This is a genomic window from Paenibacillus pabuli NBRC 13638 (assembly GCF_001514495.1).
GTDB lineage: Bacteria > Bacillota > Bacilli > Paenibacillales > Paenibacillaceae > Paenibacillus > Paenibacillus pabuli.
Genome location: NZ_BCNM01000010.1, coordinates 57,672 through 115,342, shown reverse-complemented (window position 1 = coordinate 115,342; position 57,671 = coordinate 57,672). Strand labels below are relative to the sequence as shown.

Sequence of the window (57,671 nt, the reverse complement as noted above, 5' to 3'; positions counted from 1 at the left end):
AACGACGTAGCCCCACGGTAACAATCTCACAAGGTCCGGCCTGCAGAGCCCACTCCTTGCTGCTTAAGGCAGTGGAAGATTCGTTTTTAATAGAAGAATTCAGCTTCCCTGTCTCTTCCTCGAGAATGTTGCTCTGATATGCATCTTCCAATGCTTGCGGAATGGACTCCGAAGCAGCAAACTTCAACTCCGTCGTATTGGATCGCATATTATACCAACGCAGCATCAGGTCACCCGAATCCTCGTTCACCTTCAGGGAAGAAAACGCAAGACCGTCCCCTTGCCACTCAAACGGTGTGTTGCTTGGCGTCAGAAAACCCGGGTGTACGTTCGTTTGAACCACAGTCCATGGAATCTGGAACTGGTAAGCTTCCGTGTACGCTCCGGATGTTGCTCCGTTCCCGTCATGAGGGATAATCTCCAGCTGGAAGGAATGCTCGCCGAGACATTGAGCTTCCGGTGTAGGGAACAATCCCCAGTCTCCAAGCTCTCCCACGGCACGAAGCAGTGTTACGGCAATCGTATTCCGTCCATCCTCAAGAATCTCATATTCATTCAGACCCAGATTGGCTACAACCAATCCAGCCTGATCCTCACTCACATCAACAAAACTTTGCTGATGCTGGGTGTTGCTCGGATTCTGCCATTCCGGTGCAGGCGTATTATCACGAGTGGCAATTTCGAACATCGAGTCAACGTGATGAACAGCCGCTGTCAGATCCGTTGGGAAGAGTGCCCGCACCCGATGATCCTTCGCCTGATTGTTGAAGGTGGTTTCGAGCTTGATGCCTTTTCCACTGCGGCTTAACGACACAACGGTTCGGATCTTGAGCGTAACCATTTGTTTGGAACGTTGCGCTTTACGATGCGGATAATAGATGAGTTCCCGCTGCTCACGATCAAGCGTTTCGTCGGCCGATTCAGGAATTTCCCAATGATGAACAATTTCGTACGAAGCTCTGTAAGGCGCATCTTCGATAACCCGAATTTCTGCCCGAAGATCCTTCGTAGTCAGTGCCACTTCGTTCTCCGGCTGTTTGAACATGTACTCATTGCCGATATCACCGACATTTTCATACACGCCAAGATCTTTATACGTCTGGCCTGTCCGTTTATCTGTGAGTGCAAAAGATCCATTGTCTGCAATATTTACGATCAAATATTCATTTTCCATGCTGCGTTCACCACGCAGCAGTGTATTTGAATTCGTAGTGGTATCCACAGACTCCCCAGCAGCATTGCTGTCCATGCGAACCAAGGCATACGTCTTCAGGCCAAGTGCAGGCACGTTCTCTGCTTCAAACGTAATGCTGACCCGACGGCAGCTATATGGCTGACGGAATCGATCATCCGGCAGATCATAGCCGAATTGCAGACCCAGATCCTCCACCGTACACGGAACTGCCTTGCCTGCTTCATCCACCAAAATACGACCTGACAGGTCGATGGCGTTCATTTTGGCTGCCATATCTTCCAATGAGTAACCTTCGCGGAAGTACAAACGGGCTGCATCCAGCTCCATCTGAACCACACCGCTGCGTTCCCATCCCGAGGTGTTAAACACAACCACAGGCCGCGCTTCTTCACCATATCGTTCAAAGGTTGAAGTATCCACGGCTGCAGCGATTTGGCTGGTACTATCCTCAATCAGGGCCTCAGCGACATGACGGCTCTTATCAAACCGGGTGACCATCTCGCGATGCACCTCGTCTACGCTACAGCCACAGATGCTGTCATGTGGATGATTCTGCATCAATGTTTTCCAGGCATAGGTAAACTGATCATGCGGATATGGATGACCCAGCAGATGTGCGAACGAAGCCAGTGGCTCAGCCACCTTTTCCAGCATGGCTTGGCCCAGCTGGTTCATCTGTTTCAGATAAACGCGTGCCGAAGCCGTGTTCACCAAGGTTCCCCAGCCATCGGTACGCTGGCTGCGCAGCTCTCCTTTTACAACAGACAGCTCCTGAACCGCAGATGCTTTCAACGCTGACAGATAGTCCGGGAAATTGGAGTGAACAAACTCGATATCGGGATATAACTGTTCAGCCATACGGATGGCTTCAGGCAAATCCTTCTGAATCGGCTGGTGATCACATCCGTTCATGTACAGCAGTTCATTGGTCGATGCATATTTTTCCGCGTCAGCCAGCTTGGTTTCCCAGAACTTGCGGGCCGAAGCTTCATCCACCGGAACCTCATTCCCGTTAGAATACCAGTTGGCAAATAGAACACCAAGTACTTTCGATCCATCCGGGCCTTCCCACATCAGCTCTGAGAAACTGGATTCGTATCCATCGTCAGATACCATGTTGTTGAAGCCCGTTGGCTTCACGCCTCGCCCGAAAAAGACATTATCGATGCCCGATTGCAGCATAAGCTGCGGCGTCTGTCCTACAAGTCCGAACGTATCCGGAAAGTATCCAATCTTCGAAGGTGTTCCGTAACGTTTGGCATCCCGATGTCCGACCTGCATATTACGTACGTTCGCTTCACCACTGGTCAGGAAGGCATCCTGCAAAATATACCAAGGTCCAATGACAATCCGGCCATCACGAATATGCTTCTCCAGCCGTTCCTTCTGCTCAGGTCTGACCTGAAGATAGTCATCGATGATGATGGTCTGGCCGTCCAGGTAAAAACTTTTAAAATCCGGTCCCTGATCGAGCTGATCCAGCAAAGCATCCACCAGCTGCACCAATCTCATATGATGTTTCTCATACGGCAGATACCATTCGCGATCCCAATGTGTATGAGAAATAATATGTGCTCTCTTTGATTTGCTTGTCGGTTTGGTCATTGCATTATTCCCCCTCTACCTCTTGTTGTACAACCTCTACTTCATCCGGACGATACACGGCTTGCAGCTGTCCAGCAGCATCTGTGGCAAACAGCACCGAGCGATTTTTCTCCAACAGGAACGTATATATGATTCCGGTACGCGTATCTCTGATTTTCACCTCATGATCCAAAGCAAACTCCGATACAAATACATACAGATTCCCTTTCGGGAAGCTCAGCTTCCGGCCATAAATCCCTGCCAGGTCACCGCCAGATATCCATTCCAGTTCATTCTCAATGCCAGCCAATTCTGACGCATATCGATACAGGTCAGCCAGCGGCTCATCCCGGCCGTTCAGCTCCAGCGGTAGCGGGCTCCAAATCAACTTGCCTTTGCCTAATGGCAGTACTGCTACTTCATCAGGTGTATGATTCTCCACATGAAGCAACGTTTCCTTCGCCACTTCGGCAATCCGGCGACGACCATACGTGACGCGGTGATTCACCCCGTTAATATTCAGCATTTCTTCCCGCTGTACGTTGCCCAGACTGCGCTGGCCGACAAGATGATCTGCCCGATCACTTCTCTTCCAATAAGCATCCAACCCGAGCGGCCCAGTAATAAGCAGCGCAGCTCCTTCATTCTCCGCGAAGTTCAGCAGCTCGCTTAACGCATCGCTGTCCATATTGTGCGGACTTGGAACCATGATCAGCTTCGGTGGTTGCTGCTTCAATGCTTCCAGATGGTACTCGGATACAGCCCGGAATGGCTGCTTCAGCTCATAAGCCATCACACGGGTCAATTTGGTGGTTGCATCGTAAGCCAGGGAACGGTTAGAAAAATCGTTGGAATACGGGAAGACCACCGCAATTTCCTCCAGCTCGCGATCAGTAAACAAATCTCGAATCTGTTCCATGAATCTGCCAAAATCGTAAGACACATCGGCTTCAGGTTTTTCTGTACCATCCGCTCGCAGCGCTCCAATATGAGATTCATTGGCATTATCCATATAGAAGTTCGTATTCCAGATCCATTGCACGGCTCCGGCACCGCCTGTTGAGAAGGCATAAGCGTATTTGCGCTCCAGAATGCCGTGAAGCTCTTCCTCTGTGCGTTTGGCCCGACCATCCGGGGTTTCCACATACATGATGCCTGTCTCCTGAATGAGATTGGGTTTATGTGGTGTTTTGGCGAAAATACCGTCCCAGATCAGGTCATCGTTAAGCCACCATGAATGCACGGTTGTATAATCCACTTCTCGTTCATAGAAGAACGGAGAAGGCCGCTGTGCTCCAAGAGCTTCATCCTGTCCCACCGTGACCAGATGATGGGGAACGAGATCCTTGATCGTACCTACAAGCTCTCTCGCCCAAACATTATGCATCTCCATGGAAAAGAGACAATAATCGAGCCAGCGTGTTCCTTTTTTAGCCTTGTGCATATCCTGTACATCGAAATTGATCTCTTCCGGTTCAGGAATGACTGCTGCGGTAAAATCCGGGAGCTGCTTAGGTGACATGTTCCATGCCTCCTGCAGCGCTTCAATCGTCTGATGCCGCTGCTGAAGCCAGTCGATAAACGCCTGCTGCTCATATGAATCCCTTGCCGAACGCGGCCCATCGGAGAATATGCGCACAGGATCAAACATCGACGGTTCATTAATCAAGTCCCAGTCCACATGTGTGGAATGTCTGTGACGACTGACAATGCTGCGGATGAATCGTTTCTGTGCATCTACGCTCTGCGGGTCCAAATATGGATTTGTTCCTTCCCACGTCTCGGGTGTAAAGGAGAAAAAGGTAAACGTCACTTGAAGGCCATGCCGTTTTGCCGTTAACAGGAACGCATCAATAGCACGCAGTACATCCTCGGACATGTGACCATCCACCTGCATCATGTTGCGATAGGCAGTCCAGATTCCGGTCCGAATCCAGTTGATGCCGGCTTTCGCCATCTGTGCCATATCCCGATCCCACACATCCGCGTTGGGAAGGAACAGGAATTTCCGTGCCACATCAGAGGTCATGTAAGTCATACCAACAACAGGCAGCGGACGACCGTCTTTGATAAAATAATCTCTGCTGCGTGTAATGACTTCCCCTTCTGCCAACAAGGCTGCGTCCTGACCCCAGAAGCCTTGGCGCAGGATGCGAACTTCTCCATCAGGCGCCTGAACACGAGCCACGATTCGGTACAGCCCGCTCTCGATTGAAACCGGAAGAAGAATGCGTTCAAAACGCTGTTCACCGGAAACTTCCATCTCGACTTGATGATTCCATACCTTCTCCACCGTGCCGTTTGTGCGATCTTCCCGTTCAACGCTTAAATCAAACGTCCACAGCTCTGGCTCACTTCGTCTGCTGCCCGCACGCTGTAGAATTTGGGTTTGGAGGATCAGTGAAGCTCGTTCACCCAATTCATACGAAGCGTAGTTCGGCTTCAGAGATATCTCGGTCACACCTTTGGCGCAATACTGCGCCCAGTTCACCATTTCGGCTGCTCCATTCTGTTCCCAGAAGGCAGCCGTCAAAGGCAGATGCACAAACAGCCAGCGCGAACCGGCAAACGTACTGCGGGAGTTTTCCCATAATACGATTGGGGCAGCGATGCTCCGACCATCCTTGCTGATGCCGCGGAGCAGCGGAGAAATCTGCGTGCTCATCGGACCTGATGAACCCATTTGGTGTGGCAAATCGCTTGTTTTGGTTGTGTGGGGTACCAGATTCCACGTATCCGCACTTTCGAACAGTTCCTCTTTGCCTGCAAGAAGTGGAATATTCTCTGATGAAGTTAGTGAATGCACTCTGGCTGCGGATACCTTTAACGCCTCATGAATGTAAAGTTCCTGGTGATACGCCGTTTGTTCCGTCTCGGAAATCCATGTTCCATTCTCCTTGCGTACAGGACGTTTGAATGGTGCGCCACCAACGCTGATCAGACTTCCGCCCTGATGTAAAAAAGCTGCAATTTCGGTCCAAGCCGATTTGGGAAAATAGGGCGCATGCAGATTCACGAAACACCCTTCACCAGCCGCCCTGCTCAAAGCCGAAACCAATTCTTCCGCGTCTACAACGAGGATCTCTTCCGATGCTTTCCATGCATCAAGAGCACCTTGCGTTGGCAAAGTGCCTTCCACCGGAAACGCTGGATCAGAGAAAATAATCAGCTTGGTTCTCTTCACCTGTGCGCTGCTCATAGCAAGCCATCCTTCATGGATTTATAGACCAACTGGGAGAACAAACTGTTGGACCAAGCAAACCATTTTCTTGTAAAAATCGTCGGATCATCAGCATGGAAACCTTCATGCATATATCCTGTATCCGCATCTGTTGCTTCCAGCATCCGAATGATTTCGAGCTTCTCTTCAGCAGACTGGGCCGTCAATCCTTGCATGGACAGACCCATATGCCAGATGTAATCCGGCGGTGTATGCGGGCTGCCGATTCCTTTGGCAACTTTGCCTTCATAATAGAACGGATTCTCTTTGCTGAGCGCAAAACGTCTCGTATTCTGATAGATCGGATCATCCGCTGTAACGTAGCCAAGATAAGGAATGGACATCAGTCCCGGTGTACCCGCATCGTCCATCAGGCAGTAGTTGCCGAAACCATCCGTCTCATAAGCATAGATCGGGCCAAATTCAGGATGACGGTAAATACCATAAAGCTGAATACCATGATCTACTTCGGCTTCCAGATCCTTAAGCTCCTGCAGGAACTCCATATCCCGGAATACCCACTCCGCGAACTCCTGCATCTGACGCAGGGCAACGACGGCAAACATATTGCCTGGAATGTTGTAGTGGAAATCGCACGCATCATCACTGGAACGGAAACCGGACCAGATCATGCCTGTGTAATTGACGGGCATGCCTCGTCCGTTATTGCGGATGGAATCCGTAGCAATGCCGTTGTTGCGGGTAAAGCTATATGGTGATTGCTCCATGTGATGCTGCTCCACCCGGAACAAATCCACGATTTTGCGCATGGCGGCTTTGAAGCTGGAATCGAAAATATCCGTCAGTTCGGTTTCCTTCCAATATAAATAAGCGAGCCGCACGACAAAGCACAAGGAATCAATCTCGAATTTGCGCTCCCACACCCAAGGCGACATCTCGGTTACGTCGGTGGTGTTCCAGTGCCAGTCATTAGCTGTCTCGTTGAAGGCGTTGGCATATGGATCAATATGAACATACTGGATGTGGCGCTTGATCAGACCGCCAATAATGCGTTGCAGGTCCTGGTCTTCCTTGGCAAATGGAATGTAATGCACCACTTGCTCCACAGAATCACGCAGCCAGGAAGCTGGAATATCGCCAGTGATGACAAAGGTCGTGCCGTCGTCCATTAATTTCGTTGTTGTTTCAATCGTATTCGGAAAACAGTTCTTGAATAGCTGAAGCAGCTTCGGTCGATGCGCCAGCTTCTGCTCCGCTTCTTCCATTACAGCCTGTACGGCTTGTGGCAATGCAACAGGTGGCATCGGTATTTTGGGTAATCTGAATTGTTCCATGAATGAGTGCACTCCTTAAACAAATTGAATGGTGTAGCCGTAGCAAGATAAACCCATTAACTGTACACTAGGACACTACGATTGCAGTACCATCTTCCGATCGCTGTTATCCCCAGATTTTTTTGATTCCCTTCTCCAAAGGGAAAATCCGGGGATAGCGTATGCTTCCGATGTAGCTTTCTTTCAGAAAGCTTTTAGGCGAACACTTCGCTTCTCCATCTGGTTCTGCCCTCTCCGTTATCGTGTACATGTTTTAGTTCATCTTACATAGCTCAAAGTATTTCAAAAAGGTTTACCGTAGTAACACGGTTTTTATTTCGTAAGGTTTAAAAGACAATGTAATCTGACCATCGGTACTGGCCAAAGGCTCGCCCGCTTCTTCCAAAGCATTGGAGAGATAAGCTTGCTCAAATGCATGCGGCCATTGCAGCGTCACACGTTCACGGGTGCCCGAAGACTCATAGAAACGGAGCACTGTACCGTTTCCTGCCTCTGCCGGTTTGACCGTATCCAAGATGACATGGCTGCTATCGAATTCAATCCATGCTCCAGTGGACGGACGTGCTGGTACCGCATTTGCAGTTGGATCTACTCCAGCCCCTGCGCTCTGCTGTACTTGATCCCTCGGTTGCATCTGTTCCGATTGCTGTACAGTCACTTCATGGTTCAGTTCGGCTGCCCGCCGTACCGTATGGGCAGTTCTCCAGTCACCTTCATGTGGATACAGGGAATAGGTGAAGTCATGTTCGCCAATATCCGCAGTCCGGTCAGGCCATCTCGGTGCACGCAACAAGGAGAGACGAATTGTGCTTCCCTGAACGTCGTATCCATATTTGCAATCATTGAGCAGACTGACGCCATATCCGTGCTCGGCGACATCTGCGAAGCGGTGTCCGCACACTTCATACTGGGCTTGCTCCCAACTCGTATTGCGATGAGTCGGACGCTCCAATGCACCGAATGGAATTTCATAGGTCGCTTTGGAAGTCACTACATCGATCGGGAAGCCTACTTTGAGCAATTTATGATCTTCATTCCAGCTTACATGGCTCTTGAAATCGATCCGTCGATTGTCATGATAGAACACCATATCCTGTGTAATCACAGACTGGTGAAGCTTCCACTGAAAACGAAGTACGTCCTTCGTAGTACCTGCCAGAACCAGTTTCTTCTCCACAAGCTCCACTTCTCCAGCAACCTGAGCCTCATAACGGCTGTCGATATCCCAGGCATCCCAGAGCGTCGGACGGTCATGGAAAAAGTAAAATTGATTGCCGCGTTCACCCGGCTTGAGAATCTCTCTTTGTGCTGTCTTGTCCCACAAGCGGGATATCTCGCCACGATCGTTAAACTGCACATGGTAATACGCAGTTTCCCATGTATCTGTAAATTTCTTTTGCCCGGCAATGCTCGCCATTTCCCGTACCTTCGTTTCCCTTGCGTTTTCCGGTACGAGCCAAATCGTCTTATGACCAAACGCTGGAATGTCCGTCACCAGAACCGAAATTTGGCTATCTTCCCTGTCCATTCGCAAACGCTGACCTTCTTCATCTATGACGTAACGATCCAATCCATCGTGCATTTGAAGTTGAACAACTTCACTTCGAGTCCAGCCGAGGCTGTTGAACACAACATAAGGTATAGAACCCTCTGGCCCCTGCGTGTTAATTCCCCTCGTTAATGAGGAAACCCCTTGATTCAGTCCTGCTCTACCCAATTCAAATACCCGGACATATTCCTCGTCTGAAGTTACATACGATTCGGTAATGGCCGAACCTGGGATAATATCATGGAATTGATTCAGCAAAATCAGTTTCCAGCCATCATGCAGCGCCGAACGTACTTCCGTTTCCTGTTGTGCCTCCATATCCGGCAGCGCAAGTGTGTTCCAGAACTCCGCTTCCCGATAAAGCACTTCAGCCTTCCGATTGTTACGCTTATTGCGGCCATGGGTCGTGTAGGTACCCCGGTGAAGCTCCAGATACAAGTCGCCATGCCACTTCGGAAGATCAGGCTGTGCCTTCTCGATTCCGGCAAAAAAGGCTCCGGCGGTGCTGTACCCATTCTTCGGCTGTCCCACCATCAACTCGGATCGATCCACGTACTCCAACATCTCACGCGTCACGCCGCCGCCGCCATCCCCATGCCCATACAAAAGCATATGCTCCGGATGCGCCGCCTTCTCGCGGTAAGACTGCCAATGATCATGAATGTCCTTCGGCAGCGTATGCTCGTTGACACCATGATTGAGATAGGACAGGATGGACGTGCCATCAATGCCTACCCACTGGAACAGATCATATGGAAACACGTTCGTATCATTCCATCCGAGCTTGGTCGTCATGAAATACTCCACATTGCCATGCTTCAAAATCTGAGGCAGGGAAGCGCAATAACCAAATGTATCTGGCAGCCATTCAATCTGTGATGTTTTGCCGAACTCCTCCATATAAAAACGCTGACCATATAACATCTGACGAATCAGGGATTCCCCGCTCGGAATGTTCAGATCGGGCTCAACCCACATACCGCCAACCAGTTCCCAGCGTCCTTCCGCAATGCGCTTCTTCACCCGTTCATACAGTTCGGGATCATGTTCCTTCAGAAAAGCGTACAGCAAAGGCTGGCTCTGGGAATAAACATAATCGGGATATTCATTCATGAGTGCATCCACCGTGGAGAATGTACGACTGGTCTTGCGCACCGTCTCACGTACAGGCCACAGCCAGGCAATATCAATGTGCGATTGCCCCACCATATGCTCCAAACCTTCGGCGTTTCCACCAATCTCTCGCACTTCATGGATCAATCTTTCTTCGATACTGTGGATGTCATTCCCCTGCTTGACAACCTCTTCTGTCAGACCCACAAATTGATCCATCGCCCGATAGATCGCTTCCAGCAGGCGCACACGGCGAAAATCACTTTCCGGCAGCAGCACCGCGGAATCACGCACAATCGTGACCGTGTACATCAGACTGCGGACAGGTTCATTTGGTCGCACCAGCAAACTGCTAATCGATGTAATGGGAGGCTGAATAACCGCCTGTTGATTCAATGGATCGACAGGCTCGGGTACCGGATCGAATAACTCAATCTCAAGTTCAGGCTTAGCCCCTATTCGGGAAGGGTCAAGTGTTACATACGTATGATTACGATCCAGCCCCTGATAGGAATGTCCATTCACCCGAAGCAAGCCTTCCCCACCGGATTCAAATACAAGTCCGTAAGGTTCCTTCTGCCAGGAGGCAGGTACTTCCAGCCGTGTCCGGAAGAAATAGGTCGTTCCCTGATCACTCGGAAAACGATTCAATCCCTCGCCTTCTGGATAAGCCTTCTGATCCTCGTATTGTCCTGGCACTTTATAATAAGCACGGGTGATATCCCAGCTGCGCAGCTCCATTTGCTCCAACCACTGACGTTCGGACAACTCGCGAATAAATCGTCTGATGCGTTCCATTTCCTTACGCCTCCTCTACTGTCAGCTCGGCGAACTGCGTATCGTTCACATGTCTTCCGATATGAATATCGAATTGTCCTGGTTCAACCACAGGCTTGAGATCACGACCGATATATTGCAGCTGCTCTGCTCCAATATCGAAGGCTACCGTCTTCGTCTCTCCAGGTTCCAGACCCACTTTTGCAAACCCCTTCAGCTCTTTGGCTGGACGAGCCACTCGGCTGACCACGTCGGATACATACATCTGTATGACTTCTGCACCTCTGCAAGACCCCGTATTGGTGACCTCCACCGATACGGTGACTTTCTCGTCTGCTGTCATCGATTCTGCACTCAGCTTCGGCTCGCTGTAATTGAAAGTAGTATAGCTAAGCCCATATCCGAATGGATAACGAGGCTCCAGATCCTCTTCCAAATAACGCTTGCCGCGTGAACGTTTGCCATTGTAGTAGATCGGTAATTGCCCCACATGCTTCGGAATGGATATCGTCAATTTGCCGGACGGATTCACTTCGCCGAACAAAATATCTGCGATGGCATGCCCACCCTCTTGGCCTGGATACCATGCTTCCAGAATGGCATCAGCATGTTCATCCACCCAAGGCTCGGTGATCGGACGACCGTTGATATAAACAATAACAAGTGTTTTGCCAAGCTTGTGGATCTCCTGAATCAGCTCCAGCTGGACTCCCGCGAGTCCCAGCGTCATACGGTCAATGCCTTCTCCACACTCCATGTCATTCCATGAGTTATCGGACACATTGGAAGCACCGGTCTTCAAGTCGATCGTTCCTTCACCAAAATCACGGGCACTCGAGCCGCCAACGACCATGATGACCGTGTCAGCCTGACGTGCCGTTTCTATCGCATGCTCGAACCCTTCTCTCGAGTCGCCCTTAATGCGACATCCCGGTGCATAGAGCACCTGATCTTCACTATTCGAATGTCCATCTATGCCTTCCCCTGCGTGCCCACTTTGACTAACAGCAAGCTTACTTCGGATGCCATCCAGCACCGTAGCCACTTTGGATTTCGGTTGGGGGGATGTATAATCGCCCAACTGGTTATAGGCTTGGTCTGCATTTGGACCAATGACAGCAATTCGGCCCGCTGTTGCCGTCGACAGAGGCAGAACTGCAGCTTCATTTTTGAGCAAGACCACACCTTCTGCAGCCAATTGGCGTGCCAGTTGAACATGCTCCGCACTGCCAATGACTTCTGCCGCTCGATCGGCATCCACATAAGGCTGCTCGAATAATCCCAGCTTGAATTTCAGTGCCAACACGCGGCGGACAGCCTGATCCAGTACATGCATTTCAAGTTTGCCTTCCGAGATCGCCTGCACCAGATATTGTCCAAACATCTCACCTGACATTTCCATATCAATACCTGCCTGAATGGCCTGTACGGATGCTTCCAATCCATCTGCCGCCACATCATGCCCACTTGCGAGCATGTTGATGGCACCACAGTCCGTAATCACCAGACCGTCAAAACCCCAGTCTTTTCGCAGAACATCATCCAGCAGTTCCGTATGAACCGTACACGGGATACCGTCGATTTCGTTATAAGCCGGCATAATGGATTGAGCGCCAGCTTCAACCGCTTTGCGGAACGGATACAGATCTACTTCCAGCAGCTCACGCCAGCCCATATGCACCGGTCCAGCATTGCGTCCACCTTCCGAGCTTCCATAACCGACAAAGTGTTTCAGTGTAGCCGCTACTGCATCCTCCTGGTCCAAACGCTCACCCTGAAGTCCTTGCACGGAAGCAACAGCCAGCTCGCCAATAAGGTACGGGTCTTCACCAAAACATTCCTCGGTACGCCCCCAGCGTGGATCACGTACAACATCCAGCACCGGAGAATACGTTACCGCACCGCCTTGAGCACGCGTCTCGCGAGCAACCGCCCGGCACATTTCACGGTACAGATCCACGTTCCAGGTACTACCCAAGAGCAGGGGAACCGGATAGACCGTACCGTCAATCGCCATATGTCCGTGCGAGCATTCCTCTCCGATCAGAATGGGAATCCCCAGTCTGGAATGCTCTACAGCATGGCGCTGAATGATGTTTACTGCTTCTGCCCCTTCTCTGGCAGACAGTCCATTTTCAAGCGTAACACCCGTCCATGGATCTGCACGAAGGGCACCATACAGGGAGCCTACGCCCCCGTTTTCCACCTGCTGCTTAAAGGATTCATTCAGCGTGATGTTCCCTTGATCATTCGTATATGTCTGCCAACCAAAAGGCTGGATAAGTTGACCCGCCTTTTCCTCCGTCGTCATTAAGCCCAGCAGATGTTCTACTCGCTCTTCCACAGATTTGCTTTTGTCCTTATATATCATCATCCTTCGATGCCTCCACCCTATAGAAGTGATTCGGTTACTCTTTGACAGCTCCGACCGTCAGACCCTGTACAAAGTAACGCTGGAAGAACGGATAAGCGAAAATAATCGGCAACGTGGCGAGAACCACCATCGCCATCCGTGAAGTATCCTGCGGGATGGATTGCATCGCAGCCAGACTCATCGAGCTGTTCGCCGAGTTCTGCTGGATGAACTGGATGCTGGACTCGATCCGCATCAGCATGGATTGCAGCGGTACGAGGTTGGGATTATCGATATATAACAGCGCATTAAACCAATCGTTCCAGTAGCCGAGCGTACTGAACAATCCGATCGTCGCCAGCCCCGGCAGAGATAATGGAATGACAATTTTGAGAAACGTATAAAATTCTCCGGCTCCATCAATTTTCGCCGATTCAATGACCGCATCCGGTACACTGGTCGAATAGAACGTACGCAGGATCATGATATAGAAGGCATTCATTGCAAGTGGCAGGATCAATGCCCATAAGGTATCTTTCAATCCAAGAAGCTGGGATACGACCATATAGGTCGGAATCATCCCGCCGTTGAACAACATGGTCAGGATGGCAAATATGGAGAAAAATCTCCGATAACGGAAGCTCTTGCGGGAAATCGCGTAAGCATACAATGACATTAGAATTAAACTGACGATGGTACCCAGTACCGTGACCAAAATAGTTACCCCGTACGCACGCAGCAGCGTGTCTCCACTCTGCCAGACAAACTGATAGGCTGCGAGACTCCACTCCGCCGGAATGAGTCGGTACCCGTCACGGGCCAGTACCTTCTCGTCCGTGAACGAGATGATGACCACAAATACAAAAGGAAAAACACAAATCAAAGCGAATAGTCCGGCTATGATGTTCATAATTACGTTCCAGCCGCTGGATACATGATGGAAGTCGCGTTTTTTTACAAGTTGAGCCACAGTGGTTCACTCCTTTCCCTTATCCTAGAATAGGCTGCTATCTTTATCGATTTTGCGTACAACATAGTTGGAAATGATAACAAGTACAAAGCCCACAACGGATTGATACAATCCGGCAGCTGTACTCATGCCAATCTCACCGCTTGTTTTCAAGCCACGATACACATACGTATCAATAACATTCGTGACAGAATACAACGTACCTGAATCCCTTGGAACCTGATAGAAGAGACCAAAGTCGGCATAGAAGATACGACCAACGGCCAGCAAGGTCATAATAATGATGATGGGGGATAACAATGGAATCGTTATATTGCGAATCTGCTGCCATTTGTTTGCACCATCGATCATCGCTGCCTCATACAGCGACCGATCAATCCCCAGGATGGAAGCCAGATAGACAATGCTGTTGTACCCGATGGTTTTCCACAAAGCTACGAACACCAGGATATACGGCCAATACTTTGCTTCCGAATACCACTGAATGGGTTCCACGCCGAACCATCCAATAATTTGGTTCAACATCCCCCGGTCCATGCTCAGGAAGCTGAACGCGAAGTAACCGACAATAACCCAAGACAGAAAATACGGCAGGAACATACCTGTCTGATACAATTTGGCCAATCGTTTATTAATCAGCTCCGAGAGCAGAATTGCCAAACCTACAGCGAATACCAGCCCCAGAACAATAATGGCAATGTTATAAAAAAGTGTATTTCGAGTAATGAGCCAAGCATCGTTGGTGCTGAACAGGAATTTGAAGTTATCCCAACCTACCCATTCACTCTTCATCAGACTTGCCCAGAAGCCTTCGCGGCTGAAGCGATATTCCTTGAATGCTGCTACTGTGCCCACTAATGGCAGGTACGAGAAGAAGAAGAACCAGATGGCGCCTGGCAGCACCATGAACAGCATGACTCGGTTTCTAATCAAATTTTTCAAAAATGACGTCATATGGAGATCCTCCTTCAGGCTTGAATGAAAAAGGATCGGGCGCAACAAGCAGCGGCCCGATCCCTGAATTTACCCTTACTTATTTGCCGCTCTCCAGGCATCAAGCTGGGTTTGGGCTTCAGCCATCACTTTTTCAAGTCCGGCTTGATTGAACTTCTCAATCACTTGCTCCAAATTGGTCTCCGGGTCCAGCGTACCTGTCATCAATGCGGCCCAGTATTGCTCTTTGACATTCTGCACTGCTGTCAGTTCAGAGGACACGTTACTTGAATCAAAGTTAAAGCTCAAAATTGGGGAATTTACACCCTCTGCATTAAACTTCTTGAACTCATCCCATTTGTTATCCGGGTCATTGTTGTTCAGATACAATAACATGTTGTTACCGAGAGAGTACGAAGGCATATCGTAGTTCTTGGATTCAGCCAGATTTTCCATGTGCGTATCATCCACTTTTTTGTAGTGAACGCCCTCAATACCTGAATCGACCATATTGCGCAGCACTGGATCTGTATTCAGCAGGTTCAGGAACTCCATTGCTTTTTCTGGATATTCAGAGTTGGCCGAGATGGCCATGATCGAACCTTGTACTGACGTGTTGGTGATGATCGCGTCACTCGCTGGTGTGGAAACCACCGGATATCCGTAACTTGCCGACCATTGGTTGTCCGCGAGTGGTTGTGTCTGTGCACGATCCAGGAACCAGTTGCCTGATGTAGTCAGGTCATTGGTAGATCCTGTTGTTGCTGCCTCTGGCGATACATAACCAGCTTTGTAGTATTTGTGCATCGTTGTGAGTGCTTCTTTCATTTCCGGAGTCTCCAGAATGTTCACAATTTTATAATCCGTGGTATCCAGTTTGACTGCCATTGGCAAATTCTGAATGACATAGTCATAAGGAACATAAGGAACAAAGTTTTTATCCATTCCAAATGGAGTCACACTTGGCTCATTTTCCTTGATTGTTTTGAGCAAAGGCTCCAGACTGTCTAACGTACGAACATTGGAGATGTCCATTTTGTATTTATCAAGCAACGTTTTGTTGAAACGCCATACCTCTTGTTGAGGCAGCTCCTTGTTGGCCGGAATACCGTAGTTGTGTCCGTCTACCTTGGAACCGCTCAGGAATGCAGGATCAATGGTCTTGGTGAGATCCTGACCGTGTTTCGCGAGTAAGTCATCCAGCTCCAGGAATGCACCCTTTCTTGCATTTTGAACATAGTCAAATCCGCCGGATGAGGTGAACAGGATGTCCATTGGCTCGCCGGATGCTACATTAACTTGCATCTTTTGCGGATAGTCACCCCAGTCAACCATTTTCATCGTTACCGTGGCATTGATTTTTTCCTTGGTGTACTTGCTGACTTCTTCCATCACTTTATTGACATCTTTCTGAGGGGTACCGATGGTGTACCAGATCAGCTCGACAGCATCTTCTCCTGCTCCCCCTGATTCTGAAGCTTCCTTGGTTCCTCCACAGGCACTAAGAACAACTGTAACCGCCATCAAAAGTGCTAGAACGAGAGAAAAACTTTTTCTTTGTTTACTCATTTCCTTGATCCTCCCTTTTCGTGTTCCCTTAAGCTCTACAATCTAACTGCTTTAACCTTACCGAATGAAAGCATTTTCAAAAAGAAGATAAACTTAATATTTCGAGGTACAAATTAAAGAGAAATTCGTACCTATTCATTAATTTGTACCGTTTTGAATAAATCGCTTACATCAAAAAGACATGCTGAGTGACATTTGGCACCAATACGATGGCGTGCCCTCCTGTCCCCAGAATGTCTCATTTATTTCAGTCCACTGGTCCAATCGGTGATCCACTGGAAATTATCCAAAAACCTTAAAATCGGTTGGTGAAATTCCTACATATTTGCGGAACTGTTTATAGAAATATCCGGTCTCCCAGTACCCCACATTCCTGGCGATCTCATGTACTTTCAGATTCGAATTGCGCAGCTGCTCCTTGGCACGCTCGATCCGGTATTTATTGATATACTCCGCAAAAGTCTCACCCGTCTCCTTGTGAAACAATTGTCCCAAATATACCGGATGAAGATGGTAGTGAGCGCCAAGCAGCTTCAGGGAAAGCTCTTCTGCGTAATGTTTGTCAATATGTTGAAGCACCTGATTGACGATTGGATTCTTCAGGTCCTGAAGGAGGGACTGAATGGTCTCTGTGCCGACCTGCTGCAGAGCCTGTACAAGTTCATCAAAGGTGCCGCTGTCCAATACAAGGCGAAGTCCGCGTTGGTAAATAGCCGATTCATCCGAATGTTTGATGCCCTCCAGTTCCATCTTGAATCGAATGACTACTTCCAGTGCGATGTTCTGCAACTCAGCAGGAGTAACCCCGTCGCGGTGCTGTTCAAAATCGACCCGAATACGCTCCGCAAGCAGCTCTGCATTGCGAGATAGAATGAGCTTCGCGTAATCCTTCCAATCGATCGAGAAGGAAGAAGCAGCGCTTCCACCCTTCTCCAATATGGCATGATCGATCACTTTAAGGTCGGGGTAGATCATCACATACTGGAGCGCCTTTTTCGCCTCCTGATAGCTTGTTGGAGCATGGTGAAGTCCGCGCATCAGACTTCCTGCCCCAATCAAAGCAGAAGGATGTGTCTCACACAGCGCAGCGGATAATGCCTCAAGGCACTCCATAAACTTCTTCTTCTCATCCTCGCCTGCATGCACATTGGCAACAATGACGATATCTCCATCAATGTCATGAAATACGTTTACATAAGACTTTTCCTTGAGCATACCCTCCACTCGCTCGAAGATGCCGGATGTTTCCCCTTTAGTGCGCAGTACAGCTACTGCAACATCAGGTGCATCCAGCGAAAGATTCAAGAACTGTGCCCGTTCCTCGAATTCCGTGGCCGCAATCTGTCCCGTCAGCCATCGGTGAAGGATGTTGTCTTTCAGAATCTGAACACCATAAGCATCATCCGTTTGAGGAGACAACGCATGGTCGAGCTTGGAAGCCGTATTGCGAAGCGTTGATTCCAGCTCTTCCACATTGATCGGTTTGAGCAGGTAATTTTCGATGCCTAGCTGCATGCCCTCCTTCAAATACTCGAACTCATTAAAACCACTAAGAATAATCACCTTGATGTCAGGCTGCAATTGCCTTGCTTCCCGAATCAGATCGAGACCATTCATGAATGGCATGGATATATCCGTGATCAGAATGTCTACAGGCTGCGCAGATAAAGCATTTAATGCGGCCTGTCCATTGCCGGCATGGCTTACAATTTCCATATCAAACGACGACCAATCCAAAATATCGTACAATCCTTCAATGATGAACGGTTCATCATCCACAATAAATACCTTGTACATATTAAATACCTGTCCCTTCTGTATGAGGATAACGTACCCTGATCAGGGTTCCTTCTCCGAGTGTACTCTCGATCGTGATGCCAAATTCCGGTCCGTATAAGAAACGCAAACGGGTATGAACGCTGCGCAGTCCGAACATCTGGCCCGATTCTTCCGGACGTTCCAGTTCTTCAAGAATCTCCGTCAGGCGCGCAGGCTCAATGCCTTTGCCGTTATCTCTAACCTCAACCTGCAATACGTCATCCAACTCTTCAACAACAATTGATAATTGGTTATCCGAACGTTCCGTCTGGATGCCGTGCACCACATAGTTCTCAATAATGGGCTGAAGGGATAGCTTGACCACCGGATGTTGATTATGTTCAGGGTCCAACTGAATCGTATACATGAAGATGTCTTTATAGCGAATCCGGAACAGCTCCAGATATAAACGGCAAGCTTCCATCTCGTCTTTTAACGTATAGTTTTTCTTTTGTTGAACAAGGCTCTTGAATAACACGGATAAACTGTAGATCATCTCGCCGACATCCTTCGCTCCCTGCGAAATCGCCCTCATCCGAATGACCTCGAGCGTATTATAGAGAAAGTGCGGATTAATTCGGGCCTGAAGTGCAACCAGTTCCGTCTCCTTTTGTTTGATTTCGGCTTTGTAGACACGTTCAATATACTGATTAAGTTCATCCAGCATATCATTAAAGCTGTGCGAGATCTGTCCGAGCTCATCATCACGGGCATCATCGATGCGTGCTGTCAGGTTGCCGTATTTCACCTTTTGGGTGAAACGAATAATTCTTCGGGTACGTTTGGCAAAATTAATAATAAAAAACGCCGGAACCAATACGGCAAACAGGAGACATATGATGCTGATCGAAACGATGGTATTGCGTGTACCCGCGTAGGCTTCCGCCATTTCATCCACAGGAACCGTGCCCACAACCACATATCCCTGATCTGCAGAGACAAATTTATTCACATACATGTTCTGTTCCTTCTTCATCGAATCCATATCCGTCTGATCAAACAACGAATCGGCCACATTCAGGTACGGGTATTTCTTCCCATAATAGTTGCTGTTGGAGTCGAATAAGACCGTACCCTTGGCTGACAGGACTACAATCTCTCCTTTGAGGTTACTTTCGTAACTATCGAGAGCATTGCCAATGCCGGCAGAGTCAAAGAATACAAGAAACTGACCCAAATTACGAAGAGTCTGTGTATTGTTGATGGGCACACGAATCGCATATAGCGCAGGATCCCATTGATTCATTTCTTTACGAATCCAATAGTTTGGTGCGCTGATATTCGGTGTCTCCATCGCCATGACATCAGGAATATAGGAATGGGCCACATTGGTGTTCAACTTTCTGAACTGCTTATGTTGATTGAAGGAGGACAGATCCTGCCGCTCTGCACTATATAACATCACTTGGTTGATATCCGAATTGCGATCCATGATGTTCTGAAAATGCTTCAGTACGTCAGCAGAGTAATCATCCTGATTCGCGTAATACCCATTCGTCACATGCTGCACATATTCGGCATACGTGTGGTTCATCAAATAGGTAATATTGGCTGACAGCGCCTCATTCTGATGCATGTCCCTTACCATGTTTTGCACCGATTCATACTGCTGATGCATATATCGATCAACACTCTCCATAGCTGCCTTCTGGATCGCCAGTTCCCGGCGAATCGTTGCATCGGACACCGACAGGAAGATGATATAAGACAAGGTGATAATCGTTACAATCGAAATCATGGAGAAGATGAACAGCATCTTCATAAACATATTATTTTTGAAGAAATTTTTGTAAACGCTAACAATTTTCAAATCGCAAGTTCCCCCCGCTGCTCATTTCATGTCTAAATTATATCATCTGCCTTCTGACATTAACTTGTCACCTGGAACTTTTCTTTAGTTTATACCTGTGTTTCTTTAATTTCACCCTATTTGAAAATGCTTTCATGCACTATCGTTGACCATAAGTTAATTTTTGTGTAAAAGAATACCTTACATTCATTCGACTTGAAGGAGGAACAACATGACACGCAATTCCAAACCCAAAGGCTTCATTCCCAAGGTCACCGCTATGGTACTCACTTCAGCTCTGCTTGGACAAGTCATTGCCTCATCCGTGTATGCCGGAGACACGCTCCCTTATACGGGTGACAGCGCCAAGGGAGTAAATCAGCCTTATCAGCATGGCTACACCGCTGCCCAGATTCTGAATTGGACACCCGAAAGTGATATCCATGGTGATCTGCTTCGTGCCCATGTCCCTTTGCAGCCACGCAATGATGCCTTTGCGGCCACGCAAGCTTACCCTGAACTCAGCCCGGACACCCAGTTGTTTACGATGAGTGGGGATTACGGCAACGCGTTCTTTGACAGCACTCCTTACACGAACGAGTTCAGTCAGTATCTCTTTAATTATTGGCAATATACAGACTATTATAGCTATTGGCATGGTATGGCTTCTGCTGGCGTGCCTGAGGAATTGTATGACCCCAATAAGGATTGGACGGAAAAATACTTTGAGTTTGGCATTTTGAATATTCCAAATCCGGCCTACACCAATGCAGCACACAAAAATGGCGTAAAATCCATCGCCAACATCTTCTTCTCCGATAATGATCGCGGACCTCAAACCTACAAGCAGATGCTTGTGCAGGATGAAAAAGGGGATTTCCCAGTCGCTGCCAAGCTGATCGAAATGGCAAAATATTATAACTACGATGGATATTTTTTCAATCAGGAAGAAGTTTCCAAAGGCGTAGCCCCTGAAGATATCCCTTCTTACAAGAAATTCATGAAATATCTCAGAGACGCAGGATTATATGTCCAGTGGTATGATTCGACCATTAATACAACGGGCAAAATTCAATACCAGAACCAGTTTAACGGACTTAACAGCCCTTTTGTGCAAGATTCTGCATTAGGTAGAGTCTCGGATTCGATTTTCCTGAATTATGTCTGGAACCATGACATGCTGCGCGATTCTCGCGATCATGCCGTTAGCCTGGGACTCGATCCACTGGAAACGGTATTTGCCGGCATCGAAGGTGGGAATGACCAGTTTGGCCGCTGGAAGCAGCTCTACGATTTGCGCAACAATCTGGACGAGAACGGCCAGCCGATGAACAGTATTGCAACGCTAGGTGCCGACTTTACCCATAATGCTCTGGATGAAGAGATGGGCGACGGCAGCACCAATCATAGAGCCGAAGATAAGTACCAGTGGATGACCTTTGTGCGCGACCGCGCCTGGTGGTCAGGTCCGAATCAGGACCCAACCAACGCACGCCGTACATCATCCGCCGATCTGTCCGATGTGTATGCTTCCGGTGCAAAGTGGGACGGCATCGCCGCTTACCTCACCGAACGCTCCGTCATTCATGGCTCCAATTTTGTGACCAACTTCAATACAGGCCATGGTCTGCAATATTATGAGGACGGAACAGTCTCCAATAAAACCGAATGGTCCAATATTAATATTCAGGATATCCCGGTCACCTGGCAGTGGTGGATGGAAAGCCAAGGTGACAAACTCACTGTTGATTTTGACTATGGTCCAACCTATGAAAAAGGTGCCCGCTATACTTATGATTCGATTGGTGCGTTCACCGGTGGCAGCTCTCTGGTCGTCAACGGACGTCTGAATGCGGACAATTTCCTGCGACTGTACAAGACGGATCTGTCGATTAACGCCCAATCCAAACTGGAACTCACCTATAATAAACCGTCTGTCAACGACGCTTCCTCCATGTATGTCGGACTAATCTTCGAGGATGAACCAACCAAAGTGGTCAAAGTCAAAGTGCCAGATTCAGGTCAGCACACGTCAGGCTGGAAGACTACTTCACTCGATCTGAGTGCATACCAAGGGAAGGCCGTTGCAGCTTTTGGTCTATCCTTCGACCCTAACGGCACTACGATTGAAAAATATCAGATAAACATTGGTGAGATTCGTATATCTGACGGTTCTGCCGCCAAACCGAATGCTCCAACCGGATTCCATATTGCCAAAGCACTGACCAACACCGATGAGTTGGTTGTCGTATGGGATATCGAGGACTATTCGAAGGTTAAGCAATATAATCTGTATGAGAACGGCGCTTATGTCGGCGGCGTGTATGACTCCACATTTTATATTAAATCGCTCAAACATACCGCTGGCGAACTGTCCATTCGTGCTGTAGGCGCGGATGGTACCGAGAGTGAAGCAACCGTCCTGTCCTATGATCTGAATGCAGCTGTTCAGGACATTGATGTGAAATTCAATAACAATGGCGATGCCATTGTCCGTTGGAAAAACCCGAAGAAGAACAAAGGCAAAGACAAAGGTAAAGGTAACGAGTCAGTCCAGATCACACTTCAAACCGAGTATACGAAAGAACCTTTCACCAAGACACTTCAGGTTAAAAAAGGAAAACAGTCTGCCATTCTGAAGGGCCTTCCGACCAATGGTGAACATTACGTCCTGGATATTGCCATTGGCAAGCAGCATCCAGTCACAACAACCGGACAACTGTCAGATACTCAGATTACACCATACGCCAAGGAAAAGGTTACGGTAAAGGATGGAAAGTACACCCTCGCATTGCCTGATTTGGAGGATTGGTACAAAATATATGTCTATGAAAATGGGGTACCACGCGAATTCGGAGTGACTTACGTATCGCAGAAATTCCCTTATATCATTCGGGGCAGAACGAAGCTGAGTGAGCTGACCTTCACGCCTGCGTCCAGCAGCAGCTCTCTGAAGCTCGTTATCGAAGATTATGTCGGCAATAAAGCAACGACGATTCTGCGATAAAAGGGATGCCATTATCCATTAATTAAAAAAGAAAACAGGCGAGTCTCCATGGATCAGGGGATTCGCCTGTTTTTGTCTTAATCATTTTAACGTTGAACTTTCTGCTGTTCCAACAAGTAAAATATGTAATCCGTTGACACACCGGTATAGCCTTGTTGCCTCAACATCGCAGTCACATTGCCCCGGTGATACGTCCCGTGGTTGACAACATGCTGCAAGATATCGGAAAAATGTGTTTCCATTTTACCGCTTTTCGGATGCTCGATCGTCATCTTCTTATCCGGGTCAGGCGTATGCCTCAATAAATCGCGGAAACGTTCGGAAACGCTGTCGAACAGCTCTCGCATCTCATTCACGGTTTTGCCCTGTGCTTCCTCTGTCCAGCCCGAGATTCTCGAGAAAATCTCCTCGTTCGGAACTTCCGCGAGCAGGAGCATATAGAGCTGTTCGAACAGGTACATATGTGCACATGTTTGTGATACGGATGGGAACACGCTCGTCACTTCCGCATGGAATACCTCCTTCGGGAGCTGTTCCAGGTGTGTGAACAACCGATCATTCGCCCAAACATGATAGTCATAAAGTCGGTATGGTTGTTGAAGCATCAATGAATTCACCTTTCCCTTCTTCACATGGTTTGGCTGCCGCAGCCTTGTCTTTATCATATAACAAGTTCACTGACAAATGTTGTCAGCGAACTTCAATCCACATCAGCTTCATAATGTTTGGCGATACCGTATGCCTTTTCCTGAATCCGCCGCTTCAACTCCAGTGGTTCGCGGATGCGAATGGCCGTGCCGAACGTCAGGAGATATGTCGGTAAGTATTTGTTCATCGTCGGAACATCGATCAGAAACCGTGCCTCCCGATCGGTTCGTTCCGTCAAATAGTGGCGCAGATGCCAGTGGCCGCAAACTATATTAAGCGTGTCAGGCTGCCCCTCGATACGGATAACCGTCAGCGGTCCATCTGCCTCACGTCTCTGGTTGGACTGCTCACAGAAAAACGCGGACGCAGAGAAAGACTCCGGCTTGCCAAACCTCGCTTCGGTTGACTCCAGCCGTTCGATTCGTTCGACGCGAAACGTCCGCATCGCCTGCGACCGATGGCAGAATGCGACAACGTACCATTCGTTTCGGTCATACGCTAGCCCATATGGATCGACTTCACGTTCGTCAGCCTGCTCCGCATTCGCTTTGCGATAGACCATACGGACCGTACGCCCGTCGTTCGTCGCTTGTTCCAAGTCCCGCAGCAACGGAACAACAGAAGGTGCACGCGCTGAAGAAACGACGTCCAAGCTGCTCTGGTGGCGAGACAGATCGTGGCGCTGCTCCTCGTGCAGTCCGTTCTCCACCTTCTTCAACGCATGCTCCAGCTCCTGCACATACGGATAACCAGCACCTTGAGCAAATTTAAACGCATCCACAAGTGCCTTCAGCTCTACGGAGTTGAAGAACAATGGCGTTTCCTTAAAACTCTCCAGAATACGAATACCGCCATCATGACCCGATTCCGCAACGACCGGCACGCCACTGGCGCATAATGCGTCAATATATCGATACACGGTACGGACGCTAATCTCCAAACTGTCCGCAATCTGAGCGGCGGTGAGCTTTCTTCCGGATCGCAGCATCCAAAGCATAGACAGCATATTATCCCATTTCGCCATCGGGGCCCTCCTCTTTTCCTTGAAAGAATAAAAGTCATTTATGTATTGTTCAAAGATATAACACATAATCATCTAGCAAAAAAGGCAAGTCTCCTTTGATTTAGGTGACTCGCCTTTGGGTCTTCTATAATAAAAGTTATGAGGTTCCCTTTTGCTTGCTTGCCTGCATCTGCTGGGCGAACCTCATCATCTCTTCGAACTCTTCTTCGGATACGGCATCACTTTCGGCGCCTATGTCTTGTACAATCGGAATTTCGGGTTTGGCTTTGGTTCCTTTGCCGTATGTACGGGAACGGGCTCCAGCTGCACCAGCAGCCTGTTTGCCTTTGACCTTGGCTTGATCGCGAATATATTGTACCGCCTTCTCATAGGAGTTCACCTGCTTAAGCAGCATGTTGGAGGCAATGGCCTCAACGAAGTTGCGGTTAATTCTTTGCTCACCGCCGGATACAAGCAATGCCATCAAATAATGAATCAGCACATTAATCACTTCACCAGGCAGCTTGTAACTGAGATCGATTTTCTCAAAAATGTCCACCAGGTTGTCCGGTACGGCTCCAGGGAAGAACGTCTGAAGCAGTCGGGTGTAAGGCTCATTGCGCAGCATCATATTATATTGATGAATATCACACTTGGTCGAAAATTGCGGAGGCACCTCGACGTAGTATTCCATTTGTACCACGTGTTCGACAGGCGGCTCACCAGAGTCCTCTTTTCGCTCAGGTTCCTCCATATGCTGTCTTAGAGCAACAACCTTCGCTGCCTGCACCGTCTGCTGCTCATGGCGCTTCTTGGTCTGTCTGAACTGCAGGCTTGCCTTGTGTTGAAGATCATCCAGCACGAGCTGTCCCTGTGGGTTGAAGATATCATCCTCATCCAGCAAACGACATACATCCTGTACGCTGAGATTGAACTTGTTCACCACATAATTCACAATGCCGAGTTGTTCATGATCGAACCGTAGTTGCTCCACATGACGACGATTGACCGACTCACGCGGAAAACGCAAGATAATGTCGGCATAATTCAAGCTGTTCTCTTCGGCTACACCCGTTGTTCCGCTGCGCTGAGCCGAAGTCGATACTTCCGATAACGCCTGCTCCAACTCATAATCAATGACATGGGTGTTCAATTCAAATATATCGTAAAAAGGAACAGAAATATTCTCTTTATTGGCGGCCGGGTAAGGGGCTTCACCGCTCTCTATGGCAGAAAAACCGGAACGCAGTGAGAGTACGGCGAATTTGCCGATCTTGTCACGAAGCAGCAGTGTCAAATGCTGTGTACGGAAAAACTCTGCCGGAGAGAGCGGCGGCTGCAGCTCATATTCATAGATGTAATCATCGTTTTCCGGAATGTACAGCCTTGCCGTCTGAAGCAGTCCCACAGCCTCCAGCTTGGATGCCTGCTCCACCAAATACTTTCGTCCTTTCTCGCTTGGCTCAAGTCCAAGCGTCATGAACAGCCTCCGTTGCTGTTCAAGCGCCGAGTAACCGACCTGTTCACCGGGAAGATGCTGAAAAAGCAGTCGATACAAGCCAACCGCAAAGGCACCTACCATGGGCTGATACGCTCCGGTAAGCATACGGTCATCCAGGGCACTAAGTCCAAACTCCCGGTATACGCAGTAGCGATGATGTTCAGTATAATGGTGCATATTGTTCATGCGCATAGCTTGATCTCCTTCTCCCCAAAAGTATGTTTATCTATTCTATCATAAATGTCCGATCCTCAAATGCTCAAAAACAGGTAAAAAACGAACCTGTTCTCGCTCCATTTCGTCCTAGGTCGACAGCATTCACGTTTTCGCAGAGTTGCTAGATTACTATAAAAGATTACAGCCATAGAAAACAAGTGACGATCTGGAGAATAGCTGTCCCTAAGTATATGAGGTGCAGCCCGATAATAATGCGTACGATTTACTGCACGCCAAAAAAGCCTCCCCTTTGCATTCGTAAGCGTTTACGACAAAGGCAAGACCTTTAGGGAATGTTACGGTCAGCAAAAACTTCCTTTGCCGGCCAATTAAAACATTTTGTATCCACCCAGACGAAGTTTGCGAATAGTCCAGCCACTAATAATGGCTCCAGCAAGTCCAGCTATGCCTGTCATATAGTCTACAATATGGAAGGATCCCAAATGTGACATCAGCGATGCCGTATGATCCCACAAGGAATATACCACGACAGGCAGAATGACGATGATGAACAGATAGGAAGGGAACCAGGTTGTCTTCATCAGCATATTCAGAATGAAACCGATACCAAACATCATAACGAAAAATAATACCATCAATACCAGCACAGGTATGAACTGCATCGGGTGACGTTCACCTCTTCTTTCACTGACTCGGTTTTCTCACACTATGGATAGTAGATAGTGTACCGCAAAAAATGTGGCGAAGCAACGAACTTTCTGGACAAATTTCCCTATAATCGCCCTCTGTTCATTTGCCCTTCTGCTTCCTGTTGGGATACAATAAAGACGATAATGCATTCAACCGTCCCTTACCGGGATTTGGAAATATACCCTGCAGGAGGAATACAATTCATGAACGAAGCCGCATCAACATTGGAGGGCTGGTATGCCCTGCATGACTTCCGCTCGATTAACTGGGCCGCCTGGAAAGCAGCCGATGATGAGGAACGTGCCGTAGCACTGGACGAGCTGGAGGAATTCTGGAAAGAATGGAAGGAAGTCGAGAATTCATCCCAAGGGAGCACAGTCGTATATACGGTTGTAGGCCAAAAAGCTGACCTTGTCATGATGCATCTGCGTGAAACGCTGGAAGATCTGAAGGCCGTTGAGAATGCCTTCAACAAAACGATGTTTGCCCAGTACACGACCAAATCGTATTCTTACGTCAGCGTAGTGGAACTGAGTAACTATTTGGGCAAAGAAGGCGAAGACCCGATGCAGAATCCGGAAATCATCGCCCGCCTCAAGCCGGTCCTGCCACAGCGTCAATACATCTGTTTCTACCCAATGAACAAAAAACGCGAGCTGAACGACAACTGGTATATGCTCTCCATGGATGAGCGCCGCACCATGATGCGCAGCCATGGCATGATCGGTCGCAGTTATGCTGGTAAAGTGAAACAGATCATTACGGGCTCCGTTGGTTTTGACGACTGGGAATGGGGCGTTACGCTGTTTGCGGATGATGCACTTCAATTCAAGAAGCTTGTATACGAGATGCGCTTTGACGAAGTCAGTGCCCGTTATGGCGAATTCGGCTCTTTCTATGTGGGAAGCTTGCTGAACGAAGAAACACTGGAAGACATGCTCAAGCTGTAGGAGCCAATTGCAAAATAAAGCACCGCGACATCTCCTGTAAAGGTCAATGTCGGCGGTGCTTTTTTCATATCTATACTATATTCATATATATCGTCTTGAACGGATCCTTCTAAATCTTAATCCTGATCCTCTTCATCAACCGCTTTCAGAGACTCCAGAAATTCGGCCGTTGCCCGGTCACGGTCACGTCCCTTCTCCTTAAGCCGCTCGATCGCTGGCAAAATGAGAATATCGACTTCCTTCTGAACAATATAAGCCAGATCGTACTGATCCTGTTCCTCCAGATAACCGCCAACCTGCATCAGGGCGTTGTATCGATCCAATTCTTCGCGTGTGAGTAGTCCTCTGACCTGAACACTGCAATGTCTCATCCAAAAAACCGCCCTTTCTTCAGTACGAGGGGAATACCACCGATGATAAACAAATACCGGAGATCCACCAGTTTCTTCAGTTGAGCTGCCTTCCAGCCTTTGTATTTCTTACCGCCAACGACGGCGATAGCTTCACCTTTCCCCAGTGACGCCACCGTACCCTTACTTGTAAATTCAAAAGGCTGAGGCTGCTTCTTGCGGATGGCTGCGACAACGTTTTTGGCACAGTTAACACCCTGCTGCATTGCGATCTGAGCGGTTGGCGGATAAGGCCGCCCTTCGTTGTTAAACACCAGTGAATTGTCACCGATGACATAGACATGCTCATGCCCTGGGGCACGCAGATATTCATCGACTTTCACCCGTCCACGCATCACTTCAAGGCCTGCCTGTTCAAGCAAAGCGTTACCCCGAATACCGCCGGTCCAGACGACCGTTGCTGCATCCAGTTTTTCTCCCTCACCCACAATGACCCCGTCAGGCAGACATTGCTTAATCGGAACACCGATTTTGAAAGTAACCCCTTTTTTCTTCAACACGTTCATTGCATGTTCTACCAGTTCCGGATCAAAGCCCGGCAGGGCTGAAGGTGCAGCTTCCACATTATAAATGTGCACGTTTTTCGGGTTCACATCGAATTCCTTGCAAAGCTGAGGAATTCGATCCGCAAGTTCAGCCACGAATTCGACACCACTAAAGCCCGCGCCTCCCACAACAAAACGAATGCGGTTACGCTTATTATCGTTTTTGTACATGGCAAACTGATATTCGATATGCTCACGAATCCGTCTGACCGAGTTAATGCTGCGAATGGTCATCGCATGATCAAGCATGCCAGGAATACCGAAGGTTTCCGGTTCTCCGCCCAATCCAATGATCAGATAATCATAGGATAGCGTGCCGTCCTCCAGAATAATCTTCCGATCCTGCAGGCGGATCTCCTTCACCGAAGACTTGACCAGATCAATCTTGAACTCGTCAATCAGCTTTGAAATGGGAACCCTTGCATGTTCAATGGTATCTGTGCCCGCTGCCGGCATATGTAGATGTGTGGTGATATAATGATAATCATGCCGGTTCACCAAAGTGACATCGGCCTCGTTATAATTCAATTCCTTCTGCAGCCGCTGGGCTGTCAGAATCCCGCCATAGCCCGCGCCGAGGATGACGATTTTGGGAATACTGCTCATGTCTATACCCCTTCCGGTTTCGCTCGCATCAGCCGTTCGATTGTTTTGTTGTAAAAAGGCTCTTACTTACCCATATTGATGAGGTCTTATCCATTATGACGACAAATGTTAACTTCGCGAATTTATTTGAACTTTTTGCATGCAAGTTATCGGTTAAAATTGTGAAATTATACACAAGATTCAACAAAACGCGGGTATTGTCTTCACATTACAAATTGGAGCTAAATTAGACAAAAAAACACATAGTACAGGTCAAGGATATCTGTATTTCTGGCAAATATCAAGGTTTTTTTTGTTATCTTTCATAACCTTTCATTTCCAATTTCATCCTATTATCACCTGATGTTCATCTATTGTTCCCAGATTCATCAAACTGTCAACTTTGCAACCCTGTATACACCGTTTATAATGAGAAAGACAGTTCAGCAACAACTGCGGGTTACACTATGTACCCGGTTCCACTATTTCTGTTAACTACCTATTAAAATAAGAAAGGTGTTGTTGATTCTTGACTGCACAAACTGCCGGTCATGACATGACCGATTTGCTTATTATTGGCGGCGGCCCTGCGGGCCTGTTCGCCGCGTTTTACGGAGGGATGCGCCAGGCATCCGTTACTTTGGTTGAAAGTATGCCACAACTTGGTGGACAACTTGCCGCCCTCTATCCCGAGAAATACATCTATGATGTAGCCGGGTTCCCGAAAGTTACTGCTCAGGAACTGGTGAACAACCTGGTGGAGCAAATGAATCATTTTAACCCGAACATTCGCCTGGAAGAAAAGGTTGTGTCGGTAGAGAAACTGGAAGAACGTCATTTCGTTGTAAAAACCGATGTGAATGAATACCATGCCAAAGCCGTAATCATCACAGCGGGTGTAGGCGCGTTCGAACCCCGTCGTCTGGAGCTTGAAGGTGCGGCCAAATTTGAAAAAACCAATCTGCACTACTTCATCAGTGATCTGAACGCCTTTGCCGGCAAAAAAGTACTGATCAGCGGTGGCGGTGACTCCGCTGTCGATTGGGCGCTCATGCTTGAGCCGATCGCTGAGCAAGTAACTCTCATCCATCGCCGCGACAAATTCCGTGCCCATGAGCACAGTGTCGAAAACCTGATGAATTCCAAAGTGAACGTGGTTACACCTACGGAAATCACGGAACTTCATGGGGAAGACAGCATTACCAAGGTGACTTTGGCTCATGTCAAAACGAAGGAAACCCAGGAAATCGAAGTGGATGATGTGATCGTCAATTTTGGCTTCGTATCTTCTCTGGGACCGATCGCTGAATGGGGCATCGAGATCGACAGCAATTCCATTGTCGTCGATTCCCGCATGGAAACGTCAATTCCGGGCATCTATGCTGCCGGAGATATTACAACCTATCCAGGCAAGCTGAAGCTGATTGCTGTCGGATTCGGTGAAGCACCAACCGCAGTCAACAATGCCAAGGTTTACTTCGACCCGGACGCCAAGTTGTCCCCGGGACACAGTAGTAACATGAAGCGCTAACTCCTTATGGAATCATATAGAATATAAAAGACACAAAAAAGGGTATCTTACTCCTGAATGAATCCAACATCAGGAGGGATACCCTTGTCTTATATATGCCCGCTGTGTAACGGTCTGGTTGTACCGGAGCAGGCTTGTCCCCACTGCCTTCAGGGACTGTCAGAATGCGGCAAATTGGACGATTACACCGGACCATACAGCCCCTACGTATTTCAAACTTCCTCTGACATGGCAGACGAAGCCGAAAACGTTTGCAATCATATGATGTTCTGTCACCACTGCCAGACAAGCACGCTATGGCCTGTCCATCTATGGGACATGTCCGGTAACCTGTAACATTGCCTGCAATGAGGATCTCTAGTGAAGAATGGCAGATACGTCGGTACCCAGTTTGCGCTTATGGATTTCTGCCAACAGCAGTGCGATGAAATCTCGTTCGAGATTCAACTCAATCGCCTTATGGTAGGAATCCAATAACATCTCATCGGATAACATAGCCATTTCCCGCCACAACCTTTCCTTTTTTTTCCTCAAAACTATCATATCAGAGATTTATAAAGAGAACAAGCGTTCTTGTTATCCACAACGTTTTGTGGAAATCCTGTGTATAGTTTGTTGATAAATGGTAAAAATGTTGATTGATCAACGGGGATATTGTGGACAGTATTTATACACAGGACCGTATCCTATCGAACAGAACGTTTATCAGAGTATTTTTTTTAGAATAAATTCATAGTTTCAAGACTTGCTTGCGAGTAAATTACCCGCACTCCTTGATTTTCAAACGTTTTCCATCTCGTTTCCTTCTATTTTACTATCGGATTTTCTTTGGTTTTTTTTAGATTTTTTTGCTATTTTCATTGAGGTCTGGTGTTCACTTCCAGAATCCAGATCTTGCCTGAATGATCCAATCCGTAATCGAAACCTAGCTGCCCTACCCCTGGAAATTGTCTTTCCATAATTTGTGTGCAGGTGAGTGTAAGTGAACGCATCTCCCGGCGTTTGTGTCTTCCGGAAATATGGGGCAGCGACATACCGAGTGCTCTCCTGCCGGAAAGCATTGTGCCTCCCTTGCTAAGATTCGTCACAACTAATCCCGGGCGCGCAAGCCTCCCTACCAGGGAACGGAATACCCAGCCCCTTTCCGTTTTGACCACTTTGACACGGTAATCCACCGGTCTGCCGTGGATCGTCGCAAGATGAACACCTTGCTGAATCAGGTATCTTCGTCTGGCTTTTACACGGATCAGGGAGTGATACATCTGGTTGTAGCTGGTAAAAGAACGAGTGACCATCATATGAGTGTACCGATACGTTTCTCCGCTTGCGGATACTCTGATGACACCGTACCCGCCACCTCCGACAACCGGTTTAATATATACCATTCCATAGCGGCTAAGCATGTGCAGCAGATTTCTCGAATTGAATGCCATCGTCTGTGGAATATGGACAGCCGCTACCGGATATTTCATAAGTGCTGCTGTCTTCAGCCATTTGCTTGCAAGCTGTCTCGACATGGGTCAATCTCCTTTCCTGAACAATGGTCCTTCCTTATACATACTCAACTGGAGTCATGCTTTCTTGGATGTCTGTCCAAGGCGAGGGCCCCTTTTCCGTGGAGATCGTCCAGAAGCGTGTCCCAAGGTCGGAACATGCGCCCGGTCTGCTTTTCAAACGCATCAAACTGTCGTATGCTACTAAAGAATGGTATGGAAAGGCTTAAATTGAGGATCTAAGGAGCGTTCAGAACAAATGGAAGCATTTTTCAAATCACTGTATGGCGTAGCTTATGTTGCAATGTCGATCGTTCTGGTAGCCGTTACGGTACTTCTCTTTGTTACAGGTATTCGACTGTTTATCAAAAAACGTAATCGCGGGTTTGCCGCAAGCTGTATTATATTTGCCTGTTTCATCGTCTTCATCATTGTAGTAATGTTAACCACACCCTTCTCCTCCACGCCTCCGGGTTCGCCGGAAGCCATGGCTGCCTTGCTGCACTTCGGGTAGGGTAGATCAACCTCTGTAGAAGGAGATGCTTATGACACATAACGAAACACTTGGAATTATTGACATCGGCTCCAACTCCATTCGTCTCGTCATTTATGAAATGGACCCTGACGGAGCTTACCGCATCATTCATGAAGACAAATATGCCGCTCGTCTGAGCAATGTCGTTGAACAAAACGGCACCATCCTGAGACATTCACTGGATAAAGCCATTACCATTTTGCAGCAGTTCAAGGCTACCTGCGAAGCGTATCACACCAAGCTCATCCGGGCTGCGGCTACAGCAGCGATTCGTAATGCTGGCAATGCCCTCGAAATTATAGGTTGGCTCGAAGCGGAGACGGGACTTCAGGTTGAACGAGTATCCGGGGATCAGGAAGCCTATTACGGTTTTCTTGGCGTTACACAATCGATTGAACTGGCGGACGGTTTTGTCGTGGATATTGGCGGGGGAAGTACCGAAATCACTGTATTCCGTGATCGTAAAAGACTGCACAGTATTTCACTTCCTATCGGTGCCGTTAATTCATACGCCCGTTATGGGACGGAAGATCAGTGGTCTGAGGCTAATGCTGCTGCACTTTGCAATGAGGTTATTGAAGCATTAAGCGAACAGGACTGGATAAGGCAGCATCCGGGCCTGCCTCTCATAGGGCTTGGCGGGACGATGCGTACACTGGCCAAAGTGGAGCAGAAGCGAACGCAATATTCTTTACCGGTTACACATCATTACGAAATCGGTGCAGAAGAAATGGAAAATATCGCTCGTTCATTGCCGCATCTAACCTCGGCACAGCGCAAGAAAGTCCCCGGACTGGCCAAGGATCGTGCAGATATTATTGTTCCGGGTGTATTGATTCTGCGGACTGTCTTTCGAATGATCCAAGGTGACCGGTATGTTGTGAGTGGAGCGGGTTTACGGGACGGTTTGTTGCGAGATCTCATGGCTGAAGGTAAGCCAGTCGTTCCAGACGCACTGAAGGACAGCATTCGTAACTTCATCCATTTCGGTCCGCCGATCCCGGAGAACCGTCTGCACCGGGTTCATCAGGACACAATCACGATGTATACTGCTTTGCAGGGCACCCCCCCTGATCCGGCAGATGCCCGAATTCTGTATGCTTCTTCCATGCTGCATATGGCTGGAAAACAGATTAACTATTTCCGGTATCCACAGCACTCGGCCTACTGGATCATGAATGCCAGTATCTATGGGCTGTCTCATCGAGAGACCATCCTGAGCGCGATTGCAGCTGATTACCATCCCAAAAAGAGAACGCCTCAGCTGCTTCAGAAGCACCGGGACGTTCTGAAGGATTCAGATGAACGACATGCGCATCGCCTGGGCTCTCTGCTGCGAGTGGCCGAAGCCATTAGTCGGTCTGAACGTATTACCGCCATACAGGCAGCAAAAGAAAACGACTCGCTGCAGATGCAATTCATCTGTACAGGCGAGCCGTTACTGGAACTGAGCAGCCTCGATGAGGCCGTGAAAGATCTGCAGGAAGCCTGGGGAGTTAAGTTATCGCACTCCATTCAGCAGGCTTCCAAGGAATAATGCCGAGCGCCTCCGTCTGACTTCTCAGCGGGGGTTTTTCATTTTGTACAAATACATAATTACCACCTGGCATAAGCTCTCTTGCCTTCACATTATCCATAAGCGACAGATTCAAAATGTCGACCAGCATCTTCTTCAGTTCCGGATCAAATACCGGACACATCAATTCAATTCTCCGCTTCAAATTACGGGTCATCCAGTCTGCGCTGGACAGATATACATCCGGGTTACCGTTATTTTCAAAATAAAACAGTCTGGAGTGTTCCAGAAACCGGTCTACGATGCTAATTACCCGAATATTCTCACTCAGTCCTTCTACCCCGGGACGCAAGCAGCACACGCCGCGTACGATCAGATCAATCTGCACACCAGCCTGAGAGGCCAGATATAATTCATCAATGATGTCCTGATGGGATAAGGAATTGATTTTGGCAATGATTCTGGATTTTCTCCCCTTCAGGGCATGATCCGTTTCGCGGCGAATTAGTGCAAACAATTCATCCTTCATACCGTCTGGAGCGACGCGAAATGCCTGCAACGCTTTCGGTCCGGAATAGCCGGTAATCTCATTGAACAATTCCGATGCATCTTCACCAATAATGGGATTGGAGGTGAACAGCCCCACGTCGGTGTATACTTTGGCCGTACTTTCATTATAGTTGCCTGTTCCGACATGCACGTATCTTCTCAGACCGCTCTGTTCCCTGCGTACGACGAGAATAATCTTGGCATGGGTCTTTAATCCGACCAAACCATATACGACATGACAACCGGCCTTCTCCAGCGTGCGGGCCCACGCAATGTTTCGTTCTTCATCAAAGCGGGCTTTCAATTCAACGACAACGGTCACCTGCTTGCCGCTCTCTGCTGCATGTGCCAGTGCAGGAATGAGACGGGAGTCCCCGTTCACCCGGTATAACGTCATCTTGATGGCCATCACGCGCGGGTCTTCTGATGCCTCCAGGATAAAGTCCGTTACCGGTTCGAACGACTCATATGGATGATGAACAAGTACGTCGCGTTTGCGCAGCAGTTCGAAATGACTCTCGCGTGGAAGGAATTCCAGCGGGTATACCGGCTGCACGGGAGTATATTTTAGATGAGAGAACCCATCCAGACTATCCACAAATCCAGCCAGAAAACTTAAATCCAGCGGCCCATCGATTTCGTACACGGGGTCCTGAATATCGAACTCTTCCTGGAGCTCAAGCAACGCGTCTGGGCGAAAATCCTTGCATATTTCCAGTCGTACCGGCGCTCCCCGGCGTCTGCGGCGCAGTTCCTTCTCAATGGCTTCAAGCAAGTCTTCGGCTTCCTCTTCATTAATGGAAAGATCCGCATTCCGGGTTACGCGGAACTCCTGTACTGCCAGCGGAACGTACCCGCTGAAGAGTGTATGAATATGATGTTTGATGAGGTCCTCTATCAGGATGAACGTTTTCTTTTTACTATTCGCCCGAAGGGGCACCTGCACCACCCGTGGCAGATTGGAAGGCACCTGAACAATTGCCAAAAACGGCTCGTCTTCCTGCTCCCCTTCCTTCTGCAGCATCACCGACAGATAAACAGACTTATTGTGTACCAGTGGGAATGGCCGGCTCGAATCAATAGCCATCGGTGTTAATACCGGAAAAATGATCTCATGAAAATACTGGTCCATTGCACGCTGCTGGGTCACATTGAGATCCAAATATTCCTGGAAATTCACGCCTTTCTTGGCCAGCAGGCGAATGAGTTCCCGATAGGTTTTATATTGCTCGGCGACCATGGTCCCGGTACGTTTAATCAACCTGCGGTACAGACCGGAAGGCGTGTACCCCGTAAAATCTTTTTGTGTGAATCCGGCCTTGATCTTCTCTTTGGTCTCAGCCACTCTTACACTTACAAACTCGTCCAGATTACTGGCGACAATGCCGAGAAACCTCATGCGTTCCAGCAGAGGTGTTGTTGGATCTTGAGCCTCCTGGAGCACACGTCTATTGAATTCCACCCAACTTAAATCACGGTTAACGTAGTTGCCTGTTTTGACATCTCTATGCATGTATGGCCTCCGAATGTGTTGCGTATCTATCCTTGTTTAGATGTTCTCAACTAATTGTACTATTCGTAATCGGCTACAAGCGTCATCGCAGTGTAAATGCTATGTAAAATTTATGTAAATGATACCTTATGACGATAACTTTTTCCATCCCTTTACAAAGAGAAGTAGACAGAGTAAAGTGATGTACAGTGTAAAATGGTTCGTTTCCTGTTCTCATTCCAAAATAGTATTTGTTAAAGGAGTATATAATGAAATCCAATAAACCTAGAACGTTACAAAAAAATATAGAATTTTTCACGGCTGCACTCTCCCAATGCACGGTAACCGCATGGCAGGAAGATCCAGCTGGCGTATACTGCGAGGTAGGTCGCGGCATTGTGGAGCGGATCAGCGAAGACAGCGTGCGTATCCGCAACGATAACGGTACGAAGAGTCATTATGATCGGGATGTTACGATGTTCCAGACCGAAAAATAATTTTGATTAATTATGAAAAAGGACTAGCTTTCCGGGAAAGAGTGTTGTATACTCTTGCCACAAGGAAAGGAGGTGCGTCAACATTTCTAATGACATGTTGAACGTGTCCCTTACCCGATCCACTAGCTCAAATTAAATGAGTCTGGTGGAGGCGCGGGATACGGATCAAGGTTTCAAAAAGCGCCACGGGTAGAAAAGCCGTCTTCGGACGGCTTTTTGTTTTGTCTTTTTTCCGGGAGTGGTTAAAAAAACAACCAAAATATTGGAAAAGGACCCTGTAGTTGAGCAAACGATGCCCGATATAATGAGGATGCAACTAACTCAATTTTCGAGGAGGCATATTGTAATGCTCAGAAATGTAAGGGGTTTCAAAACATCCATTGCTTTGGTCTTTGTTTTGTTATTTACCTCCATTATGCTGCCTGCTGGCCAGCATGCCAGTGCAGCACCCAGCTTCGCCAAAGGAGCCGATATCAGTTGGGTTCCCGGAATGGAAGCGCAAGGTTACAAATGGAAAGACAAAAACGGTGTACAGCGTGATATTATCGATATCCTGAAAAATGATTATCAGATTAACTCCGTTCGTATCCGTGTGTTTGTTAATCCTTCGAATGATTATGGTAACGGTTACATGAACAAAGAACGTGCGGCTGCACTGGCTCAACGTGCCAAGAATGCAGGTATGAGTGTTATGCTCACGCTGCATTACAGCGATTCCTGGGCTGACCCGGGTCAACAAACCAAACCTGCGGCCTGGAAAAACTATACGTTCCAGCAGCTGATGGATGCTGTGTGGAATTACACACGTGAAGTCATGACCGCCATGCAGAGTAAAGGTGTAACTCCGGATTGGGTACAAATCGGGAATGAAACAAGTAACGGCATGTTATGGGAAGATGGCAAAGCGTCCACCAACATGAAAAACTATGCGTGGCTGGTGAACACAGGCCATAATGCCGTGAAGTCCATCAGCACCAACACCAAAACCATTGTACACCTCGCCGGTGGAGATGATAACGCACTCTATGTATGGAATATTGGTGGGCTGATCAATAACGGTGCCAACTTTGACATGATTGCCATGTCCCTCTACCCTTCCGCTTCCGGTTGGAATACGGCAGTTACGAATACGGTAAACAATGCCAAGGATTTAATTAACCGGTATGGCAAAGAGATCATCATATCCGAAATCGGCATGGACAATAACCAGGCAGCGGCTGGCAAAAGCTTTGTGGCGGCGATGAAAAACCAGATTCGCAATCTGCCAAACGGCAAAGGTAAAGGTGTATTCTACTGGGAACCTCAGGCAACACCAGGGTACAACGGCGGCTACGGCAAAGGCGCATGGCAGTCCAATATGATGCCCACGGTGATCTTGGAAGGATTTGTTGACTAAACACGGGAAAAGTGGCTGATGAGCAGCAGGAGGCCGTTACGGGTACGGATCGTTCTTTCGATCGCTGGTTGTCCCCGGATTTTTTGAATTCCCCCATTTGCGGGGAAAATCCGCTGACAAACGCGAACGCTTTGCTTCTTCAGAATCGATTCCGTCCCCTCCACTACGTCGGCTGCTTATTAGACACTTCAAAACGTGTTAAGTCACACGGTTGGGTAAGGGAAAAGGCGCTGCTCCAATTCCGGAGCAGCGCCTTTTTGGGGAGTTGGAGTAAGCTAGGCTAAAGCGGTTAGTTAGTTTAGTTAGATCGATTCGTTGGATTGGTATCTTGTTAATTTGGAACGCTAAGATGAACTTGGACGTAAATAGTATATTCGCTTATACACCAATATAATAAGGTAATAAGATAAGATTCAGGCAGCACATGCATGACCTTATTCCAGAAGGTGGGGAAACGTATGGGATTTTTAAAAGAACTCGGCCAGTTTGCTGGAGAAGTTACCGGTAAAGTTCTGGGTGGTACCGTCCGAGTGGCTGGTGAACTTGCAGGAAGCCCATTCATTAAAGAAATTGGTGATGGCGTAGAGAAAGCTACGATTAACACAGGGAAAACCGTAGGACAACTTGCTAGCGGAACATATGACATGGCCAGTGGGATGATCAGAAAAGACGATGCAACATTAGACGCAGGACTTGCCGATATCGGAGGCGCTGTTACCAATACAGCTAAAGGTGTTGTAGTATCCGCAAAGTATGTGTATACAGGTGGTAAAGATGTTGTCGTTGGTTTGCAAGAAGAAGATATGGAGAGAGTAAAACTTGGGGCAAAACATCTGGTTGCCGCTGCGGCCGTCACGACGTTAGCTGTAGGACTTGTTGAGGTCATGGATGGTGCTGAAAGTATGGATTCGGCGGAATCCATAGATAACACGATTACACATGACGCTGCACCTCATTAAGTCACGTAGGCTATGTCCAGCATATCCCGGATTATGCAACACAACTCATAACGCCATTACAAAACGGCCGCTAATCCCATAAGATTAGCGGCCGTTTATTTGTCTATATTATGTTAAGAGCAATTACTTTGCTTCGCCAACAACGGTAAAGCGTTTATTTTGGTGCTGCGGGTTCTCAATCTCATCCACCAAAGCAATGGCATAATCAGCATAGCTAATATAGCTGTTGCCTTCACTGTTGACCATAATGACGTCATTGCCTGACTGGTATTGGCCAGTGCGAGTACCTTCCGGGTTAAAGAAGCCAGCCGGGCTCAGGAACGTCCATTGAATGCCGGAGGATGCTTGCAGATCCTGCAGATTTTTACCTTGGTTAGTTGCTGTTGCTTTGTATGCATCAGGGAATCCTGGGGAGTCCACCAGGCGCAAGGTTTGCGTTTCATCCGTGAACAGACTGCCTGCTCCACCAACAACGATCAGACGCGTATTAGGCGCATCCTTCAGGACCTTGATCAGGGCTTGCCCCACTTCAACATGCAGGTTTTCTTTACCTGCTGGTGCACCGAACGCATTGACGATTACGTCGAATGATTTGACATCTTCACCTGTAAGGTCGAATACATCTTTCTCGAGCACATTCAGGCTCTTATCCTCCACTTTGGATGCATTTCGAACGATGGCTGTAACCTCATGTCCTCTGTCCGCAGCTTCTTTCAAGATCAACTGTCCCGCTTTACCTGTTGCACCAATAATGCCAATCTTCATCTCTAATCTCTCCTTTGATTTGTAAATTCAAACTCTATGTTGTAACTATAATGGTTACAATATATCTTGTCAACTATCACGATAAACCCCTGTCATCCCAAAAGATGAAAAGGGGTCCTAGGTATGACCTAAGGTCTGTGATTATACTACACCATCACGCGCTCTTTCACTGTATTGCCTGTAGTGTCTAGGAATATCCGCGAAAAGGTCAATATTATGACGTTGATCAAAATAGCTGACGCGCTTGAGATCGACGACATATCGGAGCTTATCGTAATAGAAAAAGACTAGGAGGCCACATGATTAGCGGCTCTTTTTTGCGTGAATTTACCGTGGAATCAGCGCGTTAGGGCTTCAGTGAGGGGAACGTATCCGGATGGGCTTACGCGGCTGATAGATGTTGGTTTTCCTAACGGGGTACGAGGCAGAGGTGATAAGTTGATAGAAAAGTGAAAAAGCCAACTCAACGGGTGAGTCCGCTAAGTTAGCAATTTGTTTTTCATTCTCAGTAATTTGCTGTTCTGTTTTTTTGAAACCCGTCTCCTTTTAGACCTACAGATTCAAATAAGAAACTTAGAAGACTACGTCAATCATTGCGCGGGACCTCCTTACGCCTATTACTTAGTCTCACCTACGAGCTTAAATTTCCCACCCGTCGACTCACCAATGTTATAATTTTGGACCGTGAGCTGTACGAAAGTGGAATCGTTCCAGGCTGGCGCGTTAGGGGATTTAGTATAGTAGTCGCTCACTGCTTTGATAATTGCGTCAGATTTAGCGCGTAATTCACGATCAGACAGTTCGTAGGCTCCCTTACTTTTGTACGATAATGCGAGAGTAGGCTGATTCTCGACGTCTATAACAACATCGCTTAAATTACCGTCATCACCCCAACTGAACCTAACTTTATTTACAACAAAATCATCCGTAACAATTCCGTCTTCAATATCGTGGGCCATCGCCGTTAAGAAAGTTAGTTTTCGATATGTATCTTGCTCCTCATTAATAACTGCTTGCGCGTCTGCAGTTTTTTGTAATTCATCATTCTTTTTCGTGAGTGACATAATCTGTTCGGAAAGCTTATCAGTCTTGCTTGATAGTTCTGAATTCTGAACAAATAAATAAATTGATGCGGCGACTGCTAAAGCCGAAATCCCCAACGCAACTACAGCTAATACATTTACGCGCTGCTTTGGCTTGCTTTCTGATAAAGTTAATTCGTCCATTATGTACCTACTTCCCTGCGTTTTTATAGTTCTATTCTACTATATACAGGAAAATTATACTATATATAAACAACAAAAGACGCAGCCCGTAATATTCGGATGAAACTCGCGGAGCCAGGTAACGAAATAGCCGTAATGCTTTGCTTAATCCGTAAGCGTCCTTTCCCGTAGGCCCTCCACCTTCTTCGCGCTGATTACGAAATCAAGCGCCTGCTCTAATGTAAATTCCGGGTATAGACGTACATGACGCGCGCCAACTGGAGCACGCCGTTCTCGTTTCTTTAACGCCATAACAAAAAGACCTCCACAACGTAGTTAGTACGAGACTAATACGCCACAGAGGCCGTGATCCACAACCCTGAAAAGGCATTTCAAGGGTTGATAACGTTCATCGTCCGGGGTTGTTAACCTACCGAAATACCTGCGCAATCCGATCCCCACCGTTTAGGCTACCGTCACAGGCTTGCGCTCGTCATCCGTTACCGAATGCGCTCAAACCCGCGCCACATTAACAATCCTTATCCGGTACGCCCGCTTCTTCCTTCGTGCGGAAGGATGAGCCGCAGCCGCATGTTGCCACTGCATTCGGGTTATGGATGGTAAAGCCGCCGGACATGCCGGATTCTTCAAAATCAATTTCAAGGCCATTCAGATATTTCAGGTTTTCCTTCTCTACAACTACCTTCATATCCTGAATATCCATATAGAGGTCATCATCGGATTCTTTATCGTCAAAGCCCATGGCGTACGAAAAGCCGGTACAACCGCCCGGTGCTACGCCAAGACGCAAGAACATACCAGGTGTCTCTTGCTGTGCAAGCATTTCTTTCAATCTGTCAGCAGCCGTTTCGCTGATGTTAATCATGCCAGGTCACTCTCCTTTTCATTAACTCTTCCTAAATTATACTCCACCCCGTCAAGGGCCTCAAGTCATGTTTGCCTGTTTCCGCGTTCCCCCTCAGCTCCTTTTTCTTCCCAGTGTATTGAACCCCCGGGACACGAGGTTTATAATGAGTAGGTGATCGCTTTGAAATGTCGATATTTTGTCATGACTTATTCAGGTGATGGTCATATATGGAGTTGTAATTTTTTTCACATTTCGAGACTGTAATCAGTCCCCAATGCATATAGAGTCGCAAGACTCATTTTAATGAAAAAATCAGTTTTACGCACGCAGCACACGCTGCACCGGGTAATGAAGAGTTAGCTCATATAAGAGGCGGCTGATGTCCGCATCTTTTCTATGTGGTTCTTTAGCAAGTCCTACATGCCAACTCGAATCCGGCAAAGAACAGGAGGGTACAACATGTCTACATTGGTAACACCGTTCACAGACAAAAGAATGGCTGAAATCGTGGAGAAAGTGCAGAACGGCGTAAGGCTGAGCGTAGAAGACGGCGTTTATCTGTATGAAACGGATGATCTGCTGACTTTGGGCCAACTGGCCAATGAGGCCAACCTGCGGAAGAATGGCAAGAAAGTATATTTTATTGAAAATATGAGCCTGTATTTTACCAACGTATGCGAAGCCCACTGTGCTTTCTGTAATTTCCGCAAAGATCAGGGCGAAGATGGTTCTTACACATTGTCCGGTCAGGAAATGATTGATTACGTTGAACAGCATATTCACCCAGGCGTACGAGAGTTCCATATTGTAGGTGGACATAATAATCATGTTCCTTTTCAATATTATGTCGATTCCCTGCGTGCTTTAAACGAGAAATATCCTGACGTTACGCTGAAGGCTTATACGGCAGCCGAGATTGATTTTTTCACCCGCATCAGCGGACTGAGTATCAAGGAAGTACTTCAGGAATTGCAAAAAGCGGGTCTGAAATCACTGACTGGCGGCGGCGCCGAGATCTTGTCTGATGAATATCGCAAAAAAATGCGTGTAGACAAAGCAAACGTGGATCGCTATCTGGAGGTGCACCGTACTGCTCATCACCTGGGCATGCGCACGCATACCACCATGCTTTATGGATCCATTGAATCCTATGAAGACCGCGTAAATCATATGGTACAGATTCGTGAACTGCAGGATGAAACCAACGGTTTCATGGTCTTTATCCCGCTTTCCATGCAGCCAAAAAGCAAAAATGCCAGCATCATGCGTCGTAACTCAGCGTACGAGGATCTCAAAACCATTGCAATCAGTCGTCTGATGCTGGACAACATCGATCATATCAAAGCCTATTTCATCAACATCGGTCCACAGCTGACTCAAGTCGCCCTCGGATTCGGTGCTTCGGATGCACACGGCACGATCGTTCGCGAACGAATCAGTCATGCAGCAGGTGCACTTACGCCTGAAGGACTCACACGCAAAGAGCTTATATGGTTAATTAAGGGTGCTGGACGCATTCCTGTGGAACGTGATACGTTCTACAATGAAATCCAAGTGTACGAATAGCTAATGCATGAGCATCATTCCTATAGGCGATTTTCATTCTAATCGGAATCGTTTGGCATGGAATGGTGCACATTACTCAAACATATCTGTAATTTTAAATGCTTATTTTCAATTAATTCAAATCTACATTTAAAAAAGGAGCAGCTATGTTATGTTATTGCATAGCTGCTCCACAGGTTACAGCCCCGTTCACGCGGGACTGATGCAGAAAGGAAGCCGAGTCATGAAAAATTTTGTCATTCTGGGAGGCGGCTACGGTGGCCTCACCATTATCAAAGAACTTTTGGAAGGCAAGATCCCGTCAGATACACAAATCGTGTTGGTGGACCGCAGTCCCTTCCAAGGATTGAAAACTGAGTATTACGCACTGGCAGCAGGGACCGTATCCGATTATGACCTGCGTATCCAATTTCCCGTCAGTGACAGAGTCACTTATCGTTACGGAGAAGTAACTTCGATCGATCTGGAACAGCGTCAGATTGAATTCGAGGGCCAGGACCCACTTGAATATGACAAGCTTGTGATTGGACTTGGATGTACAGACCGGTTCCACAATACACCCGGAGCCGAAGAATATAGCTGTACAATTCAAAGCTTCAGTAAAACACGGGAAACTTACCTCCGTCTTAACGAAGTCAAAGCCTATGGTCATGTGCATATCGTCGGCGGTGGATTGAGCGGCGTCGAGATCGCTGCAGAACTTCGTGAGAGCAGACCGGATCTCAATATCAGTATCCTGGACCGTGGTGAACGTGTATTATCCGCATTTCCACAACGTCTATCTGCTTACGTACATGAATGGTTCAGTGAACATCAGGTCGAGACACGCGGACATATCGCCATTTCCCGACTTGAACCGAATGCCATCTTCAACCGGGATGAGGAAATTCTGACGGATGCGGTGGTATGGACTGCCGGAATCCAGCCCGTAAAAGTCGTACAGGATCTCGATGTTACCAAAGACCCACAAGGTCGTGTCGTCCTGAACGAATATTATCAAATTCCCGAATATACCGATGTTTATGTCGTAGGTGACTGTGCAAGCGTGCCCTATGCACCAAGCGGTCAAGCTGCCGAAGTACAGGGTGAACAAATCGCCCATATTCAGCATGCCCTCTGGAAAGGTGAAAAGCCCAATCCGCAGCCACTCAAGCTTCGTGGCACACTGGGTGCACTCGGCAAGAAGGCTGGATTTGGGCTGATGGGCAAAACGTCCATGATGGGACGTGTGCCTCGTATTCTGAAAAGCGGCGTGCTCTGGATGTCCAAGCGTCATCTCGGTTAATCGAGATCCAGCTCAGCCCAGGCATCGGCTTCGGCAATTTTGGCCAAGATGGCGTTATATAAATCCTCCACTTTGTCGGTAATGACTAATTCGCCATTAACCAGTGCAAATGGAGTCATGTAACATTGGCCGCAATTGCTGAGGCAGCCGTATTCTATCACATCATAGTCTGGATTTTCTTCCAGTTGATCCATGACTTCATCTGTGCCAAAATGCATATTATTGGCACAAAATTCAATAATCGGTCTCATGTAGGTTCACCTGCTTTGTTTGACCATTTTATTTTATGGCCAATTGTAATATAATATAGTGAGGAAAGGAGTTGAAAAAAATGAGCGAAAACGCACAAAGCACCATGTATGATGAGGTATCTGACGTGCTTGACAAACTTCGTCCGTTCCTGCAACGCGATGGCGGTGACGTGGAACTGGTCGACGTGGAGGACGGCATCGTTAAGTTGAAACTGGTCGGTGCCTGCGGCAGCTGCCCAAGCTCCACCATTACCTTAAAAGCCGGGATTGAACGCGCCCTTCTTGAAGAAGTTGACGGTGTCGAAGAAGTCGTACAAGTATTCTAATCAATCCTTCACGAAATAAACCTCAAGAGCCTTTCGCTTCGCATGAAGCGGAGGGCTCTTTTTTGTGCAAATGAAGGCAGTCCTTTTTTCATCAAACCAGATTTTTATCCTTACATTTCACGCTTAAGTCCGCACTTCGCCATCCTCACGCTGTATGTTAGGACGAATCGGGTCAAGTCCTCCAGATACATCCATAATGTTACCTGTTATAAAATCGGAGTGATCCAGACACAGATAAGTGATCACCCGCGCAATGTCTTCACCGCTTCCAGGACGTCCTCTCGGCGTTTCCTCGTCGGGTATACCTGCCATCTCATCAATCGTTTTCTCTTTGTTGGCACCGCGAATATCACCTGGACATACCATATTAACCGTAATACCGTAGGGAGCTTCCTCGACGGCAAGTGTCTTGGTAAATGAAACCAGACCTACCTTCGCAGCAGCATACACTGCCCGATGAGGCCATGACCTCGCTTCTCCCGCATGACTGAAGCCAAAATGTATAATTCGTCCCCAATGCTTGCGCCGCATCTCCGGCAATACACGCTGATCCAGCAGCATCGGTCCAAGCAGGTTCCCTTGCACAAGCATCTGAATCTCATCTTCCGAATACTCGGCAAAGAGTCGACGTTCACGGACAAAAGGACCCGCGTTGTTCACCAGAATATCGATGCTGCCCAGCTTCTCTTCGACCTGAGCAACCAGCATAGTGATCTCTTCTGTCTTGGAAATATCGGCCTGAACGGCGATACATCGCACACCCTTGGCAATAATCTGAGCCTCCAATTCCTCCGCTTCCGTACGACTATGTACGTAATTCAGAGCAATATGGCAACCCTGATCCGCCAGACTGAGGGCCGTCATTTTACCAAGACCTTTGGCACTTCCCGTTATGAGGGCAATCTTTCCCTTCACGTTCATCCCCCTCTTCAAAGAGCAGTCACTCATCCAGTATAAAAGATTTATCATTCCCCCACAACTCGCGTTTCCCACCAATCTGTACCATTTGCAAAAAAGTGTAAATGAAGGACTAAATACTTATCTTTATTTCAACTAAAATAAATTAAATTAGGTCTTTTGTAGGGAAATTGTCCCTTTATCTCCAGATTTCCCTTGTCTGGTCCAGAGGCCTATGGTAATGTCGATAAGTCCTTATGTTCTTATGAATATAACGACACAATACATATGTTCATGTAAATGACAACATTGCATGACACCTTCGAAAGGAATATAGCGTAAATGAAAAGATGGTTAGCCTCTCTACTCGCGATTTTGCTTGTTGCTTCAATTCAAGCTCCATTCTCGACCACAGCATTTGCAGAAAGTGAAACCAATAGCTCCACCGAAGATTATCAATGGATTGATGGGCCTTCAAATGTAGTACTTGATAACAAAGCAACGTTAACCGTAGCCGAAAACCTCTCCTATCTTGATGCAGCTAACACCCAACGGTTTCTGGAAGATACGGACTCCTTCCCCAATGGAACGGAAATTGGAAGTATCTATGGCGCCGGCGAAAACTCCAACTGGTATGTGATCTTTGAATATAACGATACCGGTCATGTCGATGACGGTGAGAAAGATGATCTGGACGCCGATGAACTGTTCGATAGTTACAAAAGAGGTACAGAAGAGCAAAATGAAAAAACCACACCCGAAAATCAGCTGTTTATCACCGATTGGGAAATTGAGCCCGCCTATGACAGCGCCAAACATCAATTGATCTATTCTCTCGGTCTTGAAGATGCTGAACATAAAAAACTCGTCAACTACAACGTGAACGTACTCACTCGCGAAGGATATATCGGTGTGATCCTCGTTACGGATAGTGCCAATTTTGAAGAAAACCGCAAACAGTTTGAAAGCTCCGTGCTTAACCAACTCAGCGTGATCAAAGGAAACACTTATGAGGAATTTGATGCATCCATAGACAAGAAATCAGAACTTGGCCTGACCAGTCTGATTCTCGGCGGTGCTGGTGTCGCTGTAGCCAAGAAAGTTGGATTATTGCTCTTACTTAAAAAGGGATGGTTTGTCATCGTGGCCGCCATTGTAGGTGCATTTGGATGGATTAGGCGCAAGCTGACTGGCCGCAAAAAGGATGCTGACCCCGAACATCGGGACTCGATATCTCCTGCGGAGGAAGCTTACCAACAGCATGCTGCTGGACAGGAGTCCACACCTTCTGATGGCCAACAGACAGATGGACGTACGGGTACTGATCAGAATCCGAATAAATATTAAAGCTTATACGTAAAGTACTTAAAGTATCCCTGCATCGAAGCGCGCTGTAACATAATAGACAAAACAAAAAGCCCTGCATTCTCTCAAAAGTGAATGCAGGGCTTTCTTTAGTGGCTCCATCAAAGGGGAGCCCGGTAAATTATTCATTTGTAGCTTAATCGTTTAGCTTAAAACGCAGGTTCTACAGCACCTTGATAACGTTCTTTGATAAACGTTTTAACCTCTTCAGAATGCAGGGCTTCAGCCAGTTTCTTAATGGCATCCGCATCTTTGTTATCTTCACGGGATACGAGGATGTTTGCATAAGGGTTACCTTTCAACTCCTCAATCAGCAGCGCATCCTTCCCTGGGTTCAGATTGGCTTCCAGCGCGTAGTTGGCGTTGATGAATACCAGGTCTGCTTCATCCAGTTGACGAGGCATCATGGCTGCATCCAGCTCGATGATATTCAGGTTTTTCGGATTAGCTGTAATATCCTGAATCGTGGAAGTGATATTTGTGTCGTCTTTCAGCGTGATAAGTCCTTCTTTTGCAAGCAACAAGAGTCCACGACCGCCGTTGGACGGGTCATTAGGAATGGCTACTTTGGCACCGTCTTTCAACTCATCCAATGATTTGATTTTTTTGGAATAGCCAGCAAATGGCTCAACATGCACAGGTGTTACAGCAACGAGGTGGAAACCACGTTCTTTGTTCTCTGTATCCAGGTAAGGCTGGTGTTGGAAAAAGTTCGCATCCAGCTGTTTATCCTCAAGCTGTTGGTTAGGTTGAACATAATCATTGAACGTCACGATTTGCAAGCGAATGCCTTCTGCTTCGAGTTCAGGCTTGATGCTTTCCAAAATTTCCGCATGTGGTGTAGGGGATGCTCCCACTTTCAATTCTACGGTACGCGGTGCGCCTCCGGTATTGTCAGCGCCGCTGTCGGAATCCTTGTTGTTTCCGCATGCTGCAAGAACCGCAATCAGCATAATACTGAGTAGAGCAAAAGACCATTTTTTCATGTGTAAAACCCCTTCTCCAATAATTTTTTTTTGCACGTTCCGTTATTTCAGAATAAACACCGAACATAACGCAACATTGCTGTCTATGTGTTATTTCCTGGTGAACCATTTAACCAATCGATCGCCAGCCATCTGAAGCACTTGCACCAGAATGACCATAAATACAACGGATATAATCATAATTTCATACTGATAACGGAAGTATCCGTAGTTGATGGCCAGTGTTCCCAGACCACCGCCGCCAACCATTCCCGCCATCGCCGTGTAGGAAACAAGGGTAACGATTGTAATGGTGATTCCGGCCAACAGACCCGGCAATGCCTCTGGTAGAAGCACACGTCGTACAATCTGTCCGGTTGAAGCACCCATCGCCTGTGCCGCCTCAATGACACCCCGATCCACTTCACGCAGTGTAGTTTCAACCAACCGGGCAAAGTATGGTGCTGCGGCAATGACGAGCGGTGGTATAACGCCCATTACACCTGTAGCTGTACCCACCAGTGAACGCGTAAACGGAATGAGTGCAACAATCAGAATGATAAATGGCACCGAGCGCAGAATGTTTACAATAAACGAAAGTACAGTGTACACCACTTGAGACTGAATCGAAGCCGACCTTGCCGTCATAAACAGCAATACGCCTAGCGGCAAACCGATGATTATCGTGAACAGGCCCGATGCTCCCAGGATTTGCAGTGTTTCAATTGAAGCCTTACCGATTTCTTCCCAACGTACCGTTGAAAAATCCATTTAACGAAGCACCTCCACGTCAAGTCCCTGGTCCATTAACTCTTTAATGGTGAGATGAATCTCATCCGACTGCCCCTCAAACCGAACGGTCAGCTGTCCATAGGGAACTTGTTTGATCGTTGAAATGGTGCCTTGCAAAATGGCGAAATCCACTCCTGTTTTGCGAACCGTCCTGGACAAAATCGCTTCATAGGTTTTATTGCCCAGGAAGGATATTTTCACAAGCTTAGAAGATCCGTCCGTCTGCAATGAGTCACCTGAGCTCGCCAGAGCGGTCTCCTCTAATGCAATTCCTACCTCATGATCCCGCATCATAAAGTCACGCGTAATTGCATGCTGCGGCTTGAGGAATACTTCCGTCACCGGCCCTTGCTCCACGATGCCTCCCTGATGGATAACCGCCACCTGATCACAGATATTCTGGATGACATGCATCTCATGGGTGATAAGAACAATCGTAAGGTTGTACTTTTCATTGATATCCAGCAATAACTTCAGAATCGAATCGGTTGTCTGGGGATCAAGTGCCGATGTGGCCTCATCACACAGCAGCACGTTCGGATCACTCGCGAGTGCTCTTGCAATACCTACCCTTTGCTTCTGCCCACCTGACAGTTGGGCCGGATATTTGTTGCTGTGATCCTCCAGCCCAACCAGTGCGAGCATTTCTTTCACTTTGCGATCAATCGCAGCCTTGGGCGTATTAACGAGCTTCAAAGGAAAAGCCACATTGTCGTACACCGTAGCAGAGGATAACAGATTAAAGTGTTGAAAAATCATACCGATCTTACGCCGCTGCTGTTGCAAATCAGTCTTGTTGAGATTGGTTAGATTGATCCCATCAACCCAAACCTCGCCTGCCGTGGGGCGCTCGAGCAAATTGATACAACGGATCAATGTACTCTTGCCTGCACCAGAATGGCCGATAACGCCGAATATTTCACCCTTGCGGATATTCAAATTTAGATCCGATAAGGCCGTCGTACTTTTGGAACCTTTACCGTACGTCTTGGTTAGACCTTTTAATTCAATCAAAATTACTGCTCCTTCCCACTGCCTACATGTATCTTTACCCGAATGAAAGGAAAACTCCCCTTCGTCATACAAAAAAGAGCCCCTTTTGCAGAAACAAAAAGGGCTCTTCACGTGAAAGATTATACCTTCTCATCTGCCAAAATCGTGCCTTGCACCATTTTGTAGGAATTAGCACCTAACATCTATAAAGTATGACACAGCTGTCATGCCGTTATAAATCGGTTGCCGGGCTTCATCGGGCCTGTCCCTCCGCCGCTCTCGATAAGAAATATTTAATTTATAAGTTCAGTAGTTATAATGTTAATGTCATAAATGTTAATTCCATCTAACTGTCGATCAGGAACTCAGTATAATCCAAGTATTCCGATTTGTCAAAGGCAAATATTACAATCCATCTACTTCGCGGGTTGATTCATTCCCTGCTTATGCCACTTCTCGTTGATGTAGCCATACGCCGCTTTTAGCGTCTCACATACCATATCCACACCCTGGCGGAGTTCCATAAGATGCTGATCCAAGTCCTCCAGTTTCACTTTCCCTTGCAGGGTCTGGTGCAGCTGCCACAGATCATCCTGCATTTCGGAGTTCATGTAATGAATCTCCATGTTTCGTCGTTTGCGCAATTTACTCATTGGCTCACGGTAAGAGTCCTTGATCTGAATCAATTGGGTTGCAAGTTCATGATGCATCTTATCATATCCGAATTGTCTCAATACAGTAAAATACGAATAATGCATTTTCACACTGGTTGTATTCAGCTCAAATATTTCATTCAACACCGTACCTAACTTATCCAGAATGGCAAAACACCGGATGAAGCCATCCTTATAGAAATATACGTAACGGGCATACTCCGCTTTTTCTGATATCGTCATATCATCCGTAAAACCCGCTTTGACTTTCTGACGAAAATGGGAAGCAGCAAAACAGCTTTGCTCCAGTTCATCCAGCGAGGAAATCAGTCCCTGGGTCCACACATACAGTTTACGAAAATCATGGGCAGGATCATGATCCACATGCATCTGTCGCCCAAATAGCTCAAGCGTACCCGCCATCGCCTCCATCGCTTCCTTTAATATCCCTTCGTTTTGACGCGGCATTTCACCCAGCAACGTTCGCAGCATATATAGCCTCCTCTTTCCACTCTGCAGATCATTAAAATGATAATAATTCATAATATTAAACAAAATCGGAATCAGAGTAAACGTATGACCGCTGCTTACATTAGGTTGCCCTGACACGCCTGACATCAAACAAAGTTCACCGGTCCAATGATGTACATCATCGGATGGTGAACTTCATTGGATTCATTTTCTGAACTAACCATAATTCAGATATATTAGAAACGGTTAACGGGCCGATACAACTTGTACACCAGGAAACTCATATAGGTTAATACACCGAACAAAATGGCAATATCGAGCATATGCGCCAGCGCCACAAACATATACACTTCCGGGCGGTTCATCGTGAGCATTAAACCAAAACCAATGACCACTTGCAACAAAACCAGTACAACCGAAATGACACCAAGCGCTCTTAATTCCGTGTTATCTGGATGTTTACGATAAGCAAAATGACCGAGAACTGCAATAACGATCACTAATGAAACTGCCGCCACACGGTGAGCAAAAGCAACCGCTACGCCTCCCGAGAGTTCGGGAACAATCTCCCCGTTACAGAGCGGAAATCCTGAACAGCCTCCAGCAGAATCCGTATGACTCACAAAGGCGCCGGTATATACCACAAGGTACGTATAGATTGTGGAAAACCACACCAGATTTCGGAACCCCTTGCTGACCCGCGGATAACGATTCAGTCGTTCCAATCCACCGTGGCGAGCCTCCTGTCGAATACCGAGCGCCATCATCAAGGAGCTGGCAAAAGCAATCAAGGCAAACCCGAAATGAAGTGCCATAACTGCGGAAGATTGGGAGAATACAACGGCAAAAGCCCCCATAATTCCCTGGACAATCACAAACACCAGTGTTAGAAAGGAAAACAATTGCAGGTCCCTGCGTGATTTGCCAAACCGCAAGAAGGCTACAAAAGAGGCAATGGACAACAGTCCTGCCAGTGCGCTGACCGCGCGATGGGAAAATTCAATAAGTGAGGCAACCGTATGTGCCGGCACAAGTTTTCCGTTACATAAAGGCCATTCCGCGCCGCAGCCGAGGCCCGATTCCGTTCGAGTTACAACGCCTCCGCCAAATGTGGCCAGAAACATGACAAGACAAGTTAATACGGTCAACCATTTAAACAAGGTTAAGTGCTTCAATTTTATTCTCACCCGCTGTTGGTTTAAGATGGCGAAGAACTACATCCTCGCTTGATTCGATACTTTGACACTTATTTCACAACTAAATTCATTATACCGGATAAATGTGTCATTGACGCCGCGCTTTGTGACAAAATGTTAACGTCTGTCGAAAAGTTGACCCGTAGGTCAGCAGTAAATATGTACCTCATTACCCTGTAGGATTTCCCGATAATGACGAAATTACAAACGCCACTTCCCTATTTCAAGAGAAATGGCGTTCCTTTAATACTAACCTTTAACCTAATGAACCTGTCATGCTTTATTGATGAATCGTGTTATACACCTCAACTGCACGCTGCAGGAATTGCTCAATCTCTTCTCTCGACTTGCGCAGTTTGTTCACATAACGAACGAGTTCCCGGCCATCCGTGTAAGCTACAAAGCTGGGAATGCCAAGAATATTTTGTTCTTCGCTCACGGGTCCCACCTGATCTACATCGACCTCAATCAGGGTGACGTCACGTGCAAACTTCTCTTCAACCTCAGGCATAAACGGATCGATGAACTTGCAATCACCACACCAATCTGCCTTAAATACAGCTACAGTCAAACGCGGAGATTGGATAGCCACATCAAATTCCGGTTTCGATGTAATCTTTTTCATTACAACATCTTCCTTTCTATACCTTGTCTTATCCTCTAAGTGAAGCAAATTGCGGAGTGGAAGTCAAATGTTCGGCGCATACTGAGATCAACAGCTTTTTCAAACTTACCATAAACAGAACTTCAGGAAAGGATGTCGTGGCATGACTTCCGTTAAAACGGATTCTTCCAATTCTGCTCATCACGGGTCGATCATGCAGATGGTCCGATCCATTCCGGGTGCAGCCCGGGAAGTGTGGCGGGGCAAACAGGCAGCCTGGCAGGCCTCCAGCCGGCTTCGGCATCCATTGCGTGACATGGTTTGGGACTCCGACATGGCTGCGGCCTTGCAAGCTGAAGTGGAGCGGCTGTTGCCCGGAAATGAGAATGCTTTTGCCCGAAATAAGCGCAGTGCACTGGTCTGTGAAGAGGACTGCATTATTCTGGAAGAGATCAAGACATTAACGCAGGAGAACAACCGGAGCAACATCACTCGAACAGCTGCATACCTGGAATGTTATGAACAGTATCCGGAGCTGCATTGGGCTCTGCTCGCCCATATGGTATCCCGGAACGGCGGGTATCACATGACTGATCTTCAGAGTGACCTCATGCACAATCTGCAAAATCAAACAGACCGTGAACACATGTATCGACTACTGGAGCGATGCAATGCACTCATTTTTCAGGATGCCTATCCCCAGCTTCTGTTGTATATGAACAGCCGCCGGATCGGCCGGAGCTGTTTTCATTTGTTGTCCCATTTTCATGTATCGGCGTTCATGACACCGTTCTGGGAACGGTTTTGGCTGGAGCGATGCAGCTCGCTGCTGAGTGTGGCGTTAATTATTAATGAGCAGAATTATATCGAGAGCCGTGTGGTGCAGCATCCCTATTTTCAAAAACAAGTACTGTCCAAACCTGCATTCCATCTGCATAATTTGGCCGGACTGAATCATATCGTGTTTCCACTGGGACGTGGAGAAGGTCTTGCAGGCCGGGTTATTGAACATTTTGGCAAGCTGCATGAACGGATTATGTTTGGCAAAGGCTTATATGCGATGCTGTTTGGCGTAGAACAAGTTTTCACACAGGTGTTGGAGTTTGCGCGCTCGATTCCCCACCGTGGCTCACGTGCCGAATACTGGCCCGGTCTGTTCACCGCACATGAAAATGAAGCCGGCGAAGCGGAGTTCTATAGCCAGGAGCTGCTGGATCAGGAATGGCTGGCGGAAGGACAACGGTTGTATAGTCCTGAATTGCTGGCGGTATGGGGTGATACGCCATATGAACCGATAACAAGACAGGACTGGCTGCAAAATCGCGATTGTCTCGGTCATCTCACGGTCCCACGCCGCCCCTGGCTGTTTGAGATGAGCCATGAACATCGGTATGGCATGCTGAAGACCGCATTGGCACATGATGCTCAAACCTTGACACATTAAGAACAGCCCAGCTCATAAGAAAATCGCCTAGAAAAACAAAAAGAGCGTCTATTATATCTCGATTGGCCTCTTCATTCTGGCTTCTTGCTCACATAACAAAAAGCCCTGTCCGCTATGAAAGCAGACAGAGCTTGTACTTATTTTTATACAAATAATCCAGTGTGTTGTGTGTTGAATTGATTATCCACGCTGCCAGGCTCCACGCTGTAGACGCATGAGCGGACGGAGTATCTTTTGCAAAATCCGTGGGTAACTGCCCAGCTCATCCTTGCGCAATACTCGCAGAACAACCATGAGTACGAGGTACACGACAACCACAAGAACCCCTACAAACATACAGGTAACGAGGAAAGATACACGTGCTGGCAGGAATAAATCAAAGATGGAGTTTCCAGCCCAGTTTGCCACAAAACCAACGCCCGTCGCAAGCAGCACAGTAATGATGAATCCTTTCCAGCGATCACCCATGATCGAGAAATCAACAATTTTCCGAAGCACTCGCAGGTTGAGGTACGTAATAACCAGGAAACACAACGCGGTCGCAATAATGATCCCGTAAATGCCAAAGATCGGAGCCAGGATTAGACTCGCTACGAGTTTGACTACGATTCCCGCAGCCACACTGATCATTGTAATCCGGGGTTTACCTACCCCGAGTAAAATGGAGTTGGTGGTCATCATCGTAATTTGGAAAATGGTACCGAACGTCAGCAATGTAATGATTGGTGTCCCGTCTGGGCTGGTAAACAGCAGGCCGTTAACGGAATACGCCGCCGCACACAAAGCAATAACGATTGGCATTCCTGTCAGAATCGAAATGCGTAGAGCAAGCGTAACCTGATTTTTCAGATGAACTTCATCCTTGCGTGCAAAAGCTGCCGAAATGACTGGCACAAGCGATTGACTCAGTGCGATAGCCAGAATCGGAGGAATGCCTGCAATACTTTGGGCCTTGGCACCTAGGATGGCAAGAACTCCTGTCGCTTCTTCCAGTCCGATTCGTCCACTAAGGAGCGGAACTACAAGTGATGAATCGATAAAGTTAATCGCCGGAACAGCGAGTGAAGATAATACGATTGGAATCGAAAGCTTGAAAATATCGCTGTAGATGCCCCGCATGGGCAATTGCTCCGCACGCTCGTAATTCAATTGCGCCGCACGGTCATTTTTGCGCAGCTTCAAGGTGAAGTACAACATGACAGCAAAAGCGCCAATGCTTCCGAATACGCCCCCAAATGATGCCCCGGCAGCAATCGTTTGATCATCGTAATTCCATTGCAGCATGACAAACGCCACGATGATCGCAGTACCGACACGTGCAAACTGCTCCACAATCTGTGAAATGCCGCCTGCCGTCATATTGCCGCGACCCTGGAAATATCCACGCATCATAGCGATGGCTGGAAAGAGCAGCAGTGCCGGAGCCAAGGCCCGAATGGCGCTCACCGATTCCGGTACTTTGGATACGTATGTGGCATAAAAAGGTGCCGCAAACCACAATAAAGCAGACATGACTACCCCGGCTACAGCCGCAAAAATCAGGGCTGCACGGTAGATTTGTTGGGCTTCACCTGCGCGTCCCAGTGCATAACGCTCCGACACCATTTTACTAAGTGTACTGGGTATGCCCGCTGTTGCTACGGTTAACAGCATTAAATATACCGTATTGGAGATCGTAAACGATGCGTTACCGATATCGCCGAGGATGTGCTCCAGCGGCACCCGTTGAACCAATCCGAGTACCCTCGCAATCAGTGCAGCTGCCGCCAGTATGAGCGTACCCTTAATGAATGTTTCCTTCTTAGACAAGCCAATTCCCCTTCTTTCCCCCACACCGACGTGCATCCAGATGAAGCCGTTCCCGAACGTCTATGCGAATCTGACCACCCAGATAATAAACAGAACAATCATGACGATTTGCAAAATAATTTTCATAACGGTGCTTGTAAACAGCCCCACCACGGAGCCAAATCCGACTTTGGAAGCTTTGGCAGGTGAAGACCCGCCGATCAGTTCCCCGATAAAAGCACCGATAAATGGCCCCAGAACCAGTCCGAATGCCGGAATGACAAATGGGCCTATGATGACACCAATCGTACTAAGCGTCGTCGATAATTTGGAGCCGCCGAATTTCTTCACACCCCAGGCACTGACAACATAATCAGCGACAAACAGCACCACTACGATCAAAATCTGGATAATCCAGAACCACGCACCGAACGGATCAAAGCTGAAAAACCAGCCATAGACCAGAAACGCGAAGAAAATCGCTATGGCACCAGGCAATATGGGATATACCGTTCCGGCCATCCCCACCGCAAATAGCAGTACAATTAAAATCCAGCCAACGGTTGCGAGCAAAGGTTACTCCCCCTT

The 57,671-nt window shown here is 47.6% G+C and carries 48 protein-coding genes and 1 riboswitch (2 of these 49 cut by a window edge); of the genes, 14 read left to right on the top strand and 34 right to left on the bottom strand.

The window, feature by feature from the left end:
• The 10 genes from PPA03S_RS14970 to PPA03S_RS14925 form a co-directional block, all read right to left on the bottom strand.
• Window positions 1-2,800, bottom strand: the 5' portion of a protein-coding gene (locus PPA03S_RS14970) for an alpha-mannosidase (RefSeq protein WP_062324110.1). 2 nt of this gene lie to the left of the window's left edge; 2,800 of the gene's 2,802 nt are visible here — the first part of the coding sequence; it begins with the start codon at window positions 2,798-2,800; only part of the stop codon is in view: it crosses the left edge, with 1 base visible at window position 1.
• Between the two features lie 4 nt (window positions 2,801-2,804).
• The gene (locus tag PPA03S_RS14965; RefSeq protein ID WP_062324109.1) at window positions 2,805-5,978 is read right to left on the bottom strand and encodes a beta-galactosidase; all 3,174 of its coding nucleotides are present in this window, start codon (window positions 5,976-5,978) and stop codon (window positions 2,805-2,807) included.
• Entirely contained in the window at window positions 5,975-7,294 is a 1,320-nt protein-coding gene (locus PPA03S_RS14960; protein ID WP_062324108.1) for a glycoside hydrolase family 125 protein, read from the bottom strand. The genes PPA03S_RS14965 and PPA03S_RS14960 overlap by 4 nt, the downstream gene beginning before the upstream one ends.
• Before the next feature lie 292 nt (window positions 7,295-7,586).
• Window positions 7,587-10,754 (bottom strand): alpha-mannosidase, encoded by a 3,168-nt coding sequence (locus tag PPA03S_RS14955; protein ID WP_062324107.1) that lies wholly within the window; start codon window positions 10,752-10,754, stop codon window positions 7,587-7,589.
• A gap of 4 nt (window positions 10,755-10,758) precedes the next feature.
• On the bottom strand, window positions 10,759-13,107 hold the full coding sequence (locus PPA03S_RS14950) for a glycoside hydrolase family 3 N-terminal domain-containing protein (protein WP_174532135.1): 2,349 nt from the start codon (window positions 13,105-13,107) through the stop codon (window positions 10,759-10,761).
• A gap of 34 nt (window positions 13,108-13,141) precedes the next feature.
• On the bottom strand, window positions 13,142-13,996 hold the full coding sequence (locus PPA03S_RS14945; RefSeq protein WP_245683632.1) for a carbohydrate ABC transporter permease: 855 nt from the start codon (window positions 13,994-13,996) through the stop codon (window positions 13,142-13,144).
• A gap of 84 nt (window positions 13,997-14,080) precedes the next feature.
• Window positions 14,081-15,010: an ABC transporter permease gene (locus tag PPA03S_RS14940; protein ID WP_062324105.1), complete on the bottom strand. Its 930-nt coding sequence runs from the start codon at window positions 15,008-15,010 to the stop codon at window positions 14,081-14,083.
• A gap of 75 nt (window positions 15,011-15,085) precedes the next feature.
• Window positions 15,086-16,558, bottom strand: coding sequence for an ABC transporter substrate-binding protein (locus PPA03S_RS14935; protein ID WP_062324104.1), 1,473 nt, complete (start codon window positions 16,556-16,558; stop codon window positions 15,086-15,088).
• Between the two features lie 282 nt (window positions 16,559-16,840).
• Window positions 16,841-18,355, bottom strand: a complete 1,515-nt coding sequence (locus tag PPA03S_RS14930) for a response regulator transcription factor (RefSeq protein WP_062324103.1) — start codon at window positions 18,353-18,355, stop codon at window positions 16,841-16,843.
• Between the two features lies 1 nt (window position 18,356).
• Window positions 18,357-20,186 carry a sensor histidine kinase gene (locus PPA03S_RS14925; RefSeq protein WP_062324102.1) on the bottom strand — a complete coding sequence of 610 codons (1,830 nt, stop codon included), beginning with the start codon at window positions 20,184-20,186 and terminating at the stop codon, window positions 18,357-18,359.
• A gap of 211 nt (window positions 20,187-20,397) precedes the next feature.
• On the opposite strand from PPA03S_RS14925, the gene PPA03S_RS14920 reads away from it, so the two are divergent.
• Complete coding sequence (locus PPA03S_RS14920; RefSeq protein WP_062324101.1) at window positions 20,398-23,172, top strand: endo-beta-N-acetylglucosaminidase; 2,775 nt, start codon at window positions 20,398-20,400, stop codon at window positions 23,170-23,172.
• 86 nt (window positions 23,173-23,258) lie between these two features.
• Here PPA03S_RS14920 and PPA03S_RS14915 read toward each other — a convergent pair whose 3' ends face one another.
• From PPA03S_RS14915 to PPA03S_RS14900, 4 genes are all read right to left on the bottom strand, one after another.
• A complete protein-coding gene (locus tag PPA03S_RS14915) occupies window positions 23,259-23,777 on the bottom strand; it encodes a DinB family protein (protein ID WP_062324100.1) in 519 nt (172 codons plus the stop codon).
• Window positions 23,778-23,872: 95 nt separating this feature from the next.
• Window positions 23,873-24,844 carry a helix-turn-helix transcriptional regulator gene (locus PPA03S_RS14910; protein WP_062324099.1) on the bottom strand — a complete coding sequence of 324 codons (972 nt, stop codon included), beginning with the start codon at window positions 24,842-24,844 and terminating at the stop codon, window positions 23,873-23,875.
• A gap of 136 nt (window positions 24,845-24,980) precedes the next feature.
• Window positions 24,981-26,516 carry a replication initiation and membrane attachment family protein gene (locus PPA03S_RS14905; protein WP_062324098.1) on the bottom strand — a complete coding sequence of 512 codons (1,536 nt, stop codon included), beginning with the start codon at window positions 26,514-26,516 and terminating at the stop codon, window positions 24,981-24,983.
• Window positions 26,517-26,869: 353 nt separating this feature from the next.
• Complete coding sequence (locus PPA03S_RS14900) at window positions 26,870-27,163, bottom strand: YuiB family protein (protein ID WP_062324097.1); 294 nt, start codon at window positions 27,161-27,163, stop codon at window positions 26,870-26,872.
• Between the two features lie 231 nt (window positions 27,164-27,394).
• Between PPA03S_RS14900 and hemQ the strand changes: the two genes are divergently transcribed.
• Window positions 27,395-28,141 (top strand): hydrogen peroxide-dependent heme synthase, encoded by a 747-nt coding sequence (hemQ, locus tag PPA03S_RS14895; RefSeq protein WP_024632647.1) that lies wholly within the window; start codon window positions 27,395-27,397, stop codon window positions 28,139-28,141.
• Between the two features lie 116 nt (window positions 28,142-28,257).
• Here the strand turns inward: hemQ and PPA03S_RS14890 are convergent, their stop codons facing one another.
• Both PPA03S_RS14890 and PPA03S_RS14885 read right to left on the bottom strand, forming a co-directional pair.
• A complete protein-coding gene (locus tag PPA03S_RS14890; protein ID WP_024632648.1) occupies window positions 28,258-28,512 on the bottom strand; it encodes a hypothetical protein in 255 nt (84 codons plus the stop codon).
• Window positions 28,509-29,702: an NAD(P)/FAD-dependent oxidoreductase gene (locus tag PPA03S_RS14885; protein ID WP_062324096.1), complete on the bottom strand. Its 1,194-nt coding sequence runs from the start codon at window positions 29,700-29,702 to the stop codon at window positions 28,509-28,511. The genes PPA03S_RS14890 and PPA03S_RS14885 overlap by 4 nt, the downstream gene beginning before the upstream one ends.
• Before the next feature lie 535 nt (window positions 29,703-30,237).
• Between PPA03S_RS14885 and PPA03S_RS14880 the strand changes: the two genes are divergently transcribed.
• Entirely contained in the window at window positions 30,238-31,212 is a 975-nt protein-coding gene (locus PPA03S_RS14880) for an NAD(P)/FAD-dependent oxidoreductase (protein ID WP_217998944.1), read from the top strand.
• 84 nt (window positions 31,213-31,296) lie between these two features.
• Window positions 31,297-31,548 (top strand): hypothetical protein, encoded by a 252-nt coding sequence (locus PPA03S_RS32880; protein WP_157284171.1) that lies wholly within the window; start codon window positions 31,297-31,299, stop codon window positions 31,546-31,548.
• 21 nt (window positions 31,549-31,569) lie between these two features.
• On the opposite strand, the gene PPA03S_RS14875 is transcribed toward PPA03S_RS32880, so the two are convergent.
• Both PPA03S_RS14875 and PPA03S_RS14870 read right to left on the bottom strand, forming a co-directional pair.
• Window positions 31,570-31,713: a sporulation histidine kinase inhibitor Sda gene (locus tag PPA03S_RS14875; protein WP_017692430.1), complete on the bottom strand. Its 144-nt coding sequence runs from the start codon at window positions 31,711-31,713 to the stop codon at window positions 31,570-31,572.
• A 356-nt stretch (window positions 31,714-32,069) separates the two neighbouring features.
• Window positions 32,070-32,729 carry a YheC/YheD family protein gene (locus tag PPA03S_RS14870; protein ID WP_062324094.1) on the bottom strand — a complete coding sequence of 220 codons (660 nt, stop codon included), beginning with the start codon at window positions 32,727-32,729 and terminating at the stop codon, window positions 32,070-32,072.
• 235 nt (window positions 32,730-32,964) lie between these two features.
• On the opposite strand from PPA03S_RS14870, the gene PPA03S_RS14865 reads away from it, so the two are divergent.
• Together PPA03S_RS14865 and PPA03S_RS14860 are read left to right on the top strand one after the other, a co-directional pair.
• Window positions 32,965-33,219: a hypothetical protein gene (locus tag PPA03S_RS14865; RefSeq protein ID WP_062324093.1), complete on the top strand. Its 255-nt coding sequence runs from the start codon at window positions 32,965-32,967 to the stop codon at window positions 33,217-33,219.
• 31 nt (window positions 33,220-33,250) lie between these two features.
• The gene (locus PPA03S_RS14860; RefSeq protein ID WP_062324092.1) at window positions 33,251-34,777 is read left to right on the top strand and encodes a Ppx/GppA phosphatase family protein; all 1,527 of its coding nucleotides are present in this window, start codon (window positions 33,251-33,253) and stop codon (window positions 34,775-34,777) included.
• Here PPA03S_RS14860 and ppk1 read toward each other — a convergent pair.
• Window positions 34,737-36,818, bottom strand: a complete 2,082-nt coding sequence (gene ppk1, locus PPA03S_RS14855; protein WP_062324091.1) for a polyphosphate kinase 1 — start codon at window positions 36,816-36,818, stop codon at window positions 34,737-34,739. The two genes, PPA03S_RS14860 and ppk1, sit on opposite strands and share 41 nt — an antisense overlap.
• Window positions 36,819-37,066: 248 nt before the next feature.
• Between ppk1 and PPA03S_RS14850 the strand changes: the two genes are divergently transcribed.
• The 3 genes from PPA03S_RS14850 (at window position 37,067) to PPA03S_RS14840 (ending at window position 39,649) form a co-directional block, all read left to right on the top strand.
• A complete protein-coding gene (locus PPA03S_RS14850) occupies window positions 37,067-37,294 on the top strand; it encodes a hypothetical protein (protein ID WP_062324090.1) in 228 nt (75 codons plus the stop codon).
• Between the two features lie 415 nt (window positions 37,295-37,709).
• Window positions 37,710-38,690: a glycoside hydrolase family 53 protein gene (locus tag PPA03S_RS14845; protein WP_245683631.1), complete on the top strand. Its 981-nt coding sequence runs from the start codon at window positions 37,710-37,712 to the stop codon at window positions 38,688-38,690.
• 458 nt (window positions 38,691-39,148) lie between these two features.
• Window positions 39,149-39,649: a hypothetical protein gene (locus PPA03S_RS14840; RefSeq protein ID WP_062324089.1), complete on the top strand. Its 501-nt coding sequence runs from the start codon at window positions 39,149-39,151 to the stop codon at window positions 39,647-39,649.
• A 123-nt stretch (window positions 39,650-39,772) separates the two neighbouring features.
• On the opposite strand, the gene PPA03S_RS14835 is transcribed toward PPA03S_RS14840, so the two are convergent.
• The 4 genes from PPA03S_RS14835 to PPA03S_RS14825 all read right to left on the bottom strand — a co-directional run bounded on the left by PPA03S_RS14835 (window position 39,773) and on the right by PPA03S_RS14825 (window position 42,505).
• Window positions 39,773-40,414, bottom strand: a complete 642-nt coding sequence (locus PPA03S_RS14835) for an NAD(P)-dependent oxidoreductase (RefSeq protein WP_062324088.1) — start codon at window positions 40,412-40,414, stop codon at window positions 39,773-39,775.
• 617 nt (window positions 40,415-41,031) lie between these two features.
• Complete coding sequence (locus PPA03S_RS14830; RefSeq protein ID WP_062324087.1) at window positions 41,032-41,640, bottom strand: hypothetical protein; 609 nt, start codon at window positions 41,638-41,640, stop codon at window positions 41,032-41,034.
• Window positions 41,641-41,784: 144 nt separating this feature from the next.
• A complete protein-coding gene (locus tag PPA03S_RS32875; RefSeq protein WP_174532134.1) occupies window positions 41,785-41,931 on the bottom strand; it encodes a hypothetical protein in 147 nt (48 codons plus the stop codon).
• Between the two features lie 217 nt (window positions 41,932-42,148).
• On the bottom strand, window positions 42,149-42,505 hold the full coding sequence (locus PPA03S_RS14825; protein WP_062324086.1) for a HesB/IscA family protein: 357 nt from the start codon (window positions 42,503-42,505) through the stop codon (window positions 42,149-42,151).
• 441 nt (window positions 42,506-42,946) lie between these two features.
• On the opposite strand from PPA03S_RS14825, the gene mqnE reads away from it, so the two are divergent.
• Window positions 42,947-44,053 (top strand): aminofutalosine synthase MqnE, encoded by a 1,107-nt coding sequence (gene mqnE / locus PPA03S_RS14820; protein WP_062324085.1) that lies wholly within the window; start codon window positions 42,947-42,949, stop codon window positions 44,051-44,053.
• A gap of 223 nt (window positions 44,054-44,276) precedes the next feature.
• Window positions 44,277-45,338: an NAD(P)/FAD-dependent oxidoreductase gene (locus tag PPA03S_RS14815; RefSeq protein ID WP_062324084.1), complete on the top strand. Its 1,062-nt coding sequence runs from the start codon at window positions 44,277-44,279 to the stop codon at window positions 45,336-45,338.
• Here PPA03S_RS14815 and PPA03S_RS14810 read toward each other — a convergent pair.
• The gene (locus PPA03S_RS14810; RefSeq protein WP_024632663.1) at window positions 45,335-45,589 is read right to left on the bottom strand and encodes a YuzB family protein; all 255 of its coding nucleotides are present in this window, start codon (window positions 45,587-45,589) and stop codon (window positions 45,335-45,337) included. The two genes, PPA03S_RS14815 and PPA03S_RS14810, sit on opposite strands and share 4 nt — an antisense overlap.
• 80 nt (window positions 45,590-45,669) lie before the next feature.
• Here PPA03S_RS14810 and PPA03S_RS14805 point away from each other — a divergent pair, with 80 nt between their 5' ends.
• Complete coding sequence (locus PPA03S_RS14805) at window positions 45,670-45,915, top strand: NifU family protein (RefSeq protein WP_062324083.1); 246 nt, start codon at window positions 45,670-45,672, stop codon at window positions 45,913-45,915.
• A 123-nt stretch (window positions 45,916-46,038) separates the two neighbouring features.
• Here the strand turns inward: PPA03S_RS14805 and PPA03S_RS14800 are convergent, their stop codons facing one another.
• A complete protein-coding gene (locus PPA03S_RS14800; protein WP_062324082.1) occupies window positions 46,039-46,830 on the bottom strand; it encodes an SDR family oxidoreductase in 792 nt (263 codons plus the stop codon).
• 324 nt (window positions 46,831-47,154) lie between these two features.
• On the opposite strand from PPA03S_RS14800, the gene PPA03S_RS14795 reads away from it, so the two are divergent.
• A complete protein-coding gene (locus PPA03S_RS14795; RefSeq protein WP_062324081.1) occupies window positions 47,155-48,159 on the top strand; it encodes a DUF2167 domain-containing protein in 1,005 nt (334 codons plus the stop codon).
• A 167-nt stretch (window positions 48,160-48,326) separates the two neighbouring features.
• Here PPA03S_RS14795 and PPA03S_RS14790 read toward each other — a convergent pair whose 3' ends face one another.
• The 6 genes from PPA03S_RS14790 to PPA03S_RS14765 form a co-directional block, all read right to left on the bottom strand.
• Entirely contained in the window at window positions 48,327-49,163 is an 837-nt protein-coding gene (locus PPA03S_RS14790; protein WP_062324080.1) for a MetQ/NlpA family ABC transporter substrate-binding protein, read from the bottom strand.
• 90 nt (window positions 49,164-49,253) lie between these two features.
• Window positions 49,254-49,913: a methionine ABC transporter permease gene (locus PPA03S_RS14785; RefSeq protein ID WP_062324079.1), complete on the bottom strand. Its 660-nt coding sequence runs from the start codon at window positions 49,911-49,913 to the stop codon at window positions 49,254-49,256.
• Entirely contained in the window at window positions 49,914-50,948 is a 1,035-nt protein-coding gene (locus PPA03S_RS14780; protein ID WP_062324211.1) for a methionine ABC transporter ATP-binding protein, read from the bottom strand. It abuts the gene before it with no gap.
• A gap of 126 nt (window positions 50,949-51,074) precedes the next feature.
• Window positions 51,075-51,216: riboswitch (SAM riboswitch) on the bottom strand.
• Window positions 51,217-51,343: 127 nt separating this feature from the next.
• Window positions 51,344-52,072 carry a Cthe_2314 family HEPN domain-containing protein gene (locus PPA03S_RS14775; RefSeq protein WP_062324078.1) on the bottom strand — a complete coding sequence of 243 codons (729 nt, stop codon included), beginning with the start codon at window positions 52,070-52,072 and terminating at the stop codon, window positions 51,344-51,346.
• Window positions 52,073-52,287: 215 nt separating this feature from the next.
• On the bottom strand, window positions 52,288-53,238 hold the full coding sequence (locus PPA03S_RS14770) for a COX15/CtaA family protein (protein ID WP_411835209.1): 951 nt from the start codon (window positions 53,236-53,238) through the stop codon (window positions 52,288-52,290).
• A gap of 289 nt (window positions 53,239-53,527) precedes the next feature.
• Window positions 53,528-53,872, bottom strand: a complete 345-nt coding sequence (locus PPA03S_RS14765) for a thioredoxin family protein (protein ID WP_062324077.1) — start codon at window positions 53,870-53,872, stop codon at window positions 53,528-53,530.
• Window positions 53,873-54,014: 142 nt separating this feature from the next.
• Here PPA03S_RS14765 and PPA03S_RS14760 point away from each other — a divergent pair, with 142 nt between their 5' ends.
• A complete protein-coding gene (locus PPA03S_RS14760; protein ID WP_062324076.1) occupies window positions 54,015-55,295 on the top strand; it encodes a DUF2515 family protein in 1,281 nt (426 codons plus the stop codon).
• Between the two features lie 180 nt (window positions 55,296-55,475).
• Here PPA03S_RS14760 and PPA03S_RS14755 read toward each other — a convergent pair whose 3' ends face one another.
• The 3 genes in view from PPA03S_RS14755 to PPA03S_RS14745 are tightly spaced (at most 60 nt apart) and all read right to left on the bottom strand, a layout consistent with a single transcriptional unit that may run on beyond the window.
• The gene (locus PPA03S_RS14755) at window positions 55,476-57,104 is read right to left on the bottom strand and encodes a putative polysaccharide biosynthesis protein (RefSeq protein WP_062324075.1); all 1,629 of its coding nucleotides are present in this window, start codon (window positions 57,102-57,104) and stop codon (window positions 55,476-55,478) included.
• Between the two features lie 60 nt (window positions 57,105-57,164).
• A complete protein-coding gene (locus PPA03S_RS14750; protein ID WP_501193427.1) occupies window positions 57,165-57,656 on the bottom strand; it encodes a DUF456 domain-containing protein in 492 nt (163 codons plus the stop codon).
• 3 nt (window positions 57,657-57,659) lie between these two features.
• On the bottom strand, window positions 57,660-57,671 hold the final stretch of the coding sequence (locus PPA03S_RS14745) for a Cof-type HAD-IIB family hydrolase (RefSeq protein WP_062324074.1). Its footprint extends 738 nt past the window's final position; the window shows 12 of its 750 coding nt (coding positions 739-750); its start codon lies off the right edge, out of view — the gene reads right to left on this strand; the stop codon is at window positions 57,660-57,662.

Coding starts and splice junctions, on each gene's coding strand:
- PPA03S_RS14965 (WP_062324109.1), bottom strand. CDS start 5,978: ATGAGCAGCGCACAGGTGAAGAGAACCAAGCTGATTATTTTCTCTGAT.
- PPA03S_RS14960 (WP_062324108.1), bottom strand. CDS start 7,294: ATGGAACAATTCAGATTACCCAAAATACCGATGCCACCTGTTGCATTG.
- PPA03S_RS14955 (WP_062324107.1), bottom strand. CDS start 10,754: ATGGAACGCATCAGACGATTTATTCGCGAGTTGTCCGAACGTCAGTGG.
- PPA03S_RS14950 (WP_174532135.1), bottom strand. CDS start 13,107: ATGATGATATATAAGGACAAAAGCAAATCTGTGGAAGAGCGAGTAGAA.
- PPA03S_RS14945 (WP_245683632.1), bottom strand. CDS start 13,996: ATGAACATCATAGCCGGACTATTCGCTTTGATTTGTGTTTTTCCTTTT.
- PPA03S_RS14940 (WP_062324105.1), bottom strand. CDS start 15,010: ATGACGTCATTTTTGAAAAATTTGATTAGAAACCGAGTCATGCTGTTC.
- PPA03S_RS14935 (WP_062324104.1), bottom strand. CDS start 16,558: ATGAGTAAACAAAGAAAAAGTTTTTCTCTCGTTCTAGCACTTTTGATG.
- PPA03S_RS14930 (WP_062324103.1), bottom strand. CDS start 18,355: ATGTACAAGGTATTTATTGTGGATGATGAACCGTTCATCATTGAAGGA.
- PPA03S_RS14920 (WP_062324101.1), top strand. CDS start 20,398: ATGACACGCAATTCCAAACCCAAAGGCTTCATTCCCAAGGTCACCGCT.
- PPA03S_RS14915 (WP_062324100.1), bottom strand. CDS start 23,777: ATGCTTCAACAACCATACCGACTTTATGACTATCATGTTTGGGCGAAT.
- PPA03S_RS14910 (WP_062324099.1), bottom strand. CDS start 24,844: ATGGCGAAATGGGATAATATGCTGTCTATGCTTTGGATGCTGCGATCC.
- PPA03S_RS14905 (WP_062324098.1), bottom strand. CDS start 26,516: ATGCGCATGAACAATATGCACCATTATACTGAACATCATCGCTACTGC.
- PPA03S_RS14900 (WP_062324097.1), bottom strand. CDS start 27,163: ATGCAGTTCATACCTGTGCTGGTATTGATGGTATTATTTTTCGTTATG.
- hemQ (WP_024632647.1), top strand. CDS start 27,395: ATGAACGAAGCCGCATCAACATTGGAGGGCTGGTATGCCCTGCATGAC.
- PPA03S_RS14890 (WP_024632648.1), bottom strand. CDS start 28,512: ATGAGACATTGCAGTGTTCAGGTCAGAGGACTACTCACACGCGAAGAA.
- PPA03S_RS14885 (WP_062324096.1), bottom strand. CDS start 29,702: ATGAGCAGTATTCCCAAAATCGTCATCCTCGGCGCGGGCTATGGCGGG.
- PPA03S_RS14880 (WP_217998944.1), top strand. CDS start 30,238: ATGACCGATTTGCTTATTATTGGCGGCGGCCCTGCGGGCCTGTTCGCC.
- PPA03S_RS14875 (WP_017692430.1), bottom strand. CDS start 31,713: ATGGCTATGTTATCCGATGAGATGTTATTGGATTCCTACCATAAGGCG.
- PPA03S_RS14870 (WP_062324094.1), bottom strand. CDS start 32,729: ATGTCGAGACAGCTTGCAAGCAAATGGCTGAAGACAGCAGCACTTATG.
- PPA03S_RS14865 (WP_062324093.1), top strand. CDS start 32,965: ATGGAAGCATTTTTCAAATCACTGTATGGCGTAGCTTATGTTGCAATG.
- PPA03S_RS14860 (WP_062324092.1), top strand. CDS start 33,251: ATGACACATAACGAAACACTTGGAATTATTGACATCGGCTCCAACTCC.
- ppk1 (WP_062324091.1), bottom strand. CDS start 36,818: ATGCATAGAGATGTCAAAACAGGCAACTACGTTAACCGTGATTTAAGT.
- PPA03S_RS14850 (WP_062324090.1), top strand. CDS start 37,067: ATGAAATCCAATAAACCTAGAACGTTACAAAAAAATATAGAATTTTTC.
- PPA03S_RS14845 (WP_245683631.1), top strand. CDS start 37,710: ATGCTGCCTGCTGGCCAGCATGCCAGTGCAGCACCCAGCTTCGCCAAA.
- PPA03S_RS14840 (WP_062324089.1), top strand. CDS start 39,149: ATGGGATTTTTAAAAGAACTCGGCCAGTTTGCTGGAGAAGTTACCGGT.
- PPA03S_RS14835 (WP_062324088.1), bottom strand. CDS start 40,414: ATGAAGATTGGCATTATTGGTGCAACAGGTAAAGCGGGACAGTTGATC.
- PPA03S_RS14830 (WP_062324087.1), bottom strand. CDS start 41,640: ATGGACGAATTAACTTTATCAGAAAGCAAGCCAAAGCAGCGCGTAAAT.
- PPA03S_RS32875 (WP_174532134.1), bottom strand. CDS start 41,931: ATGGCGTTAAAGAAACGAGAACGGCGTGCTCCAGTTGGCGCGCGTCAT.
- PPA03S_RS14825 (WP_062324086.1), bottom strand. CDS start 42,505: ATGATTAACATCAGCGAAACGGCTGCTGACAGATTGAAAGAAATGCTT.
- mqnE (WP_062324085.1), top strand. CDS start 42,947: ATGTCTACATTGGTAACACCGTTCACAGACAAAAGAATGGCTGAAATC.
- PPA03S_RS14815 (WP_062324084.1), top strand. CDS start 44,277: ATGAAAAATTTTGTCATTCTGGGAGGCGGCTACGGTGGCCTCACCATT.
- PPA03S_RS14810 (WP_024632663.1), bottom strand. CDS start 45,589: ATGAGACCGATTATTGAATTTTGTGCCAATAATATGCATTTTGGCACA.
- PPA03S_RS14805 (WP_062324083.1), top strand. CDS start 45,670: ATGAGCGAAAACGCACAAAGCACCATGTATGATGAGGTATCTGACGTG.
- PPA03S_RS14795 (WP_062324081.1), top strand. CDS start 47,155: ATGAAAAGATGGTTAGCCTCTCTACTCGCGATTTTGCTTGTTGCTTCA.
- PPA03S_RS14790 (WP_062324080.1), bottom strand. CDS start 49,163: ATGAAAAAATGGTCTTTTGCTCTACTCAGTATTATGCTGATTGCGGTT.
- PPA03S_RS14785 (WP_062324079.1), bottom strand. CDS start 49,913: ATGGATTTTTCAACGGTACGTTGGGAAGAAATCGGTAAGGCTTCAATT.
- PPA03S_RS14775 (WP_062324078.1), bottom strand. CDS start 52,072: ATGCTGCGAACGTTGCTGGGTGAAATGCCGCGTCAAAACGAAGGGATA.
- PPA03S_RS14765 (WP_062324077.1), bottom strand. CDS start 53,872: ATGAAAAAGATTACATCGAAACCGGAATTTGATGTGGCTATCCAATCT.
- PPA03S_RS14760 (WP_062324076.1), top strand. CDS start 54,015: ATGACTTCCGTTAAAACGGATTCTTCCAATTCTGCTCATCACGGGTCG.